Annotated in this window: 43 protein-coding genes, 3 tRNA genes, 1 pseudogene and 2 riboswitches; of the genes and pseudogenes, 27 read left to right on the top strand and 20 right to left on the bottom strand. The window is 58.4% G+C overall.

The genetic code is table 11. From position 1 onward, the window contains the following. Positions 1-124: 124 nt before the first annotated feature. From HYI44_RS16470 to nfuA, 3 genes are all read left to right on the top strand, one after another. Positions 125-2,410, top strand: a complete 2,286-nt coding sequence (locus HYI44_RS16470) for a fatty acid cis/trans isomerase (RefSeq protein ID WP_122840642.1) — start codon at positions 125-127, stop codon at positions 2,408-2,410. A 123-nt stretch (positions 2,411-2,533) separates the two neighbouring features. Continuing rightward, the gene (locus tag HYI44_RS16475; RefSeq protein ID WP_225569918.1) at positions 2,534-3,568 is read left to right on the top strand and encodes an acyltransferase family protein; all 1,035 of its coding nucleotides are present in this window, start codon (positions 2,534-2,536) and stop codon (positions 3,566-3,568) included. 57 nt (positions 3,569-3,625) lie between these two features. After that, positions 3,626-4,210 (top strand): Fe-S biogenesis protein NfuA, encoded by a 585-nt coding sequence (gene nfuA, locus HYI44_RS16480; RefSeq protein ID WP_045057579.1) that lies wholly within the window; start codon positions 3,626-3,628, stop codon positions 4,208-4,210. Positions 4,211-4,285: 75 nt separating this feature from the next. Here nfuA and cobM read toward each other — a convergent pair whose 3' ends face one another. The 4 genes from cobM to HYI44_RS16500 all read right to left on the bottom strand — a co-directional run bounded on the left by cobM (position 4,286) and on the right by HYI44_RS16500 (position 6,439). Further along, positions 4,286-5,038, bottom strand: a complete 753-nt coding sequence (cobM, locus tag HYI44_RS16485) for a precorrin-4 C(11)-methyltransferase (RefSeq protein WP_122840640.1) — start codon at positions 5,036-5,038, stop codon at positions 4,286-4,288. Between the two features lie 80 nt (positions 5,039-5,118). Continuing rightward, positions 5,119-5,532, bottom strand: coding sequence for a cobalamin biosynthesis protein (locus HYI44_RS16490; protein ID WP_225569919.1), 414 nt, complete (start codon positions 5,530-5,532; stop codon positions 5,119-5,121). Next, the gene (locus HYI44_RS16495) at positions 5,529-6,236 is read right to left on the bottom strand and encodes a CbtA family protein (RefSeq protein WP_225569920.1); all 708 of its coding nucleotides are present in this window, start codon (positions 6,234-6,236) and stop codon (positions 5,529-5,531) included. The genes HYI44_RS16490 and HYI44_RS16495 overlap by 4 nt, the downstream gene beginning before the upstream one ends. An 11-nt stretch (positions 6,237-6,247) precedes the next feature. Beyond that, on the bottom strand, positions 6,248-6,439 hold the full coding sequence (locus tag HYI44_RS16500; protein ID WP_045057575.1) for a CbtB domain-containing protein: 192 nt from the start codon (positions 6,437-6,439) through the stop codon (positions 6,248-6,250). Positions 6,440-6,557: 118 nt separating this feature from the next. Then, positions 6,558-6,787, bottom strand: a riboswitch (cobalamin riboswitch). A 190-nt stretch (positions 6,788-6,977) separates the two neighbouring features. Further along, positions 6,978-7,192: riboswitch (cobalamin riboswitch) on the top strand. Between the two features lie 99 nt (positions 7,193-7,291). Here HYI44_RS16500 and cobW point away from each other — a divergent pair. The 4 genes from cobW (at position 7,292) to HYI44_RS16520 (ending at position 13,915) form a co-directional block, all read left to right on the top strand. Next, positions 7,292-8,353, top strand: a complete 1,062-nt coding sequence (gene cobW / locus HYI44_RS16505) for a cobalamin biosynthesis protein CobW (RefSeq protein ID WP_122840637.1) — start codon at positions 7,292-7,294, stop codon at positions 8,351-8,353. 3 nt (positions 8,354-8,356) lie between these two features. Continuing rightward, complete coding sequence (gene cobN, locus HYI44_RS16510) at positions 8,357-12,184, top strand: cobaltochelatase subunit CobN (protein WP_225569921.1); 3,828 nt, start codon at positions 8,357-8,359, stop codon at positions 12,182-12,184. Between the two features lie 67 nt (positions 12,185-12,251). Then, positions 12,252-13,250 (top strand): ATP-binding protein, encoded by a 999-nt coding sequence (locus HYI44_RS16515; protein WP_201147996.1) that lies wholly within the window; start codon positions 12,252-12,254, stop codon positions 13,248-13,250. Then, positions 13,175-13,915 carry a vWA domain-containing protein gene (locus HYI44_RS16520; RefSeq protein WP_225569922.1) on the top strand — a complete coding sequence of 247 codons (741 nt, stop codon included), beginning with the start codon at positions 13,175-13,177 and terminating at the stop codon, positions 13,913-13,915. Before HYI44_RS16515 ends, HYI44_RS16520 begins: the two co-directional genes overlap by 76 nt. 125 nt (positions 13,916-14,040) lie before the next feature. On the opposite strand, the gene poxB is transcribed toward HYI44_RS16520, so the two are convergent. Together poxB and HYI44_RS16530 are read right to left on the bottom strand one after the other, a co-directional pair. Beyond that, a complete protein-coding gene (gene poxB / locus HYI44_RS16525) occupies positions 14,041-15,765 on the bottom strand; it encodes a ubiquinone-dependent pyruvate dehydrogenase (RefSeq protein ID WP_225569923.1) in 1,725 nt (574 codons plus the stop codon). Between the two features lie 86 nt (positions 15,766-15,851). Further along, complete coding sequence (locus HYI44_RS16530) at positions 15,852-17,399, bottom strand: MFS transporter (protein WP_225569924.1); 1,548 nt, start codon at positions 17,397-17,399, stop codon at positions 15,852-15,854. Between the two features lie 103 nt (positions 17,400-17,502). On the opposite strand from HYI44_RS16530, the gene HYI44_RS16535 reads away from it, so the two are divergent. The 4 genes from HYI44_RS16535 to HYI44_RS16550 all read left to right on the top strand — a co-directional run bounded on the left by HYI44_RS16535 (position 17,503) and on the right by HYI44_RS16550 (position 22,111). Further along, positions 17,503-18,399 (top strand): LysR family transcriptional regulator, encoded by an 897-nt coding sequence (locus HYI44_RS16535; protein WP_225569925.1) that lies wholly within the window; start codon positions 17,503-17,505, stop codon positions 18,397-18,399. Positions 18,400-18,722: 323 nt separating this feature from the next. Next, complete coding sequence (locus HYI44_RS16540) at positions 18,723-20,282, top strand: TerC family protein (protein WP_225569926.1); 1,560 nt, start codon at positions 18,723-18,725, stop codon at positions 20,280-20,282. Between the two features lie 162 nt (positions 20,283-20,444). Next, on the top strand, positions 20,445-20,834 hold the full coding sequence (locus HYI44_RS16545) for a RidA family protein (protein ID WP_225569927.1): 390 nt from the start codon (positions 20,445-20,447) through the stop codon (positions 20,832-20,834). A 59-nt stretch (positions 20,835-20,893) separates the two neighbouring features. Then, positions 20,894-22,111, top strand: coding sequence for an amino acid deaminase (locus HYI44_RS16550; protein ID WP_225569928.1), 1,218 nt, complete (start codon positions 20,894-20,896; stop codon positions 22,109-22,111). A 55-nt stretch (positions 22,112-22,166) separates the two neighbouring features. On the opposite strand, the gene HYI44_RS16555 is transcribed toward HYI44_RS16550, so the two are convergent. Next, positions 22,167-22,442, bottom strand: coding sequence for a peptidylprolyl isomerase (locus HYI44_RS16555; protein WP_007898282.1), 276 nt, complete (start codon positions 22,440-22,442; stop codon positions 22,167-22,169). Between the two features lie 66 nt (positions 22,443-22,508). Beyond that, positions 22,509-25,046 carry a PAS domain S-box protein gene (locus HYI44_RS16560; protein ID WP_225569929.1) on the bottom strand — a complete coding sequence of 846 codons (2,538 nt, stop codon included), beginning with the start codon at positions 25,044-25,046 and terminating at the stop codon, positions 22,509-22,511. 119 nt (positions 25,047-25,165) lie between these two features. Here HYI44_RS16560 and HYI44_RS16565 point away from each other — a divergent pair, with 119 nt between their 5' ends. Further along, complete coding sequence (locus HYI44_RS16565; protein WP_122840694.1) at positions 25,166-26,275, top strand: PilT/PilU family type 4a pilus ATPase; 1,110 nt, start codon at positions 25,166-25,168, stop codon at positions 26,273-26,275. Between the two features lie 63 nt (positions 26,276-26,338). Here HYI44_RS16565 and HYI44_RS16570 read toward each other — a convergent pair. The 11 genes and pseudogenes from HYI44_RS16570 to HYI44_RS16620 all read right to left on the bottom strand — a co-directional run. Continuing rightward, positions 26,339-26,416: pseudogene (locus HYI44_RS16570) on the bottom strand (outer membrane lipoprotein carrier protein LolA); the annotation flags it as partial. A 29-nt stretch (positions 26,417-26,445) separates the two neighbouring features. Beyond that, complete coding sequence (locus tag HYI44_RS16575) at positions 26,446-28,401, bottom strand: acetoacetate--CoA ligase (protein ID WP_225569930.1); 1,956 nt, start codon at positions 28,399-28,401, stop codon at positions 26,446-26,448. Positions 28,402-28,501: 100 nt separating this feature from the next. Beyond that, positions 28,502-29,275: a 3-hydroxybutyrate dehydrogenase gene (locus tag HYI44_RS16580; protein ID WP_122840625.1), complete on the bottom strand. Its 774-nt coding sequence runs from the start codon at positions 29,273-29,275 to the stop codon at positions 28,502-28,504. Between the two features lie 7 nt (positions 29,276-29,282). Beyond that, complete coding sequence (locus HYI44_RS16585; protein ID WP_045057562.1) at positions 29,283-30,674, bottom strand: GntP family permease; 1,392 nt, start codon at positions 30,672-30,674, stop codon at positions 29,283-29,285. Between the two features lie 291 nt (positions 30,675-30,965). Then, positions 30,966-32,384, bottom strand: coding sequence for a sigma-54 interaction domain-containing protein (locus HYI44_RS16590; protein ID WP_122840624.1), 1,419 nt, complete (start codon positions 32,382-32,384; stop codon positions 30,966-30,968). Next, positions 32,381-33,964 carry an ABC transporter ATP-binding protein gene (locus HYI44_RS16595; protein WP_122840623.1) on the bottom strand — a complete coding sequence of 528 codons (1,584 nt, stop codon included), beginning with the start codon at positions 33,962-33,964 and terminating at the stop codon, positions 32,381-32,383. Before HYI44_RS16595 ends, HYI44_RS16590 begins: the two co-directional genes overlap by 4 nt. Before the next feature lie 16 nt (positions 33,965-33,980). After that, complete coding sequence (locus HYI44_RS16600; protein WP_225569931.1) at positions 33,981-35,003, bottom strand: ABC transporter permease; 1,023 nt, start codon at positions 35,001-35,003, stop codon at positions 33,981-33,983. Next, on the bottom strand, positions 35,003-36,064 hold the full coding sequence (locus tag HYI44_RS16605) for a microcin C ABC transporter permease YejB (protein WP_225569932.1): 1,062 nt from the start codon (positions 36,062-36,064) through the stop codon (positions 35,003-35,005). The genes HYI44_RS16600 and HYI44_RS16605 overlap by 1 nt, the downstream gene beginning before the upstream one ends. After that, on the bottom strand, positions 36,064-37,932 hold the full coding sequence (locus HYI44_RS16610; RefSeq protein ID WP_225569933.1) for an extracellular solute-binding protein: 1,869 nt from the start codon (positions 37,930-37,932) through the stop codon (positions 36,064-36,066). The genes HYI44_RS16605 and HYI44_RS16610 overlap by 1 nt, the downstream gene beginning before the upstream one ends. A 136-nt stretch (positions 37,933-38,068) precedes the next feature. Next, entirely contained in the window at positions 38,069-38,350 is a 282-nt protein-coding gene (locus tag HYI44_RS16615) for a peptidylprolyl isomerase (RefSeq protein ID WP_045058291.1), read from the bottom strand. 216 nt (positions 38,351-38,566) lie between these two features. After that, the gene (locus HYI44_RS16620; RefSeq protein ID WP_225569934.1) at positions 38,567-39,634 is read right to left on the bottom strand and encodes a 3-deoxy-7-phosphoheptulonate synthase; all 1,068 of its coding nucleotides are present in this window, start codon (positions 39,632-39,634) and stop codon (positions 38,567-38,569) included. A 678-nt stretch (positions 39,635-40,312) separates the two neighbouring features. Here HYI44_RS16620 and uvrY point away from each other — a divergent pair. The 5 genes from uvrY to HYI44_RS16645 all read left to right on the top strand — a co-directional run bounded on the left by uvrY (position 40,313) and on the right by HYI44_RS16645 (position 43,632). After that, positions 40,313-40,954, top strand: a complete 642-nt coding sequence (uvrY, locus tag HYI44_RS16625; RefSeq protein WP_082069126.1) for a UvrY/SirA/GacA family response regulator transcription factor — start codon at positions 40,313-40,315, stop codon at positions 40,952-40,954. A 1-nt stretch (position 40,955) separates the two neighbouring features. Continuing rightward, positions 40,956-42,779: an excinuclease ABC subunit UvrC gene (gene uvrC, locus HYI44_RS16630; RefSeq protein ID WP_122840693.1), complete on the top strand. Its 1,824-nt coding sequence runs from the start codon at positions 40,956-40,958 to the stop codon at positions 42,777-42,779. 32 nt (positions 42,780-42,811) lie between these two features. Then, complete coding sequence (gene pgsA, locus HYI44_RS16635; protein WP_122840618.1) at positions 42,812-43,372, top strand: CDP-diacylglycerol--glycerol-3-phosphate 3-phosphatidyltransferase; 561 nt, start codon at positions 42,812-42,814, stop codon at positions 43,370-43,372. A 63-nt stretch (positions 43,373-43,435) separates the two neighbouring features. Beyond that, positions 43,436-43,511, top strand: a tRNA-Gly gene (locus HYI44_RS16640). 47 nt (positions 43,512-43,558) lie between these two features. After that, positions 43,559-43,632, top strand: a tRNA-Cys gene (locus tag HYI44_RS16645). Between the two features lie 72 nt (positions 43,633-43,704). On the opposite strand, the gene HYI44_RS16650 is transcribed toward HYI44_RS16645, so the two are convergent. Beyond that, complete coding sequence (locus HYI44_RS16650; RefSeq protein WP_225569935.1) at positions 43,705-44,787, bottom strand: acyltransferase family protein; 1,083 nt, start codon at positions 44,785-44,787, stop codon at positions 43,705-43,707. A 690-nt stretch (positions 44,788-45,477) separates the two neighbouring features. On the opposite strand from HYI44_RS16650, the gene HYI44_RS16655 reads away from it, so the two are divergent. From HYI44_RS16655 to HYI44_RS16705, 10 genes are all read left to right on the top strand, one after another. Beyond that, positions 45,478-45,564: transfer RNA gene (locus HYI44_RS16655), tRNA-Leu, on the top strand. 172 nt (positions 45,565-45,736) lie between these two features. After that, positions 45,737-47,059, top strand: a complete 1,323-nt coding sequence (locus tag HYI44_RS16660) for a tyrosine-type recombinase/integrase (RefSeq protein WP_225569936.1) — start codon at positions 45,737-45,739, stop codon at positions 47,057-47,059. Between the two features lie 1,948 nt (positions 47,060-49,007). Further along, positions 49,008-49,172, top strand: a complete 165-nt coding sequence (locus HYI44_RS16670; protein ID WP_225569937.1) for a hypothetical protein — start codon at positions 49,008-49,010, stop codon at positions 49,170-49,172. Continuing rightward, a complete protein-coding gene (locus tag HYI44_RS16675) occupies positions 49,172-51,187 on the top strand; it encodes an AAA family ATPase (protein ID WP_225569938.1) in 2,016 nt (671 codons plus the stop codon). Before HYI44_RS16670 ends, HYI44_RS16675 begins: the two co-directional genes overlap by 1 nt. Position 51,188: 1 nt before the next feature. Further along, positions 51,189-51,662: a hypothetical protein gene (locus tag HYI44_RS16680; RefSeq protein ID WP_225569939.1), complete on the top strand. Its 474-nt coding sequence runs from the start codon at positions 51,189-51,191 to the stop codon at positions 51,660-51,662. Between the two features lie 2 nt (positions 51,663-51,664). Then, positions 51,665-53,794: a DEAD/DEAH box helicase family protein gene (locus HYI44_RS16685; protein WP_225569940.1), complete on the top strand. Its 2,130-nt coding sequence runs from the start codon at positions 51,665-51,667 to the stop codon at positions 53,792-53,794. Between the two features lie 302 nt (positions 53,795-54,096). Next, complete coding sequence (locus HYI44_RS16690; RefSeq protein WP_225569941.1) at positions 54,097-54,435, top strand: hypothetical protein; 339 nt, start codon at positions 54,097-54,099, stop codon at positions 54,433-54,435. Positions 54,436-54,770: 335 nt separating this feature from the next. Beyond that, on the top strand, positions 54,771-55,028 hold the full coding sequence (locus HYI44_RS16695) for a hypothetical protein (RefSeq protein WP_225569942.1): 258 nt from the start codon (positions 54,771-54,773) through the stop codon (positions 55,026-55,028). A gap of 542 nt (positions 55,029-55,570) precedes the next feature. Continuing rightward, positions 55,571-56,086, top strand: a complete 516-nt coding sequence (locus tag HYI44_RS16700) for a hypothetical protein (protein WP_225569943.1) — start codon at positions 55,571-55,573, stop codon at positions 56,084-56,086. Beyond that, positions 56,073-57,572: a DGQHR domain-containing protein gene (locus HYI44_RS16705; RefSeq protein WP_225569944.1), complete on the top strand. Its 1,500-nt coding sequence runs from the start codon at positions 56,073-56,075 to the stop codon at positions 57,570-57,572. The genes HYI44_RS16700 and HYI44_RS16705 overlap by 14 nt, the downstream gene beginning before the upstream one ends. Positions 57,573-57,671 lie beyond the last annotated feature (99 nt).

A 57,671-nucleotide genomic window follows, 5' to 3' on the forward strand; every position in this document is an offset into this window, starting at 1 on the left:
CCGGGATCATAGCAAACCTGCGCGCTTTTAGAGCATGTACCGGTTTTGCATGAATATCGTTCATGTTGGTGATAGCCCCGTGCCGGTAGAATCGCGGCGTTTTCTCATGATCGGGACCAGGGACATGTCGTATCGCTTCGTCACCAGCATGATTGTGCTGTGTTTGAGCTGGGGCGCTGCGGCGCAGGAGCCGGCCATTTCCTATACCCGGGATATTCAACCGATCTTCACCGAAAAGTGCGTGGCCTGCCACGCCTGCAATGACGCCGCCTGTCAGTTGAACCTGGGCAGCGGCGAGGGCGCGGCACGGGGCGCGAGCAAGACCCCGGTCTACGACGGCGAACGCACCAGCGCGGCCGCGCCAACCCGGCTGTATTATGATGCGTTCGGCAAGCAGGCCTGGCAGCAGAAGGGCTTCTATTCGGTGCTTGACGCCCAGGCGAGCCAGGCTTCCCTGATGGCGCGGATGCTGGAACTGGGCCACCGCACGCCGTTGCAGCCCAATGCCAAACTGCCCGAGGAGATCGCGCTTGGCCTGAACCGGGCCAACATGTGTGCCATGCCGGGCGAATTCGACGGCTACGCCGGTGCCCACCCCAAAGAGGGCATGCCGCTCGCAGTGACAGGCCTGACCGACCAGCAATACCAGACGCTTCAACGCTGGCTGGCCTCGGGTGCGCCCATTGATGAGCAAGGCCTGCAGCCGTCCTCCCGGGAAGCATTGCAGGTGCTGCAGTGGGAAAACCTGCTCAATGCGCCGGGTGCCCGGGAAAGCCTGGTGGGGCGCTGGTTGTTCGAACACTGGTTCCTGGCCCACCTGTACTTCAAGGACGGCGAGCCCGGGCACTTTTTCCAGTGGGTGCGCTCGCGAACACCCACCGGCCAGCCCATCGACCTGATCAAGACCCGGCGTCCCAACGACGATCCCGGGACCCAGGTGTATTACCGCCTGCGGCCCGTGCAAGGGGTGATCGTGCACAAGACTCACATCAGCTACCCGTTGAGCGCGCCGAAGATGGCCCGGGTCAAGAGCCTTTTCTACACCGGTAACTGGCAGGTCAACGCCTTGCCCGGCTATGGCCCTGAACGGCGGGCCAATCCGTTCAGTACCTTCGAAGCGATCCCGGCCCAGGCGCGCTATCAGTTCATGCTCGATAACGCCGAGTACTTCGTGCGCACCTTTATTCGCGGTCCGGTGTGCCGTGGCCAGATTGCCACCGACGTGATCCGCGATAACTTCTGGGCACTGTTCCAGGCGCCGGAGCACGACCTCTACATCACCGACCCCAACTATCGCGGCCAGGCCACGCCGCTGCTGGCGATGCCCGGGCAGGACGATGACGTCGGCAGTGTGCTGACCCTGTGGCACGACTACCGCAATAAACGCAATGAGTACGAAGCCTTGCGCCGCGACAGTTATGCCGACGCGCCGGCGCCGAGCTGGTCGACGTTGTGGGCGGGCAATGACAATGCGTTGCTGAGCATCTTCCGCCATTTCGACAGCGCGTCGGTGACCAAGGGCTTGATTGGCGAAGTGCCGCAAACGATGTGGCTGTTCGATTATCCGCTGCTGGAACGCACCTATTACCAGCTGGCGGTCAACTTCGACGTGTTCGGCAACGTGTCGCACCAGGCGCAGACGCGGCTGTATTTCGACCTGATCCGAAATGGCGCCGAGCAGAACTTCCTGCGCCTGATGCCCGCCGATTCCCGGGAGGGCTACCTCGACGACTGGTATCAGAACAGCGGCAAAATCAAGATGTGGCTGGATTACGAGAGCATCGACGACGACAAGGACACTGCGCTCAAGCTCGATGAAAAGGACCCCAAGCGTGACTTTGCCCGGCAGTTGCTGGCCCGCTACGGCGACCTCGACGCCAGCCCCGACCCGATCAATCGCTGTGAGGGCGCGTATTGCTCGCGCCCCAACATCGACCCGGACTTGCAGAATGCCGATCAAGCCTTGAGCCGCTTGACCTCGCGCCCGGCCGCCGGGCTGAGGGTCATCGACCTGTTGCCGGAAGCCACCCTGTTGCGCGTGCAGAGTGCCAGCGGTCAGCGTGAGGTCTACAGCCTGCTGCGCAATCGCGCCCACAGCAACGTCGCGTTTCTGCTGGGCGAGTCACTGCGTTATCAACCCGGCCTGGACACCCTGACCATTTTTCCAGGTGTGTTGAGCAGCTATCCGAATTTCATCTTCAACATTCCTGCCGACCAGGTGCCAGCTTTCGTTGATGCCATGGAGAATGCCAAGGACGCCAACCGCCTGGAGAAAATCATCCAGCGCTGGGGCATCCGCCGCAGCCATCCGCAGTTCTGGCAGTACTTTCACGACTTGAGCCGGTATGTGCACGAGACCCAGCCGGAGGAAGAGGGCGTGCTGGACATGAACCGCTACGAGAATCTTTGATAGACCTTTGCCGACGCGGCGTTGTCCGATCTACAAGGCACACTGATGTCCCTGTGTGAGCGAGCCTGCTCGCTGCCACAGGTCGATTGCGGTGGTATGTGGATGTTCAACGGAGGGCAATCAATGCTGATTTCTGTACAGGCATTACGCGCTCTGGCCGCCTGGACGGTGGTTTGCCACCATTTCATGCAGATATTCTTCGACTTCAAGGCCCGTGGCCCGATCGGGCAGATGTTCATCGACAAAGGCGCGGTGGGCGTCGATATTTTCTTTGTGATCAGCGGCCTGGTGATCTTCCTGTCCACCGAAGGCAAAGCACTGCCGCCCGGAAAATTTCTGCTGTACCGACTGTTTCGCATCGTTCCGGCCTACTGGTTCTACACCCTGTTGATGGCGCTACTGGTGGTGTTCGCCCAACCCCTGCTGCCAGACCAGACCGTTGACTGGTCGCACTTCCTCCTGTCCCTGCTGTTCGTTCCCAGCGAAAATCCCGGTGGCTACGGCATTTATCCGACACTCAATGTCGGCTGGACCCTCAACTACGAAATGCTCTTCTACGTGCTGTTCGCCTGGGCGCTGTTGTTCCGCCTGCAGGTGAGGCTGCTGGTGGTTGCGGCGTTATTGTTCGCGGTGTGCCAGGCATGGACGGGCTATGGCTGGGTCAGCCAGTTTTATCGCTCGGACATCGTCTACGAGTTCCTGCTGGGGATCGCCATCGGCATGCTGCACCGCCGCGGCTGGATCCGCCCGGGCCTGTGGCTGCCACTGGTGGGCATCAGCGGCGCGTTGCTGATGATCTACCATTCGCCCCCGCAACCGCGATTTCTGGTCTGGGGCCTGCCAAGCGCGGTGCTGGTCATGGCGTGCATGGCGCTTGAGCGTTTCTTTGAACACAATCGAACGCTCAAGCTATTGGGCGATTGTTCCTACTCGGTGTACCTGATGCATGTGCTGGTGCTGTCCGCAGGTGGTTTTATCGCACAACGGTATGGTGTGAACCCCTACGTCATGTTTGTGCTGTGCGTACTGGCGATCGCCGTGGGCTCCTGGGCCAGCTACCACTGGGTGGAAAAATCCAGCTATCGGTGGCTTAAACAGCGTGTTGATGGCAAATCCGGGGCCCAACCGTCGCCGGCTCTTTCCCGACAAAAATACTAGGACTTTGTCCCGCGCGTTGATTGGCGTAAACTGCGCCCAAGCCTGCGAGGAGTTTCCATGACCGCTATTACCATCACTGACGCCGCCCACGATTATCTGGCTGATCTGCTCTCCAAGCAGAACACCCCGGGTATCGGCATTCGCGTCTTTATCACCCAGCCCGGCACCCAGTACGCCGAAACCTGCATTGCCTACTGCAAGCCGGGCGAAGAAAAACCTGAAGACACGGCGCTGGGGCTCAAGAGCTTCACCGCTTACATCGATTCGTTCAGCGAAGCGTTCCTGGACGACGCGGTAGTCGACTACGCCACCGACCGCATGGGCGGCCAGTTGACCATCAAGGCACCCAACGCCAAGGTGCCGATGGTCAACGCCGACAGCCCGATCAACGAGCGCATCAACTACTACCTGCAAACCGAGATCAACCCGGGCCTCGCCAGCCACGGCGGCCAGGTCAGCCTGATCGATGTGGTCGACGACGGCATCGCCGTCCTCAAGTTTGGTGGCGGTTGCCAGGGCTGCGGTCAGGCAGACGTGACCTTGCGCGAAGGCATCGAGCGCACCTTGCTCGAGCGTGTGCCAGAGCTCAAGGGCGTGCGCGATGTGACTGACCATACGCAGAAAGAAAACGCCTACTACTAAGTAAGGTGTTCGCTGCGCAAGCGAAAAACGGCACCCGTGAGTGCCGTTTTTTTATGCCTGAAGCCAAAAGACCTTCTATTCTCGAGGCCTGTACAGATGCGCATGCCCCGCACGATACAGCGAAGACTCGCTGAACTGATCACTGCCCAACACCCGACCCACCAGAATCAGCGCTGTACGCCGAAAGCCCTTGGCTTCAGCCTTCCCGGCGATATCTGCCAAAGTCCCCACCACCCAGTCCTGGTCCGGCCAGCTCGCCCGGTGAATCACCGCGATCGGGCAATCGGCACCGTAATGCGGGATTAATTCCAACACGATCTTGCGCAGGTGGCTGACCCCCAGGTGGATCGCCATGGTCGCGCCATGTTGTGCCAGGCTGGCCAGTTCTTCACCGGCCGGCATCGCCGTCTTGTCGGCGTAGCGGGTCAGAATCACGCTCTGGGAAACGTCCGGCAGGGTCAATTCAGCACCCAAGAGCGCGGCACAGGCTGCCGTGGCCGTCACCCCGGGAACGATCTCAAAGGGAATGTCCAGCTCGCGCAGGTGGCGAATCTGTTCGCCGATGGCGCCATACAGGCTCGGATCGCCGGAATGCACCCTTGCCACATCCTGGCCCTTGGCGTGGGCGGCCTTGATCAGTTCGATGATCTGTTCCAGGTGCAGTTCGGCACTGTTGACCACCTGCTCAGCGTGGTGGCCTTCCAGCACGGCGGCGGGGACCAGCGAGCCGGCATAAATGATGACGGCGCAGCTGCGAATCAGGCGCTGGCCTTTGACGGTGATCAGTTCCGGGTCGCCGGGGCCGGCGCCGATGAAGTAGACGGTCATCGTCGTATCCTGTGAAAAAGCGACATGGGCAGGCTTCAGATGAAGATTGCTCATGATCAGACATGGGATTATCGGGGATTTTAAACGGCGCGGGCCAATGCGAGGGTGGCCTGGGCGTATTTTTGTCGTGAAATCAACAATTTTGCCGGTGTGCGGGCCAACTGTTCGGCCAGGGCGAGGGCAGCGCTTTCAGCGATTCCATAGCAGCCGGTACGTTCGAAGGCGATGTCCGAGTGATGGCTGAGCTGGCCCTGATACCTGGCCAGTGCCTCACTGCTGAAAAACTGCACCTCAAGCCCAAGCTGGACGCCGAGCTCAATCAGGCCTGGCTCTTCACGCTTGAGGTCAATGCTGGCCAAGGCACTGATCTGCTCGAGCTCGATAGAGTGGGCCTGCAGCGCCTGGTCCAGCAGCGCCCGCAGCGTGCTGACAGGGCAGCCACGCTGGCAGCCAAGGCCGACGACCAGCGTCGGCACTCTGCCAGCTTGGGTCATGCCGGGTAATGATCCGGATTTTTGCGCCGGAACAGCCAGGCGCTGATCAGGCCCAGTGCCAGCCAGAACGCCACGTTGGTCAACTGCGAAGCGATTTTGAACTGGGTTTCCAATGCCTCTGGCGCGAGCATCGAATGCACCTGGGGTTGTGGTGCCCCGATCACGTGTGGCACGGCCAGGATCGCCACGCCAAGGACCTTCATCAACCAGTGACGGCTGAAGACGATCAAGGCAATGCCGACCGCTGTGGAAGCGGCTGTACCAATCCACCAGATCTGCCGCTGGGTCAGGTCGGCTGCTGCAGTGCCCGGCAATTCAGGCGGCAGGCCCAGGGTTGGCGCCAGGACGAAGGTCGCGTAGCCGGCCAGGCCCCAGAGCAGGCCCTGGGACGTGCGAGTTGGCGCGCGCAGGGTGTAGAGGCCGGCCAGCATCAAGGCGAAACCCACGGCGACCACCAGGTTGCCGCCAGTGGTCGACAGCAGGCGTTGCCAACCGTTTTCCGGTTCCCAGGCTTCAGCGTCGTGGCTGTGCGCTGCGGTAGCGCCGGCTGCGTGTTCGTGGACTTGAACCGTGGCAGGTTCGGATTGTTCGTAGGTTTCCGCCTGCAGAATCAGCGGAGAGACCCAGAGGCTTTGCAGCAGGGTCAGCAGCAGGGCGGCCAGCAACCCGGTAAAACCTGCGGTTTGCGCGATACGCTTGATCATCTGGGCAGGTCTCAGTGGCACGGGAACGCGGAGCTGTGACGGGTATCGTGCGCCGCGTTGTGCACCGCCTCGATGTGCGAGAAACCGGCAAAATACACCAGGCCGGCGCCCAGGATCGACGCGAAAACAGCGGCGGTCAGGCGTTGGGTCAGGGTCGTGGTACTGCTGGTGGTACGGCTACCGGTGGTGCTGATGGTCGACATGGCGCTTCCCTCTGGTCTGTCAGCGGGGTTATGGAGCGCATGGCAAACCCCTGCGAACGGGCACGCAGAGGCTCAAACAGCGCCCGCCCACCGCGGGTTTGTTGGTCGGCGAACCTGATGTTCGCCATGTGTTGCGGGCCGGTCTCCGGGCTCGCGAGGGGTGCGGGCTTGCGCCTGTACCTGCAAGAGTCGCCTTCCCATGCCGTACTGCTGGCACAGTGGATCTGACTCTTCGCTCGCTTACCGTTGCGGGGGCAGCACCGGACTGACATGAGCTTCTAGTAAAGCACATGATTCACCGGTTTCCCGTTTCACCCTGTGAAGGGCACCCGTAACAAGTTGCGTAGGAGAGCATGGGGCGGGGATTGGCGTCAATTGGCAGAGGTTCTCAATTGGGGATTGGCCCGGGTAGGAGCTGCCGAAGGCTGCGATCTTTTGATCTGGCTGTTTGACAGACAATCAAGTGATCGCAACCTTCGGCAGCTCCTGCAGGGGATAGCGTTTACCGCAGGAGCATTGACCCGCCCCGATACGATGCGTAGCCTTGCGCTTTCGAGGTTCTTCGGCGTTGGCCGAAGCTAAGAAGGGAACGCGGTCAATGCCGCGGCTGCCCCCGCAACTGTGAACGGTGATGTTCGCTGCCACGCCACTGCAACACCTGTGCAACGGGTTCGCGGGAAGGCGCAGCGAATGCCAGGCTGAATGCCCGGCACGCCGTCAGCCAGGAGACCTGCCTCGATACAGATTCTCACTACAACCGGGCGGGGTGATCCGGTGGCGAACTCTCCCGCGCGCGCTCCAGTCGCAGCGATTGTCGTCCCGTATGCCCGCCACCTTGCCAAAGGGCATCCGATGAAAACACTGGCCAAACTTCCCGTCACCATCGTCACCGGCTTCCTTGGCTCGGGCAAGACCACCTTGCTGCGGCACATGCTCGACAACGCCCAGGGCCGGCGCATCGCGGTCATCGTCAACGAGTTTGGCGAGCTGGGTATCGACGGCGAAATCCTCAAGCAGTGCTCGATCGGTTGCACTGAGGAAGAAGCCAGCGGGCGCGTCTATGAACTGGCCAACGGATGCCTGTGCTGCACCGTCCAGGAAGAATTCTTCCCGGTGATGCGCGAGTTGGTGGCCCGCCGCGCTGACCTCGACCACATTCTGATCGAAACCTCCGGGCTGGCCCTGCCCAAGCCCCTGGTGCAAGCCTTCCAGTGGCCGGAAATCCGTAGCGCCTGTACCGTCGATGCCGTGATCACCGTGGTCGACAGTCCGGCCGTGGCGGCGGGCACCTTTGCCGCCTTCCCTGACCAGGTTGACGCCCAGCGCAAACTCGACCCGAACCTGGATCACGAGTCGCCACTGCACGAGCTGTTCGCCGACCAGTTGGCCAGCGCCGACCTGGTCATCCTCAACAAGGCCGACCTGATCAGCCCGGAAGACCTGGCCCGGGTGCGCCTGGAAGTCGCCGAGGAACTGCCGCCAGCGGTCAAGGTCATCGAAGCCAGCAGCGGTCGTGTGCCCCTGGACGTGCTGATTGGCCTGGGTGCCGGTTCCGAAGAACACATCGACAGCCGTCACAGCCATCACGATCATCACCACGAAGGTGAAGACGATCACGATCACGACGCCTTCGATTCGATCTCCATCGAACTGCCCCAGTCGGATGAAAGCCTGCTGCTGGACGCCCTGACGCAACTCGTAGTCAAGCACGGCATCCTGCGGGTCAAGGGTTTCGCAGCTATTGCGAATAAACCGATGCGCCTGCTGATCCAGGGCGTGGGCACGCGTTTCGACAAGCATTTCGACCGTCAATGGGGCGCCGATGAAGCGCGCACCACCCGCCTGGTGCTGATCGGCCAGGAGCTGGACGCCGCCCAACTCGAAGCACAACTGCGCGCCGCGCTCAGCGTATAAGCCATGCACCTGCTCAGGACCCAGCCCGGCGGTTTCGTTTCGGATGACAATATTGCCGATCTTGGACAGACCCCTGCGGAGCTGGTGATCCTGTGCAGCGGCGACTCCAGCCTGGCGTTGCTCGCCGAAGCCGCGCAGCAGTTGCCCGACGACTATCCAAGCGTGCGCCTGGCCAATCCGATGCAGGTGCAGAATCATGCCTCGGTCGACCTGTATGTCGATGAAGTGCTGCGCCATGCCAAGGTGATTCTGATCTCGCTGCACGGCGGAATCGCCTATTGGCGTTATGGCGTCGAGCGCCTGGTGCAATTGTCCGAACGGGGCGTGCAACTGATTCTGGTGCCAGGCGATGACCGTCCCGACCCGGAACTCAGCGACCTCAGTACCGTGGGCGCCGAAGACCGCGACCGGCTCTGGCAGTTTCTACGCCAGGGCGGTCTGGGCAATGCCCTGGATTTCTTTCGCTGCCTGGCCAGTCGTTGGCTGGAACGCGACTACCCCTGGGCCGAGCCGCAGGCTTTGCCACGCACCGCGATCTACCATCCGCACCGAAGTCCAGCTGTACTAGCCGATTGGCATGCCGACTGGCAGGCCGGTCAGCCCGTGGCCGCCGTGCTGTTTTATCGCTCGCACCTGCAGGCGGCCAATACCGCCTTCATCGATATTTTCTGCCAGCGCTTGCAGGCGGCGGGATTGAACCCGCTGCCGATCGCCGTGGCCAGTCTGAAAGAACCCGGCTGCCTGGCGGTGGTCGAGGACTGGCTGGACGAAGTCAGCGCCTCGGTCATTCTCAACACCACCGGCTTTGCCCAGTCGAGCCCCGAAGCGCCGCATATCCGGCCGTTTCGCCGCAATATCCCGGTGATCCAGGCCATCTGCGCCCAGGATAACGAGGCCGGATGGCAAGCCAGCGACCAGGGTCTCGGCCCGCGGGACCTGGCGATGCACATTGCGCTGCCGGAACTGGACGGGCGGATCATCAGCCGACCGATCAGCTTCAAGGACCTGGCGTGGCGCAGCGAGCGCAGCCAGTCCGACGTGGTGTGCTACCGCGCGCAACCTGAACGAATGGATTTCGTCGCTGAACTGGCGCGGCGCTGGACCGATCTGGCCCGAGTACCCAACCGCGAAAAACGCATTGCGCTGATCCTGGCCAACTACCCGACCCGCGATGGTCGCATCGGCAATGGCGTCGGGCTCGATACGCCGGCGGCGGCGCTGAATATCCTGCGCGCTTTGCGCCAGGAAGGTTATCCGCTGCCGGATCAACTGCCGGAAAACGGCACCGCGCTGATCCAGCAACTGCTCGGCGGCGTCAGCAATGACCTCGACACTATTGATCAGCGTCCATGCCAGCAAAGCCTCGGGCTGGATGACTACCTGGTGATGTTCAACGCGCTGCCCGAGGCCAACCGGCTGGCCGTGCTGCAGCGTTGGGGGGCGCCAGAAAAGGACCCGAAGTTCCGCAGCGGCCGGATGATGATCGCCGGCCTGCGTTTTGGCCTGACCTTTGTCGGCATTCAACCGGCTCGGGGGTATCAGGTTGACCCTAGCGCGGTGTACCACGACCCGGACCTGGTGCCGCCGCACGGCTATCTCGCGTTCTATTTCTGGTTGCGCAACACCTACGGTGCCCACGGTGTGATTCACGTCGGCAAGCATGGCAACCTCGAATGGCTTCCGGGCAAGGGTGTCGGGCTGTCGCAGCATTGCTGGCCGGACGCGCTGCTCGGGCCGTTGCCGAACATCTATCCCTTCATCGTCAATGACCCGGGCGAGGGCGCCCAAGCCAAGCGGCGCACCCAGGCAGTGATCATCGATCACCTGATGCCGCCGCTGACCCGCGCCGAAACCTATGGCCCGCTGCGCAACCTGGAGCTGCTCGCCGACGAGTACTACGATGCGCAGCTGCTCGACCCCCGTCGGGCGCGGGAGCTGCAACGCGACATCCTGCAACTGGTGCGCGACAGCCATCTCGACCGTGAGCTGCAGCTGGACGAACAGCTGGACAGTGATGCCGACGCGGCCATCTGGCTGCCGCGCCTGGACACCTATCTGTGTGATCTGAAGGAGTCGCAGATCCGCGACGGCCTGCACATCTTCGGCGAGTCGCCGAGCGGGCGGTTGCGCATCGACACCTTGCTGGCGTTGCTGCGTATTCCTCGTGGTGATGGACGCGGTGCCCAGTCGAGCGTGTTGCGGGCGCTGGCGAAAGCGTTCGAATTGGGCTTTGACCCGCTGGATTGTGCATTGGCCGAGCCTTGGACCGGGCCGCGTCCCATTGAACTGCAATCCATCAATGATGATACATGGCGCACGGCGGGCGACACCCGCGAACGCCTGGAACTGTTCGCCACTCAACTGATCGAGCAGACCACCTGTGGGAGCGGGCTTGCTCGCGAATACGCAGTGTCAGTCAACCTTGATTTGCCTGGCACAGCGTATTCGCTCCCGCCAGGTGAGAACTGGGGGCAAGTGTCGGCCATCCTCGACCACCTGCGCGAAGCCGTCGCCCCCCGCCTGGACGCCTGCGGCCCGGCAGAGATGCGCGGACTGCTCGATGCATTGAACGGCCGCTTCGTCCCCGCCGGCCCAAGCGGAGCACCCAGCCGTGGACGACTGGACGTGCTGCCCACGGGTCGCAACTTCTACTCGGTAGACGTACGCAACCTGCCGACCACCACCGCCTGGCGCATCGGCTTCCAGTCGGCCAACCTGATCCTGGAACGCCATCTGCAAGACCATGGCGATCACCTGCGCCAGATCGGCCTGTCGGTCTGGGGCACTGCGACCATGCGCACCGGTGGCGACGATATCGCCCAGGCGATGGCCCTGATGGGCGTGCGACCGGTGTGGGCCACCGGCAGCCAGCGGGTTGACGACTTTGAAATTCTGCCAGTGAGCCTGCTGGACCGCCCTCGGGTGGACGTCACGTTGCGGGTGTCGGGGTTCTTCCGCGATGCGTTCGCCAATCTGATCCGGCTGTTCGATGCCGCCGTGCAAGCGGTTGCCGAACTCGACGAGCCCGACGACCTCAACCCACTGGCTGCCAAGGTGCGTGCCGAGCGGGAAACCCTGTTGCTGGCGGGTCTCGACCAGGAGGCTGCGCGCCGCCAGGCAGGGTGGCGTATTTTCGGGGCGAAACCGGGGGCCTATGGTGCTGGCGTGCAGGGCGCGGTCGAGGGTCGCTTGTGGCAAAGCCGCGAAGACCTGGCCGAGGTTTACCTGAACTGGGGCGGCTACGCCTATGGCGGTTCAGACGAAGGAACGGCCGCCCGGGCACAGTTCGCCCAGCGCCTGAGTCAGGTCCAGGCTGTGGTGCAAAACCAGGACAACCGTGAGCACGATTTGCTCGATTCCAACGACTACTATCAGTTCCAGGGCGGTATGCTCGCTGCCGTCGAAAGCCTGAGCGGGGAAGCGGCGGCCAGTTATCACGGCGATCACAGCCAGCCCGATCTGCCGAAAATCCGCACCCTCAAGGAAGAACTCAACCGGGTTATTCGCTCCCGCGCAGCCAATCCCAAGTGGATCGACGGGGTGAAGCGCCACGGTTATAAAGGCGCGTTCGAAATGGCGGCAACCGTCGACAACCTGTTCGCCTTCGACGCCACCACGCAGTTGATTGACGATCACCAGTACGCGTTGCTCGCCGATGCTTACCTGCTGGACCCGGCGACCCGCGAGTTTGTGCGCGAGCACAATCCCCATGCCCTGCGCGACATGACCGAGCGCATGCTCGAGGCGCAGCAGCGCGGCATGTGGAAAGAGCCCGGCGAGTACCAGGAGGCACTGGAGAATCTGCTGCTGGACATTGAAGAAGATACTTGAGACTGCCATTACCCCCCTGTAGGAGTGAGCCTGCTCGCGATACTGCGACCATGACCGAGACTGACTAATGACTGAAACACCGCATTTTCCTTTATCCGCCGTGGTCGGCGCCGACGATCTGAAGCTCGCCCTGTGCCTCACCGCCATCGACCCGAAGATCGGCGGCGTGTTGATCGAAGGCCCCCGGGGCATGGCCAAGTCCACCCTGGCCCGTGGCCTGGCGGACCTGCTTGCCAGCGGCCTGTTCGTCACGCTGCCGCTGGGTGCGACAGAAGAGCGCCTGGTCGGCACTCTAGATCTTGATGCGGCACTGAACGAAGGCCGCGCGCGATTTTCGCCAGGGGTCCTGGCCAAGGCCGACGGCGGCGTATTGTATGTCGATGAAGTCAACCTGCTGCCCGATCACCTGGTGGACCTGTTGCTCGACGTGGCGGCCAGCGGCATCAACCTGATAGAACGCGATGGCATCTCCCATCGGCATTCGGCGAAATTCGTCCTGATTGGCACCATGAACCCTGAAGAAGGCGAGCTGCGTCCGCAGTTGCTCGATCGCTTCGGCCTGAACGTTGCTCTCGGTGGCCATACTGTACCCACCGAACGCGGCGAAATCATTCGCCGGCGCCTGGCGTTTGATCATGATCCCGCGGCGTTTTGCGCCGAATGGGAAGCCGCCCAGCATGCCTTGCGCGAGCGTTGTGAGCAGGCCCGGAGTGTACTGGCCAGCATTCCTCTGGATGACCAGGCCTTGGGCAAAATCACTGAGCGCTGCTTCGCTGCCGGCGTCGATGGCTTGCGCGCTGATCTCGTTTGGTTGCGTGCCGCCCGGGCCCACGCGGCCTGGCGCGGTGCGCAAGGGATAGGCGAAGAAGATATTGAAGCGGTTGCCGAGTTCGCCCTGCGCCATCGTCGGCGCGAACACACACCACCCGCGCCGCAAGCAAGCCAGCCACCCACAAGCCAGGGTTCGCAGCCAGGCGAAGGGCAGGGGCAATGGGGCCAAATGCCCGCCCAGGCATTGCCGACTGGCGCTCGCCGCGAAGTACCGAGCTGGCCAAAAAAGCCCTAGGCATTCGCCCTCGATCTGCAGCGGGGGCGAATGCCAAAGCCCGCGCCGGACATCTCGACAGCGGCAAGCAAGGCCCGCAGCGGGTGACGCGCGAAGGTTCGGTCAACTGGCCGGGCACCTTGCTCAATGGGCGCCCGCGCCAGCGTGCTGACCTGCAGTTCCAGGCGCGCACTCGCTCGCCCCATGAACTGTGGCTGGTGATCGTCGATGCCTCTGCGTCCACTCGTCGCCACCAGGCACTGAGTGATGCCAAGGGTTTGCTCGCGCAGGTGTTCGATGATGCCTATCGCCAGCGTGCGCGGCTGGCGCTGCTGACCGCCAGCGGTACGACCCCGACCTGGCAGGTACAAGGTTTAAAGGCGTCCAGCGGTTTGCACGCCTGGCTGGATCAATTGGGTGCCGGAGGCGGCACACCTTTGCTGGCAGCACTGTCCGAGGCGGAACAATGGCTGGCTACCCGTCAAAAGCGCTTGCCCGCCGAGCAACAGCGGCTATTGCTGGTCACCGATGGGCGGTTGAAGGAGTGGCCAATACTCACGTCGCTCAAGTGCCCCGGGCTGCTGATCGACATAGAGCGCGGCCCGATTCGCTTGGCACGAGCGAAACAATTGGCCGCAGACTTAACCATCGACTACCGCCACATCGACGAACTGGTCCCCCTGTAGGAGCTGCCGAGAGAAACGAGGCTGCGATCTTTTAATCTCGTGGCCTGACCGGTTCATCCCGCCGCCCCGTGTCATCGTTTACGACCATCGCTGGCAAGCCAGCTCCTAAAGGGCGTAACCGGCCCTCAACGAAACAGATTAGTCCGCGCCAACTCGATCACCTCATCCCCACGCCCGCTCATCACCGCCTTGAGCATGTACAAACTGAAACCCTTGGCCTGCTCCAGCTTGATGGTCGGCGGCATCGCCAGTTCCTGGGTTGCGGTCACCACGTCCACCAGTACCGGCCCGTCATGCGCCAGTGCCCGACGCAATGCCGCGTCCAGGTCTTCGCTGGCCTCGACGCGAATCCCGAGGATGCCCATCGCGTTGGCCATCGCCGCGAAATCCGGATTGTGCAGGTCGGTGCCCGTATCCAGCAGCCCGCTGGACTTCATTTCCATCGCGACAAAGCCCAGGGAGGCATTGTCATAGACGATGATTTTCACTGGCAACCTGAGTTGCGCCAGGGAAATGAAATCCCCCATCAGCATGCTGAAACCACCGTCACCCGACAGGGAAATCACCTGGCGGTCCGGGAAGGCTGCCTGTGCGCCGATCGCTTGCGGCATCGCGTTGGCCATAGAACCGTGGTTGAAGGAGCCAAGCAGGCGTCGTTGGCCATTCATCTTCAGGTAGCGTGCAGCCCACACCGTTGGCGTGCCGACGTCAGCCGTGAAAATCGCGTCTTCGTCTGCCAGTTCACTGAGCAGGCGGGTCAGGTACTGCGGGTGGATCGGACGCCCTGGCGCCGACGGCTGGGCCAGGTCGTCCAGGCCCTGGCGGGCTTTTGCGTAATGCTTGAGTGACGACTCCAGGAAGCTTCGATCAGCCCGATAGGGCAGGCGTGGCAACAGGGCCGCGAGCGTCTCGCTGACGTCGGCAACTATGCCCAGGTCCAGGGCCGTGCGCCGCCCGAGGGCTTGCGGGTCGTGGTCGATCTGGATGATGGTTGCGTCGGTGGGATAGAACTGGCGATAGGGAAAGTCGGTGCCGAGCATCACCAGGGTGTCGCAGTTGAGCATGGCGTGGTAACCGGAGCTGAAACCAATCAGGCCGGTCATGCCCACGTCGAACGGGTTGTCCCACTCCACGTGTTCCTTGCCGCGCAAGGCATGCACCACTGGCGCGCCAAGGGCGTCGGCCAAGGCCACCACTTGATCATGGGCGCCCGCGCAGCCGGCACCGCACATCAGGGTAACGGCCTTGCTTTGGCTCAATAGTTCGACCAGTCGATCGAGGTCATGGGGCGCCGGCAGGATGCGCGGTTGGGCGAGCGCGGGCCAGGGCTTGAAGGCGTCGTCAACTTCCTGCAACGCCACGTCACCGGGAATCACCACCACCGCCACGCCGCGGTTGAGGATTGCGCTGCGCATCGCCCGGTGCAGCACTTGGGGCATCTGCGCCGGGTTGCTCACCAGTTCGACGAAATGGCTGCACTCCTTGAACAGTTCCTGGGGATGGGTTTCCTGAAAGTAATTAAGGCCGACCTCCGACGATGGGATCTGGGCGGCAATCGCCAGCACGGGCACGTGGTTCCTGTGGCAGTCGAACAACCCGTTGATCAAATGCAGATTACCCGGCCCGCAACTGCCGGCGCACACCGCCAGTTCGCCAGTGACCGCCGCGTCGGCACCGGCGGCGAAGGCGGCGACCTCCTCATGGCGCACGTGCATCCACTCGATACTGTCCATGGTGCGCAGCGCTTCGGTCAGGCCGTTGAGGCTGTCGCCCGTCAGGCCCCAGATGCGCTTGACGCCGGCCTGTTCAAGGGTGGTTGCCAGTTGCTGGGCAAGGGTGATTTTCGCCATGGGGTACTCCGTTTTCCAAAAATCGAGCGATGAGTTGTCCTCGGGTTAAAAGAGGACAACTCAATACCGGTCATGACTCCCCCTGTTTATTTCGCGCTCAGGGACAAACCGCTTTGCGCCGGAATCGGGTGACGCATCAAGGTGCCGACTACCAGCGCGCCCAATCCCGCTAATAGCCCGGCAACCAGCAACAACAAGCTGAAACCACTGATGAATGCCTGACGGGCCAGAGGCTCCACCAACGTGCGAGCGGCCTCGGGCAGCAGGCTCATGGCTGCCGGCATGTCCCCGGCGACCACTCTCGAGCTGATACCTTGGGTATGCTCCAGCCATTGCGGAGCCTGGTTCGCCAGTTCAGCGTGCAAAACCTGCGAGGAGTGGCTCGACAGCAGGGCACCGTACACGCCGATCGCCAGGACGATGGCGCTGAAGCGCATGGTGGTGCTCATGCCCGATGCCATCCCCGTGCGCTCGCGGGGCACGCACGCCATGATGTTTTTCTGTGTGTCGCCATTGAGTAACCCGGCGCCAGCACCGGTGACTGCAATCGCCAGGGCAAAAGGCAGGTAGCTGGCGCTGCTGACGGCCAACGCGCTCAACAGGTTGCCGCTGGCGACCAGGGCCAGCCCGGTCGCCATCAAAGCGCCCGGCGTAAATTGAGTGGCCAGGCGCGCGCCGACCTTCGGGAAAATCAGCATGGTCGCGGCAAACGGCAACATGCCCAGACCCGAACTGATGGCAGATAAGCCGAGGCCGTTCTGCAGATAAAACGGTAGCAGCGTCATCATCACCTGGGCGCAACCGGCGTAGGCGAACATGCCAAGCAGGGCGCCGATAAAGCGCGGGTGGCGGAGCAGTTGCAGGTCGACCATCGGCCGTTGCTGCATGCGCTCGATGAGCACAAACGCCCCCATCAATAAAGCGCCGCCGATGAGCCGGGCGTAGGTCAGCGGATTGCTCCAGCCAATGCGGTTAGCCTCGATCAGCCCCCAGATCAGGCACAGCAGGCTGGCACTGAAGGCCAGGCTCCCCCAAGGGTCCAGACGAGCGGACTGCGGGTCGCGCGATTCGGGAACAGCGCGCCACACCATCACCATCAGGAACGCTCCCACCGGCAGATTGAGGTAGAAAATCCAGCGCCAGCCAATGGTTTCCGTGATCAGCCCGCCGAGGGTCGGTGCGGCTGTCATCGCCACGCCCATGCAGGCACCCCAGAACGCCCAGGCCTTGGCCCGTTCCACTTCATCGTGAAAGGTATGGCCGATGGACGCCAGGGCCGAGGTCAGGAGCAGCGCTGCGCCAACGCCCTTGATCGCCCGCGCGATGTCCAGGACCAAAGCGCTGGGTGCGGCCCCGCAACCGATAGAGGCCAGGATAAAAATGCCCAGGCCCCACAGGAGGGTTTTCTGTCGGCCGAATCGGTCGGCGAGACTGCCCGCCGGCAGCAACAAGGCGGCGAACGCCAGCATGTAGGCGCTGACTACCCATTCGATGTCGGCAAAATTGGCCCCCAGGTCGCGGGCAATGGTAGGCAAGGTGACGGCGACGATGTTGGTGTCGAGGACGATCAATGAGCAAACACCTGAGGCTGTAAGTAACGTCAGGCGTGGGCTGACCCGGGATTTGACGAGCATGGCGGTTGTTCTCTAGGGTGGAAGTCCTTCAAGCTTATGGCTGCCAGCTGCCGTCCGCGTTAGGCGAGCGCCACGACCTCATTACCTTTGAGCTAATACGCCTATGGATATCCGCCATTTTCGTTATTTCCTGGCCGTCGCCCGTCAGCGCAACTTCACCCGCGCCGCCGAGCAACTGGGCATCGCACCGCCGACCTTGAGCCGGCAGATCCAGGATATGGAAAGCGAACTAGGCACCCGGCTGTTTAATCGCCATCAACGTGACGTCAGCCTGACCGAGGCCGGCGTCGCGCTGATGCCCGAGGCGGACGCTGCCGTGCGCCAGTTTGAGGCGGCGCAGAATAATGCCCGGCGTGCCGGCCGCGGGGACATCGGCCACATTGAATTGGGATATGTGGCCTCGGCAGTCTATTCCGGGCTCCTGCAAAAACAGGTGCAGGCCTTCACTCGCGAGTATCCGGACGTCAGCGTGAGTGTGTGCGAAAGCCCGATGGCGGCTTTACCGGTGATGGTCCTGGATGGGCGTTATGACGTCGGTTACGTGCGCTCGCCCATGACCTTGCCGGACGGCCTGGAAGCTGTGCGCCTGGATGCCGAAGGTTTTGTCCTGGCGGTGTCGGGCGAGTCGTGGCTAAGCCGGTTGCCGGTGATCAGCCCGAGGCAACTGCAGGATGAGACCTTTATTCTGCCCGAGCAGATCAGCGGTACGTTGCAGGTGGCTGCCGAGGGCGGCTTTGCGCCAAAACTGGGGGCTCAACCGGGTGGGTTGGTGGCGGTGCTGGCACTGGTGTCCCTGGGACAGGGCGTGGCCGTAGTGCCGGCATCGGTGGTCGGCCATGTGGGGTTGCCCGGGGTCTGGTATCGGCAGCTTGACGGCTGTGAGGCGAGTTCATGGTTGTCCTTGATCCATCGGCGATTTGAAAAATCTGCGGCGGTGGGCCGGTACATCGAGCAGATTCGTTGTAGGAGCGAGCTCGCTCGCGACGGTCGTCAACGATAACGCGGGAAGCCTGTCACCCTGCAGCGCCCACAGGTTTTTCGCGAGCAAGCTCGCTCCTACAGATTTTGTAATGATTTCCATGTGTAGGAAAAATAGTATTCCGCTGTACGCTTGAAATCCTTTTTTCCTGCAGGATTTGCATGAACACCCTCTCGGAGCCTCCCAGTTACCCGCTCACCCGGCGCCACCGCGCTGTCTTGATGCACGCGAAACACCCCGTCTTCCGCCCCCAGATATCCATTTCCCAAGCGTTTTTACGGCCTGTGCGCCGCGCTTTGCCGTGCCTGGCATTCTGAATCAACTGAAGAGGTAGAGAGATTTTCATGGAATGGATTGCTGATCCCACCGCGTGGCTGGGCCTGTTGACCCTGATTGTGCTGGAACTGGTACTGGGTATCGATAACCTGGTGTTTATCGCGATTCTGGCGGACAAACTGCCCCCGGAGCAGCGCGACCGCGCCCGGCTCATCGGTTTGTCCCTGGCGCTGCTGATGCGCCTGGGCCTGCTGGCCAGTATCTCCTGGCTGGTGACTCTGACGCAGCCGCTGTTCGAGGTGTTCGACAAGAGCTTCTCCGGCCGCGACCTGATCATGTTGTTCGGTGGTGTATTCCTGCTGTTCAAGGCCACCATGGAACTGCACGAGCGGCTCGAGGGCCATGTCGGCGAGCGCACGTCCAATACGGCCTACGCGATGTTCTGGCCAATCGTGGCGCAGATCGTCGTGCTCGACGCGGTGTTCTCCCTGGACGCGGTGATCACTGCCGTGGGTATGGTTGATGAACTGGCGGTGATGATGATCGCCGTGATCATTTCCATTGGCCTGATGATCGTCGCCAGCAAGCCGCTGACCCGCTTCGTCAACGCGCACCCGACAGTGATCATGCTGTGCCTGGGCTTCCTGATGATGATCGGCTTCGCGCTGACCGCCGAAGGCCTGGGCTTCCATATTCCGAAGGGCTACCTGTACGCGGCCATCGGCTTCTCGATCCTGATCGAAGTCTTTAACCAGATCGCCCGCGCTCGTCGCAAACGTTCGATGCAGGGGGTGCGGCCGATTCGCGAACGCACCGCGCATGCGGTGATGCGTTTGCTGGGCGGGCGCACGCTGGCAGCGGAGGAGGTCGACGACGAGATCGCCGACCTGCTGGACAATGGCCAGGCACCGAGTGAAGCGCTGTTCGACCGGCGCGAGCGGGTGATGATCAGCGGTGTGTTGCAGTTGGCCGAGCGGCCGATCCGCACCTTGATGACGGTCCGTGCCGACATTGATCACATCGACCTGGCGGATGACGCCGAGGCCATTCGTGCGCGGCTGATGCACTCGTCCTATTCGCGCCTGCCGCTGATTCGCGACGGCGCGGTGGACGAGCCCCTGGGCTTCGTGCACAAGAAGGAACTGCTCAAGGAATACCTGGCCGGCAACGAGCCGGACCTGGAACACCTGGCGCGCAAGACTATCAACCTGCTGGACAGCTATTCGATCCTCAATGCCCTGGAGCAGATGCGCAAGGCCTCGACTCACATTGCCTTCGTGGTCAATGAGTTCGGTGACTTCGTCGGTTTGCTGACCATGACCGACATCCTGGAATCGATTGCCGGTGAGTTGCCAGACGCCAGTGAAATCGAAGGCCCGGACGTGATCGAGGACAATGGCGGGTTCATCGTCAGTGGTGCCTTGAACCTGATGCGGGTGCGCCAGCGCACCGGTTTCGCGGCAGAACCCACCGAGGACTATCAGACCCTGGCCGGCCTGGTAGTGAGCGTGCTGGATCGCCTGCCGGCGATTGGTGACAGCCATGAGTGGGACGGCTGGCAGATGACCGTGATGGCCGTTGAGGAGCGCCGGGTGACGCGCGTGTTGCTGGTGCCTCGCAGCGTTTAATCTTGCCGGGCCCTTGAAGGCCTCATTGCGAGCAGGCTCGCTCCCGCAGATTTTGTGACCGATCACAATTTCCTGTAGGAGCGAACCTGCTTGCGATTTAATCTCTCAGCTGGCGCACGTTCAGAATCGGCGCACCCAGCATGCAGACCAGGAGAAATATTCATGAGCATCACTCGATACGGCACCGGCAGCACTGCAGGCGGCGGCCAGCCGCGGCCCTTCGCCCGCGCCGTGGAGGCCGATGGCTGGCTGTACGTGTCTGGCCAGGTCCCGGCGCTGGATGGCGAGATTATCGTCGGCGGTATCGTCGAGCAGACTCACCAGGCCATGAGGAATCTGGTCGCGATCCTCGAAGAAGCCGGTTATGGCCTGGAGGACGTGGTTCGTACCGGTGTGTGGCTGGAAGACCCGCGGGATTTCTGGAGCTTCAACAAGGTGTTTTCCGAGTACTTCAGCCCCGAACATGCCCCGGCCCGGGCGTGCGTGCAGGCGAACATGATGGTCGACTGCAAGGTCGAGATCGATTGCGTGGCCTACAGGAAAAAAGCCTGAATCGTCACCGAATGCAGGACAGCGGCTGTGTGACGTCGCGAAATCCGAGGAGTTCGATCATGACTACTGCCCCAATCAACGTCGCCGTGGAAAAAGGTGCGGCCCCGACCGGCGCCAGCCTGGTGCGCGACGTCAGCCTGCCGGCCCTGGTTTTGCACCGGGAAGCGCTGGAACACAACATTCGCTGGATGCAGGATTTTGTGCGCAACAGCGGCGCCGAGCTCGCCCCCCATGGCAAAACAAGCATGACGCCGGCTTTGTTTCGCCGCCAACTGGATGCTGGCGCCTGGGGCATTACCCTGGCCAGCGCAACCCAGGCCCGTGCAGGTTACGCCCATGGCGTGCGGCGGATACTGATGGCCAATCAACTGGTCGGCACGCCGAACATGGCGTTGATCGCGGATCTGCTGGCAGACCCGGGCTTTGATTTTCACTGCATGGTCGATCATCCGGATAACGTCGCCGACCTCGGTGCCTACTTCGCCTCGCGCGGCGTGCGCCTGAACGTGATGATCGAATATGGCGTGGTCGGCGGCCGGTGTGGCTGCCGCACTGAACAGGAAGTGCTTGATCTGGCCAAAGCCATCTGTGCGCAACCGGCACTGGCACTGACCGGTATCGAAGGCTACGAAGGGGTGATCCACGGTGATCATGCCGAGAGCGGAATCCGCGCGTTCGCCACCTCCCTGGTGCGCCTGGCGGTCCAGTTGCAGGACAGCGGCGCATTCGCCATCGCCAAGCCGATCATCACGGCCTCGGGGTCGGCCTGGTACGACCTGATTGCCGAATCGTTCGAGGCGCAGAATGCCGCCGGACGCTTTCTCAGTGTGCTGCGTCCTGGCAGCTATGTGGCCCACGACCACGGCATCTACAAAGAGGCGCAGTGCTGCGTGCTCGAGCGTCGCAGCGACTTGCATGAAGGCCTGCGCCCGGCACTGGAAGTCTGGGCCCACGTGCAGTCGCTGCCGGAGCCGGGGTTTGCGGTGATTGCCCTGGGCAAGCGCGACGTGGCCTATGACGCCGGACTGCCGGTCCCGTTGCGGCGTTACCAGCCGGGGGGGGTGCCTGCAGTGGGCGACGACGTGGGTGCCTGCAAAGTGACTGCAGTCATGGACCAGCATGCGTTCATGACGGTGGCGCCCGGGGTTGAACTGCGGGTGGGGGACATCATTTCCTTTGGCACTTCCCATCCATGCCTGACGTTCGACAAGTGGCGGGTAGGGTGTCTGGTGGATGAGCAGTTGAATGTCATCGAGACCATGGAAACCTGTTTTTAACAGTCAAGACCGAGGTGCCTGAGGCTGGGCATGGGCTGCAAATGATGCCGCTAGATCAATCCCGGTAGAACACCTGCACCAGGTGATAACCGAACTTGCTCTTGATCGGCCCGTGCACCACCCGCAATGGCTTCTTGAAAATCACTGCGTCTATCACCCCGACCATCTGTCCGGGGCGCACTTCACCCAGGTCACCACCGCGCTTGCCGGAGGGGCAGGTGGAGTACTTTTTGGCCAGCACATCGAAGGCTTCGCCCTTGGCAATGCGCTGTTTGAGCTGCTCGGCTTCTTCCGAGGTTTTCACCAGGATGTGACGGGCTTGGGCTTTCATTGGAAGTACCTTGCAACGGTGGTGACTGGGCGGGTGCCAGCGCGGGGCGGGCGATTATGCCTCAACTTACCCCGGTTGACCGAGCATCGCGCGAATCTTGTTGGCTAGCAGGTCGATCGAAAACGGCTTGGCTACCATGTCCATTCCTTGCTCTAGAAAGCCCTGGCGTTCTGCGGCTTTTTCCGCGTAACCGGTCATGAACAGCACCTTCAGGCCGGGCCGGCGCTGACGGGCGATTTCCGCCAGTTGCCGTCCGTTCATGCCCGGCAAGCCGACATCGGTCACCAGCAGGTCGACCCGCGCGTCCGACTCCAGCAAGGGCAGGGCCTCGATCGCATCCCGAGCCTCATGGGCCTGGTAACCGAGCTCCTTGAGCAGGTTCAGCACCAGCAGGCGCACCGCCGGATCATCCTCGACCAGTACCACGGTCTCACCGGCATTGGCCGCCGGCGCTTCGCCTGTGAAGGGCAGCAGGGTATCTGGCTGCTCCATGTCTTGCAGGCGAGGCAGGTACAGGCGCACGCAGGTGCCCTGGCCCGGCACGCTGTCGATGTGGACATGCCCGCCGGACTGCTGGGCAAACCCGTAGATCATCGACAGGCCCAGGCCTGTGCCCTGGCCAATCGGCTTGGTGGTAAAGAACGGGTCGAAGGCCTTGGCCAGTACCGAAGGTGTCATCCCGGTGCCGTTATCGCTGACGGCGATCATCAGGTAATCCCCGGCCTTGAGCGGTTCCAGGGTGGTGATATGGCTGTCTTCCAGGTAGACATTGGCGGTCTCGATCAGCAGCTCACCGCCGTCCGGCATGGCATCGCGAGCGTTGATCACCAGGTTTAGCAGGGCATTTTCCAGCTGGCTGACGTCGGTGCTCACCGGCCATGCGTCTTCAGTCAGCTGCAGGCGCAGCTCGATGTGATCGCCTTTGGTGCGGCGCAGCAGATCTTCCAGGGAGTGGACCAGGTCGTTGGCGTTCAACGGCTTGCGATCCAGCGACTGGCGTCGGGAGAAGGCCAGCAGGCGGTGGGTCAGGGCGGCGGCGCGGTTGGCCGACGAAACGGCCGCTTCGGTGAACCGGCCGATCTCGGCGGCACGCCCGTCAGCGATGTAGCGTTGCACGAGGTCGAGGCTGCCGATGATCCCGGTCAACATGTTGTTGAAGTCATGGGCAATGCCGCCGGTGAGCTGACCCACCGCTTCCATCTTCTGTGCATGGCGCAAGGCGTCTTCGGCGCGTTCGCGTTCAAACATTTCGTTTTGCAGGCGCTGGTTGGTTTCGGCCAGTTGCCGGGTACGGGCGGCCACGCGCTCTTCCAGGGTTTCATTGAGGTTGCGCAGAGCCTCCTCGGTGTTTTTGCGCTCGGTTTCGTCAATCACGAAAATGTAGAAACCGTTCACCGCACCGTCCGCTCCATGGCGCGGCAGGTAGTTCATCAAGGCATGCCGGTAGCTGCCGTCACGGTGGCGAGTGTCAATGCCGAAGCAGCAGGTCTTGCCGCTCAGGGCGTCGGCAATGTGCGTGGCGCGCAGCGCGTAGGCTTCCTCGCCCAGCACTTCGCGGATCGTGCGCCCGTACAGTTCCTGGGGGGTGCGGCCGTACCAGTCGAGGTAGGCGGCATTGTTCAGGCGAAAGCGCTCCTCGCTATCCACGTAGCTGATCAGGATCGGCATGGCGTTGATGATCAGCTGCAACTCGGTCTGGCTCTGGCGCAAGGCCTGCTCGGTGTGTTTGCGTTCGGTCAGGTCCAGGGCGGCGCCGAGGAAGCGGATCGGCCGGCCGTGATGATCCTTGTAGCACCGCCCGCGGGCGAATACCCAGCGCACCTGGCCGTCAGCCTGCAGCAGTCGGTACTCCTCGGCGTATTCAGTGCCATGGGTAATGGCGTGCTTGATGCCCCGGGCGACGGTGGCCCGGTCTTCAGGGTGTACGCCTTGCAGATAGGCGGTGATGGGTAACTGATTGGACAGCAGTGGATCGACCCCGTGCAACTGGGCGAAGTGGGTGTCGGCTATGAAGTGGTCTTCGTTGATGTCCCAGTCCCAGGTGCCAACCGCATCTGTCGCGGCGAGTGCCAGTTGCAGGCGCTCTTCGGTTTCGCGCTGGGCCTTGAGGCTGGCTGCCGAGCGCTGTTCAAGCTCCACGGCAATGCGCCGGCGCTCGTTGGTTTCAATGGCTGTGACCAGGATGCCGGCGACTTGCGCGGCTTCGTCGCGGATCGGGCTGTAGGTCAGGTCCAGCCAGAAGTCCGAATCAACGCCGTCACGCTGCAAGGTGAAGCGCTGTTCGCTGTAGGTGCGCACCTGGCCTTGCAGCACTGCACTATAGATCGGGTCGGTGAAGTCCTTCAGTTCGGGCCAGACCTGATGTGCCGGTTGGCCAAACGCATGGGGATGTTTGCTGCCCGCCAGCAGGGCAAACCCGTCGTTGTAGATCTGCGTGAGGTCTGGCCCCCACAGCAACAGCATGGGCATGGGCGAATGAAGCACGATGTCCACGGCGGTTCGCAGGCTTTGCGGCCAGGTGCTGGCAGCGCCCAGCGCACTGCGGCTCCAGTCGGTGCGGGCGATCAAGGCCTGGGCATCGCTGCCGGTCGGTGATGCGTTCATCAAATTGTCCTGCAGTAATGTCGGTCTGGCGGCGTCTATTATGCTTGCAAGGTGGTAGACGCTGGGTGGCCTGTTGGGGTCATACTGTCCAATTGAATGCTTCGCGGGTGTTTTTTGCCATGGAAATCGATGCACTGTTAACGCTGCTGGCCCGCCGTAACGGCTCCGATCTGTACCTCTCCACAGGCGCGCCGCCCAGCGCCCGGTTCGATGGGATATTGCAGGCACTGGCCGAGCAACCGTTCAAGGCGGGAGAGATCGCCGCCATTGCCGCGTCCATCATGGACGCCGAACAGCGCCTGGAGTTCGATCGGGAGCTGGAGATGAACCTGGCGATCTCGTTGCCGGGGGTGGGGCGCTTTCGCGTCAATATTTTCAAACAGCGTAACGACGTGTCCATCGTCGCGCGCAATATCAAGCTCGACATTCCTCGCTTCGAAGACCTCAACCTGCCAGCGGTGCTGCTTGATACCATCATGCTCAAGCAAGGCCTGATGCTGTTCGTAGGCGCCACCGGGTCGGGCAAGTCGACTTCCCTGGCCGCGTTGATCGACTACCGCAATCGCCACAGCAGCGGGCACATCATCACGATCGAGGACCCGGTCGAATATATCCATCGCCACAAGCGTTCTATCATCAACCAGCGCGAAGTGGGGGTCGATACCCGCAGCTTTCACGCCGCGCTGAAGAATACCTTGCGCCAGGCCCCGGACGTGGTACTGATCGGCGAGATACGCGACCGCGAAACCATGGAGCATGCCCTGGCATTTGCCGACACCGGGCACCTGGTGATTTCCACGCTGCATGCCCACAACGCCAATCAGGCACTGGACCGCATCGTCAATTTCTTCCCGGACGAACGCCGCCCCCAGTTGCTGCACGACCTGGGCAACAACCTCAAGGCGTTTGTTTCCCAGCGCCTGGTGCGCAGCCGTAGTGGCCAGCGTCGGGCTGCGGTGGAAGTGATGCTGGGCACGCCGACCATCGCCGACCTGATCCGGCGCAATGAGCTGGATGAGCTCAAAGGCATCATGGAAAAATCGGCCGAGCAAGGGATGCAGACGTTTGATGGCGCGCTGTTCGGGCTGGTGGTCGAAGGGGCGATCGATGAGGAGGAGGCGTTGAAGCATGCGGATTCAGTGAACAATCTGCGCTTGCGACTGAAGTTGCATGGGGAGGTGACGCCGGGGGCGGCGCCGGCCTCTGGCGAATGGGGGCTGGTGGATTGACCTGGGCTAGACGGGCTCATGGACCGATCTGGTGTACGTCGAGTTTATGGGTGACATTTTTCCTGTAGGAGCGAGCTTGCTCGCGAAAAACCTGAGAACGCTGCGGGGTGTCAGTTTTCCCGTGTCATCGTTGACCACCATCGCGAGCGAGCTCGCTCCTACAACGGCTATCAGGTCTGCAATTCGGGGCGGTTGCGGTATTGCTCCAGCGCCTCGGGATTGGCCAGTGCGTCGGTGTTTTTGACCTGCTGCCCGTGCACGACATTTCTTACCGCCAACTCCACCACTTTGCCGCTGATGGTACGAGGAATGTCGGTGACCGCGACAATCTTCGCCGGCACATGCCGTGGCGTGGTATTGGCGCGGATGATCTGGCGGATCTGTTGTTGCAGGCTTTCATCCAGCGACACTCCCTCGCGCAGTTTCACGAACAGCACCACCCGCACATCATCCTGCCACTGTTGACCGATGGCCACGCTGTCCACGACCTGCAGGACTTTTTCGACCTGGCGATAGATCTCTGACGTTCCGATGCGAACACCGCCCGGGTTGAGTACCGCGTCCGACCGGCCGTGGATCATCATTGCGCCATGCACCAGTTGCTCGGCGTAGTCGCCTTGGGCCCACACGCCGGGAAACTGGCTGAAATAGGAGGCCCGCAGTTTCTCGCCATCAGCGTCATGCCACAATCCGATCGGCATCGCCGGAAAATGCCGGGTACACACCAGCTCGCCTTTCTCGCCGATGACCGGCTGGCCTTCGTCGTTCCACACTTCGATGGCCATGCCCAAGCTCTTGCCCTGCATTTCGCCACGGCGCACCGGCAATAGCGGGTTGCCGATGACGAAGCACGAGACGATGTCGGTGCCCCCAGACATCGAGGCCAGGCACAGGTCGCTCTTGATGTCGCGGTAGACGTAGTCGTAGCTTTGCGGCGACAAGGCCGAGCCCGTGGACAGGAGGGTTTTCAGGCTGCCCAGGTCGTGGCTGTGCCGGGGCTTCAGGCCGCTGCTTTCCAGAGTCGCGAGAAACTTCGGGCTGGTGCCAAAGACGCTGATGCGTTCATCGTCGATCAGGTCGACCAGGCGCTCCGGACCAGGATGGAACGGCGAACCGTCGTACAGCACCACCGCGCTGCCCACCGCCAGGGCCGAGACCAGCCAATTCCACATCATCCAGCCGCAGGTGGTGTAGTAGAACAACCGGTCGCCGACTCCCAGGTCGGCATGCAGGCCATGTTCCTTCACATGCTGCAGCAGCACGCCACCGGTGCTGTGGATGATGCACTTGGGTACGCCGGTGGTGCCGCTGGAGTAGAGGATGTAGAGCGGGTGAGCGAAAGGCACGGAGATGAAATCAGGCTCGCCACCGACTTCGTAGAAGTCCTGCCACAGGCTGACATTGGCCGGTGTTTGGAAGTCGTCGACACGCGCCTGTGGCCGAGCGTAAGGAACAACGATCAGCTGTTGCAGGGACGGCAGCCGTTCGAGGATTTCATTGACCTTGGCGGTTTGCTCGATGTCCTTGCCGGCGTAGCGGTATCCGGCGCAGGTGATCAGCACTTTTGGTTCGATCTGGCCAAAGCGGTCGATTACGCCCTGGGTGCCGAAGTCAGGTGAGGAGCAAGACCAGATGGCCCCCAGGCTGGTGGTGGCGAGCATCGCCACCAGGGTTTGCCAGGTATTGGGCATGCATGCGGCCACCCGGTCACCCAGGCCGACGCCGGCAGCCTTCAGGCTGTTCTGCAATCCGGCGACGTGTTCACTGAGTTGCGCCCAGGTCAGCTGTTCGCGCTGACCGTTTTCTGCGATGGCGACCACGGCCACCGCATCATCGCGGCGCCGCAAGAGGTGCTCGGCGAAGTTCAGCGTGGCGCCGGGGAACCACCGGGCGCTGGGCATCTGTGCGCCTTCGAGCAGCACGCAGTCCGGTTGCTCGTGAAAGCGGATGTCGAAAAAGTCGACAATGGCTTGCCAGAAGTCCACTCGCTGATCGATGGACCATTGGTGCAGGGCAGGGTAGTCATCGACATGCAGGTGATGGCGTTGATTGATAAAGCGCCGAAACGCTTCCATGCGTGTCTTGCCAATGCGGTCGGCATCGGGTTGCCAAAGGATGGTGGACATGGCCTGGCCTCTTTTTTTATTTTGAAATCCAATCGTGGGCAAGCCTTGCTCCCACAGGTTTTGCATATCGCCTGAGGGAGCAGACTTTGGCCCTGCCTGGCTACTGAGCCAACCACCCACCGTCGATATTCCAAGCGGCCCCGCGCACCTGGCTGCCCGCGTCACTGCACAGGAACAGCACCAGTTCACCCAGTTGCGGCGGCGTGACGAACTCCAGAGATGGCTGTTTCTCCGCCAGCAAATCATGCTGCGCCTGCTGCGGGTCAACGCCCTTGGCAATCCGATCATCGATCTGTTTCTGCACCAGCGGCGTCAGCACCCAGCCCGGGCAGATCGCGTTGCAGGTCACCCCGGTGGTGGCGGTTTCCAGGCCGACCACCTTGGTCAAGCCAATGACTCCATGCTTGGCAGCCACATACGCAGCCTTGCCAGTGGAACCCACCTGGCCATGCACCGAGGCGATGTTGATGATCCGCCCCCAGTTCTTCGCGCGCATGCCGGGCAGGCTCAGGCGAGTACTGTGGAACACCGACGAAAGATTGATCGCGATGATCGAGTCCCAGCGCTCCACGGGAAAATCCTCCACGGCCGCGACATGCTGGATGCCGGCATTGTTCACCAGAATGTCGATACCGCCGAACTCGCGCTCGGCGTAGGCGATCATCTCGGCGATCTGCGATGGATCGCTCACATCAGCCGGATGATGGCCGACCTTGCCGCCAAATTGCTCTACCTGAGTGATCACTGCCGTGGCATCGCCAAAGCCGTTGAGCACCACGTTGGCGCCGGCCTTGGCCAGGCTCAGGGCAATGCCCAGGCCAATGCCGCTGGTGGAACCGGTAACCAGTGCGGTCTTGCCCGAAAGAGTGGTCATGAATACCTCACACAATGCCAGTGGCGTAGAAAGTGCCGATCACCACGAAAACCGCCAGGGTCTTGATCAGCGTAATACAGAAAATGTCTTTGTAAGCTTCCCGGTGCGTCAGGCCGGTAACGGCCAGCAAGGTGATCACCGCGCCGTTGTGCGGCAAGGTGTCCATGCCGCCACTGGCCATGGCGGCCACCCGGTGCAGCACTTCCAGGGGAATGTTGGCGGCATTGGCTGCGCTGATGAATTGTTCTGACATGGCCGCCAGGGCAATGCTCATGCCCCCGGACGCCGAGCCGGTAATCCCCGCGAGCAAGGTCACGGTAACCGCCTCGTTGACCAGGGGGTTGGGGATGTTCTTGAGCCAGTCGGCCAATACCAGAAAGCCCGGCAGCGAGGCGATCACTGCGCCAAAACCGTATTCCGAGGCAGTGTTCATGGCCGCCAGCAGTGCGCCGCTGACAGCACTTTTACTGCCTTCGGCGAGCTTGCTGCGAATCGCCTTGAAGCCAAATGCCAGAACCATGAGGATGCCGATCAGCAGGGCAGCCTGCACCGCCCAGATCGCCGTGAGCTTGGCGATTTCGGTGGTGACCGGTGCGCTCATGCCCGGCAGGGCGAGGCTATGGGTCTTGCCGTACCACTGGGGAATCCAGTGGGTGAACAGCAGGTTCATGACGCCCACGGCCAACAATGGCGACAGGGCGATCCAGGGGTTTGGCAGCTTGATGTCTTCGGCCGTCTCCGGCTCGTTGCGCAGCTCGGTGCCATAGCCTTCGCCCGCGCGCTGGGCCTTGTTGCGCTGGCGCTGCAGGAACAGCATGCCGGCACACACCACGAATATGGAACCGATCAATCCCAGCCAGGGCGCTGCCCATGCGGTGGTGTTGAAGAAGGTGCTGGGGATGATGTTCTGGATTTGCGGAGTGCCGGGCAGGGCGTCCATGGTGAACGAAAAGGCACCGAGGGCGATGGTTGCCGGGATCAGGCGCTTGGGGATATTGCTCTGGCGGAACATTTCGGCGGCGAACGGGTAGACCGCGAACACCACGACAAACAGCGACACGCCGCCATACGTCAGCAGCCCGCACACCATTACAATCACCAGCATCGCCTGGCGGGTGCCGAGCATGCGGATCGCTGCGGCAACGATAGAGCGCGAAAAGCCGGACAGCTCGATCAGCTTGCCGAACACCGCGCCGAGCAGGAATACCGGAAAGTACAGTTTGATGAAGCCGACCATTTTTTCCATGAACACGCCGGTGAAGGCAGGTGCAACGGCGGAAGGGTCGGTGAGCAGGACGGCGCCGAGGGCGGCGATAGGGGCAAAGAGGATGACGCTGTAGCCGCGGTAGGCGGCCAGCATTAGCAGCGCCAGGGCTGCCAAGGCGATGATCACACTCATGGTGTGTCTCCTGAATTGTTATTTTTTTGGGTAAGGCTTGGTAGGAGACGCTATAGCGAGTTTCGTGCCAGTGGTACAACTCATTGAAATATAACGAAATTATTGTTTGATTGAGAATGGGGTGAAGGTTTTTGTCTCTGATTGGAGAATCGTTTCGGCTGGGCGGGCGCCATCGAGGGCAAGCCTTGCTCCACAGAACCCTGGAGACAGCAAAAGATGAGTTAGGCCTCGCACCTGTGGGAGCGAGACTTGCCCGCGGTGAGGGCCTATCTACCCATAGAGACTAATGTCTCATAAGTGAGACTCTGCAATCCCCAAAGCGACCATCTTCTTGTACAACGTCGACCGCCCCAACCCCAGCAGCACCGCCGCATCAATGACCTTGCCGCTACATTGCGCCAGGGCTGATTCAATCAGTTGTCGATCAAAACGCTCCCGCGCCTGGCTGAACGTCTCATGCGCGGCTGTCACGATCACCGGTGGCGCCGCCCGCTCCACCGGGGTCAACGTGCCGATTGCCGCCCGTATTTCCTCGGCATCGAGGATCAGATCATCACTGAGCAATGCCGCCCGCTCCAGCACATTGCGCAGTTCGCGAATGTTGCCCGGCCAGGCGTGTTGCGCCAACAGCGCCAGGGCCTCGTGGTTGAGTTCATGCTGGCTGCGCAGCTCTTCAAGGATCGCCTCGCTCAGGGCTGGCAGGTCGCCTGGGCGATCACGCAACGGCGGCACATGGATCGGCAAGACATTGAGGCGGTAATACAGGTCGGCACGAAACTCGCCGCGCTTGATCGCCGCTTCCAGATCCGTGGAAGTCGCCGCGATGACGCGCACGTCGCTCTGGATCATTTCGTTGGAGCCCACTGGCTCGAACTCCTTCTCCTGAAGCACGCGCAGCAACTTGCTCTGCAAGGGCAGGGGCATATCGCCTATCTCGTCGAGGAACAGCGTGCCTCCTTGCGCCAATTGCAGCTTGCCGATGCGACCCTTGCGATCTGCGCCGGTGAACGCACCGGGTGCGGTGCCGAAGAACTCGGCTTCCAGCAGTGCTTCGGGGATGGCCGCGCTGTTGATGCTGACAAAGGCTTTGTGGGCCCGGGGTGATGCGCCGTGGATCGCCTGGGCAAGTAGCTCCTTGCCGGTGCCGGTTTCGCCGAGCAGTAACACCGGAGAATCGGCGCTGGCACCGCGTCGTGCACGGCGCTTGACTTCGAGAGTCGCGGTACTGGTGCCGATAAAGTGGGCAAAGTTGTATTTGCTCTGGCGTGCCCGCAGCAGCGAGCGGGTCGAGGCCAGCTCCTCTTGCATGCTCATGTAGCGCTTGAGCATGGGCGAGAGGCTGCGTAACTCGTCGAACAGCGCAAAGCCGATCGCTCCGATCACCACACCGGTGTCGTCATGGATCGGCAGGCGCATGACCACCAGCGGCTCCTTGGGGGTGTCCTGCATATCGAGCAGGATCGGCCGGCCAGTGCGCACCACCTCGCGCAGCAGACTGCCGGGGATGACGCTTTCGCATGGCTTGCCAATCGCCACTTCAGCCGATTCCAGGCCAAAGCGGCGGGCGTAGCGCTCGTTCATCCAGACGATGTTGGCATCGCGGTCGACGATGACCGTGCCTTCGCTCGATTGCTCGATAATCTCGAACAGCGAGCGGATCGCCAGCAGGCGCACGCGCTGGTAGTCCTTGAGACTTTCGGTGGTGTTCATGATGCCGGCACGCCAAGCAACGCCGCTGCCAGCAACTCCTTGGTATACGGATGCTGCGGCGAATCGAACACCTCATGGCTGGCCCCGCGCTCCACCACCTTGCCGTCCTTGATCACGATCATATCGTGGGCCAGCGCGCGAACGACGGCCAGGTCGTGGCTGATGAACAGGTAAGTCAGGCCATGTTTTTCCTGGAGCTGACGCAGCAGGGCGACCACTTGTTTTTGCACGGTACGATCCAGTGCCGAGGTCGGCTCGTCCAGCAGGATCAGCGCCGGCTTCAGCACCAGCGCCCGGGCAATGGCGATACGTTGGCGCTGGCCGCCTGAGAACTCGTGGGGATAACGATGGCGGCTTTGCGGGTCCAGGCCGACTTCTTCCAGCGCCCGGATCACCTCGGCCTGGCATTCATCAGCGCTCAGTTGGCTATGCACTTCGAGCCCTTCGCTGATGATCTGCGCCACCGACATACGAGGGCTCAGGCTGCCGAAGGGGTCCTGGAACACCACCTGCATTTTCTTGCGCCACGGCCTTAGCTGTTTTTGCGTGAGACCGTCCAGCGCCGCGCCCTGAAAGCGGATGCTGCCTTCTGAGTCGAGCAGGCGCAGGATCGCCTGGCCCAATGTCGACTTGCCCGAACCGGACTCGCCGACAATGCCCAGGGTCTTGCCCCGTTGAATGTTCAGGCTGATGCCATCGACGGCATGCAGGTAGGTCTTGCGCTGGAACAGCCCGGTACCGAGCAGGAACTTGACGTTCAAGTCATCGACTTCCAGCACATTCTCGCGCTCGTCCCGGGGCAATGCTTCGCCTTCCGGCTCGGCATTCAACAAGACGCAGCTGTAGGGGTGTTTCGGTTCGTTGAACAGGGTTTCGCAGGGCGCCTGTTCGACGATCTCCCCAGCCTTCATCACGCACACGCGCTGGGCGATGCTGCGCACCAGGTTCAAATCGTGGCTGATCAGCAACAGGGACATGCCCAGGCGCTGCTGCAGGGATTTGAGCAGTAGCAGAATCTTGCGCTGCACCGTGACGTCGAGCGCGGTGGTGGGCTCGTCAGCGATCAGCAGTTGCGGTTCGCAGGCCAGGGCCATGGCGATCATCACCCTTTGCCGTTGCCCCCCGGACAGTTGATGCGGGTAGGCCTTGAGCCGCTCCGCAGGTTTTTGAATGCCCACCAGGTGCAGCAGCTCGAGGATGCGTGCCTGGGCCGGTTTGCCGGTCAGGCCCTTGTGCAGCAGGAGCGTTTCGCCGATCTGCTTCTCGATGCTGTGCAGGGGATTGAGCGACGTCATCGGCTCCTGGAAGATCATCGCGATCCGGTTGCCGCGCAATTCGCGCAGCACCTTGGGGTCGGCGCCGAGCAGCTCTTTGCCATGATAGCGGATGCTGCCGGTGGTCTCGGTGCCGGTCTCGGGCAGCAGTTGCAGGATCGAATGCGCGGTCACCGATTTGCCGGAGCCGGACTCGCCTACCAGTGCCAGGCATTCGCCGGGGCGAATGTCCAGGCACAGATTGCGCACCACAGTCTGGCCGCTGAAGGCCACGCAGAGGTCACGGATTTCGATCAGGTTACTCATATCAACGGTCCGTCATTCAAGATCGCGGATCAAAAGCATCGCGCAATGCCTCACCGATAAAAACCAGCAAGGAAAGAATCAGTGCCAGGGTGAAAAACGCCGTCAGCCCAAGCCAGGGTGCCTGCAGGTTCTGTTTGCCCTGGCCAATCAGTTCGCCCAGGGATGCACTCCCGGCGGGCATGCCAAAACCGAGGAAGTCCAGGGCCGTCAGTGTTGAGATGGCGCCGGTCAGGATAAACGGCAGATAGCTCAATGTCGCATTCATGGCGTTAGGCAAGATGTGCCGCACGATCACCTTTCGATCGGTCAGCCCCAGCGCTCGCGCAGCCTTGACGTATTCCAGGTTGCGCCCGCGCAGGAACTCGGCACGCACCACGTCCACCAGGGCCAGCCAGGAGAACAGCGCCATGATCCCCAGCAGCCACCAGAAATTGGGCTCGACGAACCCCGAGAGAATGATCAGCAGGTACAGCACCGGCAACCCGGACCACACCTCCAGCAAGCGCTGACCGAGCAAGTCGACCCAACCGCCGTAATAACCTTGCAAGGCGCCGGCGGCAATGCCGATGAACGCACTGACCACGGTCAACATCAAGGCGAACAGAATCGACACCCGCGCACCGAAAATCACCCGGGCCAACACATCGCGAGCCTGGTCGTCAGTGCCCAGCCAGTTCTCGCTCGAAGGCGGGCTGGGGGCGGGTTTGCTCAGGTCGTAGTTAGGGGTGTCCGCGCTGAAGGGAATGGGCGGGAACAGCATCCAGCCGCCATCTTTTTCAATCAGCTGCTGCACATAGTCGCTGCGGTAATCAGCCTGGAACGGCAGTTGCCCACCGAACTCCTGTTCGGTGTGGCGCTTGAAGGCCGGGAAATACAGTTCGCCCTGGTAGCTGACCACCAGCGGTTTGTCATTGGCGATCAGTTCGCCGCCCAGGGTCAGCAGGAACAGACCGATGAACAGCCATAACGACCACCAGCCGCGACGATTTTTGCGAAAGCGTTCGAAGCGCCGACGACCCAACGGCGAGAGCTTGAACATCAAGCGTTCCTCGCGGCGAAGTCGATACGCGGGTCGACCAGGGTGTAGCAGAGGTCGCCAATCAGTTTAATCAGCAGGCCAAACAGCGTGAAGATGAACAGGGAGCCGAAGACCACCGGGTAGTCCCTCGAGACGGCGGCTTCGTAACTCATGCGGCCCAGACCATCAAGGGAGAAGATCACCTCGATCAGCAATGAGCCGGCGAAGAACACGCTGATGAACGCCTGGGGAATGCCCGAAACCACCAGCAACATGGCGTTGCGAAACACATGGCCGTACAGCACCCGGCGTTCGCTCATGCCCTTGGCGCGTGCGGTGACCACGTATTGGCGGGTGATTTCGTTGAGAAAGGAGTTTTTGGTCAGGATGGTCAGGGTGGCGAACCCGCCAATGACCAGCGCCGTGACCGGTAGCACCAGGTGCCAGAAGTAGTCGGCGATCTTGCCCACGGTGGACAGCGATTCGAAGTTGTCCGAGACCAGGCCCCGCACCGGAAACCAGTTCAGTGAGGTGCCACCGGCGAACATGACGATCAGGAACATCGCGAACAGGAACGCCGGCATCGCATAGCCGATGATGATCGCGGTGCTGCTCCAGATATCGAATGGGCTGCCGTGGTGCACCGCCTTGCGGATGCCCAGCGGGATCGACACCAGGTAGGTGATGAGCGTGGCCCAGAGGCCCAGGGAAATGGTCACCGGCATCTTTTCCAGGATCAGGTCGGTGACCGTGGCGCCGCGGAAAAAGCTCTTGCCGAAGTCCAGTCGTGCATAGCTGGTGAGCATCAGCCATAGCCGCTCATGGGCCGGTTTGTCGAAACCGTACTGTTTTTCAATTTCCTTGATCAATTGCGGGTCTAACCCGCGACTGGCCCGGGAACTGCCCGACGGTGCATCGCCGGAACCGCCGCCGACACTCGCGCCGCCGATGCCTTGCAGGTGCGCAATGGCCTGTTCGACCGGGCCGCCAGGTGCGGCCTGAACGATGACGAAGTTGACCAGCAGAATGATCACCAGGGTTGGAATGATCAGCAGCAGACGCCGTAACGTATAAGCCCACATCAATGCGGCCCTCCGGGTTTGCTGCGGCTGATGCGCTCGGCGGTCATCTGTTGGTTGGTCAGGGGCGTGGTGCTCATTTCCCACCAGCTTTCGATGGCTTCGTCATTGCTCGCCTGCTCGTTGGGCATGCCGAAACGGTTCCACCAGACGGTGGAAGTGCCCGGCGGATAGTAGTTGGGAATCCAGTAGTAGTTCCATTGCAGTACCCGGTCCAGGGCGTGGGCGTAGCGCAGCATGTCGGCCTTGGTCGAGGCGCGTATCAGGCCGCTCACCAAACTGTCCACCGCAGGGTTCTTGAGCACCATGTAGTTGTTGGCGCCCGGGTCGTTGGCCGAGGCCGAGCCGAAATAGTTGAGCAGCTCGCCACCGGGCGACGTAGTGACCGGGTATCCGGTGACGATCATGTCGTAGTCACGGCTCATGAGACGGTTGACGTACTGGGAGGCATCGATGCGGCGGATGTTCAGGTCGATGCCGATCTGCTTCAGCGTGCGCTTGTAAGGCAGCAGCAAGCGGTCAATGCCGTTCTGGCTGACCAGGAAGGTGAAGCTCAGCGGCTTGCCTTCGGCATTCACCAGTTGATCGCCCTCGGGTTTCCAGCCGGCCTGCTCAAGCAGCGCCAGGGCCTGCAGCTGTTTGTCGCGGATGACCCCGCTGCCATCGGTTTTCGGCGCTTCGAACACCTGGGTGAACACCTCGTCGGGTATCTGCCCGCGCAATGGCTCGAGTATCGCCAGTTCCGCAGCGTCCGGCAGATGCCGGGCGGCGAGTTCGGTGTTGGAAAAGAAGCTCTGCTGGCGTATGTACAGGTTGCGCATCATCTGCCGGTTGCTCCATTCGAAATCCCAGAGCATGGCCAGTGCCTGGCGGGTGCGCCGATCCTGGAACATCGGGTTTTGCAAATTGAACACGAAACCCTGGCTCGGTTGCGGTGCCTGGGTCGCCAGGTGGGCTTTTTGCAAGCGGCCGTCGCGCAGGGCGGGGCTGTCATAACCAATGGAGTAACCCGTGGCGGAGAACTCGCGGTTGTAGTCATAGGCGCCGCCGCGCAGCACCTGCCGCGCCACGTCGGTATCACCAAAATACTCGATGCTGAAATGGTCGAAATTGTACAGCCCACGGCTCACCGGCAAGTCCTTGCCCCACCAGTCGGGGTTGCGTTCGAACGTGATGCTGCGCCCGGCATCGACTTTGCCGGCCCTGTAGGGGCCACTGCCCAGGGGTGCCTCGTAGCCGCCACCACCCGCGAAGTCGCGAGTCTTCCACCAGTGCTCGGGAAACACCGGCAGGGTAGCGATGTCCAGGGGCAGGGTGCGGTTCTCGTTACTCTTGAAATCGAACCGAACCGTCAGCGGCGATTCGATCTCCACCCCTTTGACGTCGGCGAACTGGCTGCGATAGCGCAGGCTGCCCTGGGTCATCAGCAGGTCGAAGGTATAGCGCACGTCTTCGGCAGTGATGGGCGTGCCATCGGCGAAACGCGCTTTCGGGTTCAGGTAGAAGCGCAGGGACAGGCCGTCATCCGAGCGTTCCATTTGTTGCGCCACCAGGCCATACACGGTGTAGGGCTCGTCCATCGAGCGCTGGGCCAGGGGCGAGTAGAGCATGCCGTCGATCTGCGTGACACCGATGCCTTTGTCAATGTAGGGCAGCATGTGATCGAAGTGACCGATCTCGACCGCCGAACGGCGCAAGGTGCCGCCTTTTGGGGCCAGGGGATTGGTGTAGGCAAAGTGGCTGAAGCCGGCAGGATACTTGGCCGGTTCGCCGTATACGGTCAGCGCATGTTGCGGTGCTGCATTCACACCGGCGGCGCCAAACAACAGGGCCACGGCAGTGAATAACACAGTAGGGAAAGCCAGTCGCATTGTCAGCCTTAGAGCCGGGCGGTCGATAACCGTAATTTGTACGCTAGCGGCGCATCCCTCGCCAGCCGAATTGATCGTCCCATACACGACGGCCCACCAAAGGGCGGGCCGTCGTGGTGAAAGCTGCGCGGACTGATCAGTCCTGGCGGCTGGTCACTTCCAGCAGGTGATAGCCAAACTGGGTCTTGACCGGGCCTTGCACCGTGTTGATCGGTGCGCTGAACACTACAGTGTCAAATTCCTTGACCATCTGGCCCGGGCCGAACGAACCGAGGTCGCCACCCTGGCGGCTGGAAGGGCAAGTGGAGTTGGCTTTGGCGACTTCGGCGAAGTCTGCGCCGCCCTCGATCTGGGTTTTCAGTTCGTTGCACTTGGCTTCGCTGGCAACGAGGATGTGACGGGCAGTAGCTTTAGGCATGGGAAAAACTCCAATCAATGTTCAGTAAAGTGGTGAGCCTACCGGATTCAGTGGCCCAATTCTTCTCAAAGTTCCATCGTTTCTATGAGGCGGTCTTGCGCAGGCAATCCGCCAGTTCGGAGCGGTGGTCAGATTCGTTACGGCGAAAATGGGTGTGTAGGCATGAAAGAGGCAGGATCAAAAGATCGCAGCCTCGTTTCACTCGACAGCTCCTACTCAGCGCCTACGCAGCTTTTGCGCCGCCTCGCGCAGCAATTGCTCGGTTGCACTCCAACCCAGGCACCCATCCGTGACCGAGACGCCATAACGTAGGACCGCGCCCAGTGGCTGGCAGCCTTCGAATAAATGGCTCTCGATCATCATGCCAATCAGCGAGCGGTCGCCTTGCAGGCGTTGTTCGAGCACATCATTGAACACCGCCGGTTGCCGTACCGGATCCTTTGCGCTGTTGGCGTGGCTGCAGTCGACCATGATCCGGGTCGGGATACTCAAGCGACTGAGGTCACTGTTCACCTGGGCCACGCTGGCGCGATCGTAATTCGGGCCGCTATGGCCCCCGCGCAACACCAGATGAGTGTCCGGATTGCCCGGGGTCTGGATGATTGCCGGGTGCCCCTGGCTGTCAACGCCGAAATGGCGGTGCGGGTGGGCGGCTGAGCGCATCGCGTCGCTGGCGACGCCGACGCCGCCATCGGTGCCGTTCTTGAAACCGACCGGCATGCTCAGGCCGCTGGCCATTTCCCGGTGTATCTGCGACTCAGTGGTCCGCGCGCCTATGGCCACCCAACTCAGCAGGTCTTCGAAGTAGCCAGCCGCCATCGGTTGCAGCAACTCGGTGGCGACCGGCAAACCGAGCCGAAGCATTTCGCGCATCAATTCCCGCGACAGCGCCAGGCCGCCGGCCATGTCGTCGCTGCCATCGAGTTCCGGATCGTAGGCCAGGCCTTTCCAGCCAACGGTCGTACGGGGTTTTTCGACGTAGGCGCGCATGACCAGCAGCATCTCGTCACTGACTTCCGTGGCGAGACGTGCAAGGTTCGCGGCGTATTCGAGGGCTGATTGCGGGTCGTGGATCGAGCAGGGACCGACGATCACCAGCAAACGGGAGTCTTCACCGTTGAGGATCGCCCGGACCGCATCGCGATGGGCGGCGACTTGCTGCGTCAGGGTGTGGCTGAGGGGCAATTGCTGCTTGAGTTGCAACGAGCTTGGCAGGCGCAGGGTCAGCGCTTCGTTGGCAGGGCTCAGGGTGGACAGCGGCATGGCGGAGACGGACGAGTTCATATTCAGGCTTCCTGGACGAGGGGCGGGTTCGTTCCCGCGCGCTCGGCCCTACTGGGGTGTTCGACAATTAGCCGGATTGGCTGCGTGTGTGTGCTTGCCACCTGTGGGTGACCGATCGGAGGCGGCAGGCTGTCCCGAGCGGAGGCTGGTAAATCGCCAGGCGGTAAAAGTGTCGTAACGGTAATAAGTGGCGTAGTTCATTGGGTAACCCTCGTGGTGTCTGGAGTGACGCTAAAAATGTATGGAGCTGAAAAAACAAAACCCCCGGTCGGGAGGCCGACCGGGGGTTGAGAAATCTCTGGTGGCGACCCGTTTCAAGTGGGCGCCGTGTGGGTATCAGGCGCGCCAGTGGCTAAACCAATACCCAAAATAAAAGCTGACCGGAGCGCACGTGTCATTCACCCGGGCAGCCGCAACCGAGCGCAGGGCGCTGGTGGTGCGAAGCTGTGAAAGGGTGTTGAACATGGTCTGTCTCCGATGGATGCCCGGAGCTTACTAGAGGCGGGCAGGCGGTTTCAATCAGAAATTGCGCGCCGCCTCAGGATTCGCTGAAACGCGCAGGCGACAATCCTCCCAAGACGTATTGAAACTTTTTAGTTGGCGCTTGGCGCTAGGTCTGGGAGTCGCTTTTTGCTAAGGTGTCCGGCAACCAACAAGACCATTGCGTGAGGTGTCTGCTTGATTAGGGTGCTAGTAGTCGATGACCATGATCTTGTTCGTACAGGCATTACACGAATGCTGGCTGACATCGATGGCCTGCAGGTAGTCGGCCAGGCCGAGTCAGGGGAAGAGTCCCTGCTCAAGGCGCGCGAGTTGAAGCCCGATGTGGTCCTCATGGACGTCAAGATGCCCGGTATCGGCGGCCTGGAAGCCACGCGCAAGCTGTTGCGCAGCCATCCCGACATCAAGGTGGTCGCGGTGACCGTGTGCGAGGAAGATCCGTTTCCTACCCGGTTGTTGCAGGCCGGGGCGGCGGGGTACCTGACCAAGGGTGCCGGGCTGCCGGAAATGGTCCAGGCCATCCGCCTGGTGTTTGCCGGGCAGCGCTACATCAGTCCGCAAATTGCCCAGCAACTGGCGATCAAATCGTTCCAGCCCACCAGCGATTCACCGTTCGACGCCTTGTCCGAGCGGGAAATCCAGATTGCGCTGATGATTGTCGGGTGCCAGAAGGTGCAGATCATCTCCGATAAATTGTGCCTGTCCCCGAAAACCGTCAACACCTACCGATACCGCATTTTCGAAAAGCTTTCGATCAGCAGTGACGTCGAGCTGACGCTGTTGGCGGTTCGTCACGGCATGGTCGATGCCAGCCTCTGAAATGACTGAAACTTTCGATCCCAGCGCTTTTCTGTCCACGGTCAGTGGGCGCCCCGGTGTCTATCGCATGTTCGACAGCGATGCGCGCCTGCTCTACGTCGGCAAAGCCAAGAACCTCAAGAGTCGGCTGTCGAGCTACTTTCGCAAGTCGGGGCTCGCACCAAAGACGGCCGCGCTGGTCGCGCGTATTGCCCAGGTCGAGACGACCATCACGGCCAACGAAACCGAGGCGCTGTTGCTCGAGCAGACGTTGATCAAGGAATGGCGACCGCCCTACAACATCCTGATGCGCGACGATAAGTCCTATCCGTATGTGTTCCTTTCGGATGGCCAGTTTCCAAGGCTCAGCATTCATCGCGGCGCAAAAAAGGCCAAGGGCAAATACTTCGGTCCTTACCCCAGTGCCGGCGCCATCCGCGAAAGCCTGAGCCTGCTGCAGAAGACCTTTTTTGTTCGCCAGTGTGAAGACAGCTACTACAAGAACCGTACGCGACCGTGCCTGCAGTACCAGATCAAGCGCTGCAAGGCGCCGTGTGTCGGCCTGGTGGAGCCCGAAGTGTATGCCGAAGACGTCAGGCACTCGGTCATGTTCCTGGAGGGGCGCAGCAATGCGTTGACCGATGAATTGTCCGCGGGCATGGAAGAAGCCGCGATCAATCTGGAATTCGAGCGCGCCGCTGAGCTGCGCGACCAGATCTCCCTGCTGCGCCGTGTTCAGGACCAGCAGAGCATGGAAGGCGGGACCGGTGACGTGGACGTCATCGCCGCGTTCGTCAACCCGGGCGGTGCTTGCGTGCACCTGATCAGCGTGCGCGGAGGCCGGGTCCTGGGCAGCAAGAATTTCTTTCCGCAGGTGGGTATCGACGAAGACGTTTCAGAAGTCATGGCGGCTTTTCTCGGGCACTACTTCATCAGCAGTCCCGAGCGCGACTTGCCCAGCGAATTGATCGTCAACGTGGTTCACGAAGACTTTCCGACATTGATCGCCGCCATTGAAGAGCTGCGTGGTCGTGAGTTGTCCATCAGTCATCGGGTGCGTGGCACCCGAGCACGCTGGCAGCAATTGGCGGTCACCAACGCCGAACAGGCCCTGGGCGCACGGCTGGCCAATCGGCAACATGTTGCAGCACGTTTCGATGCCTTGGCAGAAGTACTGAACCTGGACGAGCCGCCGCAACGCCTGGAGTGCTACGACATCAGCCACTCCAGTGGCGAAGCGACCGTGGCGTCTTGCGTGGTGTTCGGCCCCGAAGGGCCGATCAAGTCCGACTACCGACGCTACAACATTGAAGGCGTGACTGCAGGCGATGACTACGCGGCCATGCACCAGGCCCTGACCCGGCGCTTCAGCAAGCTGAAGGACGGGGACGGCAAGCTGCCGGACATTCTGCTGGTGGACGGGGGCAAGGGCCAGCTCTCCATGGCCAGGGACGTGCTCAACGAACTGGCGGTGCCCGACCTCATCCTGTTGGGCGTGGCCAAGGGCGCAACCCGCAAGGCCGGGTTTGAAACCCTGTACCTCAACGATGCGGCCCATGAGTTCACCCTGCGCGGCGATTCACCCGCGCTGCACCTTATCCAGCAGATTCGTGACGAAGCCCACCGGTTTGCCATTACCGGTCACCGTGCCCGACGTGGTAAAACCCGTCGGACATCTACGCTGGAAGGCGTAGCCGGAGTCGGGCCAACCCGTCGTCGTGATTTGTTGAAACATTTTGGTGGATTGCAGGAGCTGTCTCGTGCCAGCATCGAAGAGATCGCCAAAGCACCCGGAATCAGTAAAAAGCTCGCAGAGTTGATTTATGCAAATCTGCACAGCGAGTAGAATGCCACCTCACCTCGTAGCCAGTTGTGCCGATGAATATCCCTAATCTGATTACCGTTCTACGCGTCCTGCTCATCCCGATCTTTATTTTGCTGTTCTACCTGCCTTACCAGTGGAGCTATATGGCCTCCGCGTCGGTGTTCGCATTTGCCGCCGCGACGGACTGGCTGGACGGGTATCTGGCCCGCCGTCTGGAGCAAAGCACACCGTTCGGGGCGTTTCTCGATCCCGTGGCCGACAAGCTGATGGTTGCCGTCGCGCTGGTGCTGCTGGTGCAAGAGCATGGCAACCTGTGGCTCACGCTGCCGGCGGCCGTGATTATCGGTCGTGAAATTGTCGTTTCGGCATTGCGCGAGTGGATGGCTGAACTCGGCGCCCGCGCACATGTGGCGGTGTCGAACCTGGGCAAGTGGAAAACCGCCGCGCAAATGCTCGCGCTGGTGATCCTGCTGGCCAATCCATCGGATTTCACCTTCTGGGTGCTGGTGGGTTACGCGCTGTTGCTGGTATCTGCCGGCCTGACTTTGTGGTCGATGGTCCAGTACCTGCGGGCTGCCTGGCCACATCTGAAGACCGAGGTTGAAAAGAAATAAAACTTTTTTGAATCAAGGGGTTGACGGGGCTTCTGGATTCTATAGAATGCGCCACACCAAGACGCGGGAATAGCTCAGTTGGTAGAGCACGACCTTGCCAAGGTCGGGGTCGCGAGTTCGAGTCTCGTTTCCCGCTCCAAGTTTGTACACATTTGATGTTGCGCTACACGACACCAAATGTTTTGAGGCCGAGTAGCAAAATGGTTATGCAGTGGATTGCAAATCCACCTACGCCGGTTCGATTCCGACCTCGGCCTCCACTATTAAAAAACCCGTAACTCAGTGAGTTACGGGTTTTTTTTTGCTTCGGGAAAGTGCGGTGGTTGAGCGTATCAGCCTTCCACGCCGCTCTTATGACTCGCCGCCCCCATGGGCAAGACCGGCGGCTGGCTGGGCAGCTTCCTTCTGTCGAGGAACATGACCCGCAGCCAGTGGGTCATTGGAAGCTCCACCAAGCGGTAAATACCGATTGCCACGATGCAGCACAGAACGATGCTTACGGGCGTCATCAGATAGGCGAGGGCGCCAGGCTCGTCGAAAACATGGAACACCTTGTTGAAGACCTTCAGTACGTACGGGTGGAACAGATACAGGGAGTAACTGGCATCGCCGATCAATACCACCCACCCAGGCAAATTCAGCCCCGACAACCCGTGCACCAGTGTGAGAAATACAACTGCAGCCGGGATACCCCAGGCGAGCCCGCGTCCCAGCCAGTGGGTCAAGTCGACGGCAAAGGGCATGTACACCAGAGCCACCAGGCCGATCAGGATGAGCACAGTGCGCGCGGCGTTAGTCGTGCCGTCGGCACGCCACGGGGCGGTGCGGGCGTAGAAAGCGTAGCAGCCCATGCCAAGGACGAACTCGGCGAGGATCTGCTGGGTGTAGAACTGGGCCACTAGCGCGTCAAACGCCACCAGGTGGCCCGCCACCACCAATGCCAGAAGCAGGGCCGAGCAAATAAGCAGGCGGTAACGGTGGCTGATGGCCATGGAAATGGCGAACAAGGCATAAAAGAACATTTCGTAGTTCAGAGTCCAGCCCAAGTACAACAGCGGCTGAACGTACTCGCCTTTCTGGTACGGAATGAAGAACAGCGATTTAAGCAGCCCGACGCCATCGGCTGTAGTGTTGTCGAGCAAGCTCGGCAACAACAAGGCAACTGCGAATACACCGAAGGTGCCGAGCCAATACAACGGAACGACACGGATAATTCTTTTAATAAAAAAGTGGCTGCCTGATTTAGCGGTGACCATGGCCATGATAAAACCGCTGATGACAAAAAAGATATCAACGCCCCAGTCGCCATTGCGAAACAAAGGAATATGAAAAAACACCACGGCGAGTGCTGCGATAGCGCGCAGCATTTGAACGCTTTCGAGCTTGTCGGTTGGAGCCTGCAGCGAGGAATTCATGGCGAGACCCTGATCAGTGTGGCTCGGAAGGTGGCGTCGAATAAGAGGGGAAGGCGATATGGCTGGCGCAGTCTAATAATACAAATACGCTTGGCCGTAATACGTGCAAAGCAAACATGCGAAAAGCCGAGCGTTAAACAGTGCATAGCATCGAGTTGCCATGGACAACACGCCAACATGGCGGCTAATGATAGTTACCATTTTCAGGTGACGGCTTAACCAAATCGCGCGGCGTGATAACACGTTAGCAGCGCTCTTTGAAAGAGCAAGGCGGTTTGTGGAGTGGTGACGAATGGACGATCGACTCAATAATGACGCCAGAAAATAATCTTCAGAACTCAATACCTCAATAATGAGCGGTAAGTGCTACATCGGTGTTTCATAAACAGCCACTGTGCAATTTATGCCAGCCGGTGCTTTTTGGCGGAATCAGCCGGGGGTGGAGCACGCATTGGAACCGTTGCAGGTCTCCCTCGCCAGCGCGCGACTGCACCTGCTGCTCGAGTATTGCGCCGTAGATCCATGATTTGCCAAGAGATTTAACCAGCAAGATTGCAAGATTTAGTCTCGAAAAAGAGGCTTGTGAACTTGCTTCACACGGTCGGGATGTATATATTCCCACCTCTGCTGCACAAGCGTCGGATCTGCCAGGAATGACTGGTGAAATTCAGGCTGCTTGACCGCGCTACCGCCCGAATGGCGAAACTGGTAGACGCATGGGACTTAAAATCCCCCGCTCGTAAGGGCGTGCCGGTTCGATTCCGGCTTCGGGCACCATCTTGCATTCCACTGAGCGCTTTTAAGTTCTTTGGAAGCCTTGAAAAACCTGCCTTCTGGCGGGTTTTTTCGTTTTAGCATTCCGTCGGATTCTTGTCCATTCTTCTGGAATCCAGTCATTTAGAGGGTAAAGTTAGGGGTAGTCTTTGGTTCGATTAAGGATAGTACCCTTATGTCGCGCACAACTGCTCCGCTTACCGACGCTGCTTGCCGTTTAGCCAAGCCAACAGACCGTCCCTACAAGCTTTTCGACGGCGACGGTCTCTATCTCCTAATCCAACCCAATGGCCGTAAAGGCTGGCGTCTCAGGTACGTAAAGCCTGACGGCCGGGAGGGGTTGACCTCCCTCGGCAGCTATCCTGTGATTGGCCTTGCCGATGCGCGCCAGAAGCGTTTAGATGCGAAGCGGATGCTCGCAGACGGCATTGATCCTGTTGAGAGCAAGCGTAAAGCCAAAACGGAAGCTGCTGGCAACGGCCGTACCTTTGAAAGCGTTGCGTTGGACTGGCACAAGAACATGTCGGCCAGATGGACACCCGACCATTCCAAGAATGTGTTGAACCGTCTGAATAACTATGTTTTCCCGTTTATCGGTGCCCGCGCGATTGCTGATCTCGATACTTATGATCTGATGCAACCTTTGGAGGCGATCAGAAAGCGAGGAACGATTGACGTCGCCTTAAGGGTACAAAGATACCTGCAAAGTATTATGCGTGAGGCAAAACGCCTTCGTCTTATTCCGATAAACCCTGCGTACGATCTTCAGGGCTTGATCAAAGCGCCGCGAGTCTCCCATCGGCCTGCATTGCCCCTGTCACGCCTGCCTGAATTACTGGCACGAATCAATGCCTACAAGGGCCGAGAGCTGACCCGGCTAACGCTCATTCTGTCGCTTCACGTGTTTGTTCGCTCGAGTGAATTACGTTTCGCTCGCTGGTGTGAGTTCGACCTCAAGCGTGGCGTATGGGAGATCCCGGATACTCGGCCGGAGCTGGAGGACGTACGCCATTCAACGCGGGGGACGAAAATGGCGGGTGATGTCCATCTTGTGCCTTTATCGCCGCAAGTTGTGGCCGTGCTTGAAAAGATCCATACCCTCACTGGCACATTCGACCTGGTATTTGCCGGTGATGCTAGGGCCTGGAAGCCGATGTCAGAAAACACCGTGAACAAAGCGTTGCGCACGATGGGGTACGACACGAAGACAGAGATCTGTGGTCACGGATTCCGCTCAATGGCCTGTAGCGCACTGGTCGAGTCAGGTCTGTGGTCTGAGACGGCCATCGAAAGGCAAATGAGTCATAGAGAGCGCAATAGCGTTAGAGCCGCCTACATTCACAAGGCAGAGTTCATTGAAGAGCGCAGGCTGATCATGAACTGGTGGAGTCGGTACCTTGAGGTCAATCTTCAGGAGCATGTCACCCCTCACGAGTTTGCGAATCAGGCCGGCGAGAATGTTAATCGGTTAAAAGTAAAACGTGGCGCAATGAAGTAAGCGTACCGGTAATGCTTCGTTGGGGGTGGCGATTAAAAGGTCGTTCGACAATTGATTTCCTCACTCCGGATAATTTCGACGTGACCACGCGGTTCGTGTGCAGAGCCCTGGGCTCAAGCTGAGGTGTTAACTTCGAGCGGTGGCAAAGGATGTTACCGTTACAGTTGAGTGCTTCTGATGGGCATTTGTTGTTCTTCGAGTTGCCACTGGAGGGCTGGACTTCACATGCCACCTGAGGCATCGGGAAAAACTCGAAAAATGACGGTCAGCATCTGATTTCTACGGGCTAATGATCACGATATGCTGCACTTGAGTCGGATTTTTTATTGCGCAGGAGAGCGCCATTTGGCAATATCTCGCCCCCCACACTCTCTTGTCAGCTCTCCATCCCTCTCATTTGGGGGCTGCGTCTCGGAGAGGGTGGGTAACCCGGCCTTCGTGTCGGGTTTTTTATTTACAAGCCAACCACAGCCGGCAGAAAAAATTTAAATATTTCTCTATCCTCTGAAATGGGGTGCTAGGGGTCGAGTGTTCGAATCACTCCGTCCCGACCATATTTTTCAATGACTTAGCCCAATCTGAAAAGATTGGGCTTTTTCATGTCTGAAAAATACCCCCACATTTACCCCCACGAAAAAACTTGACCGTTTGTCGCGATGAAAATCTTTATATGGGGGGCATCTGTTCGAACCTCGTTTCCCACTTCAATTGTGGCTCCATGGAGTTCCACTGATTTCCATGTAGAAAGAGAAAAGGACCTTCTGGACCTTTTTTCGTTTGTGAGATTTTCCGCGGAAGTCCGCTGCGTTCCAGGCAGCATCTAGCGGGTTTATGCCCATATTACTGTCTCTTTTTCGGCGACTGCTTAGGTCAAGACTTCTTTGGATGTCGCTGCCCTGGTGCAGGCATTTTCGCTGAAGCGGATATGAATCATACCGCTGGGAGCGGTGAAACAACTCCAGGTGGAATTGCGCAACGTAGAGAAGCGGGCCCTAAAACATGCTCCCCCATATTGTCCCGTTGTCGGTCAGGCGCTTGAAATAGTGTGTCACTTGTTGGGCTGGGTTCTCCCCCCCGCGCAACGTTATTTATTCGCGCACCGAAGTGACCTGACCAAGCGTATTAGCGAGAACACCCTGAATGGTGCGCTTCGTCGAATGGGTTCGCCGACCACCTCACACGCCATGGCATGAGGGCTACAATCTCGACGGCGCTGAACGAAATCGGATACCCAAAGGTGTGGGTGGATGTCCAGCATTTCACACCGATCCGGACAAGTTCAGCGCGGCCAACAATCATGATTTGTCTGGAGGGGCTGCTTCGCTCCCTTTGCTTGAAAACGCGAACGCAAATTCCATTATGTACAACATTAGCGCTCCTACTACGACCGCTCCAGCGTCCAAGATGTTAGCCAGCAGCAAGCTGGGCCTCCGTGCCACCAATCACCTGTCGTATTCGTTCCAATCACGACTGATAAACCGTATAGACCCCACATGTCCGACATCCAGCGCGTAAACGCCGAGGTGCTGGCCACGTTTGAGGCTTCGAGTAATTTACCGCTGCTGACCTTCGCCACTGGTAGGCAAATCCCGCGATCAGATCAATCGCGATATCAAGGCTCGGCGTCTGCTGTCCCTAAGCCAGGGTAACCGCGGTCAGAGCATTCCCGATTGGCAGCTTGATCCATTGCGGCACAAGTTGGCTCTCACCGTATCAAAACGGTCTCCAGATGTGGATGCGTGGATGCTTAATCGGACGCTTTGTGAGCCTCATGAGCCTCATGAGCCTCATGAGCGTCTGAGCGGTCGTTGCCTGTCGATGTGTCCATTCCCGACAACTTTAATAAGGTCACACGGATCGTGTGCAGTGCACTAGGCTCATGTTGAAGAGCTGCCTTCGAGCGATGTAATCAGGCTATGAACTCAAAATAACGCAAGGAGCAATTGATATGACGCAACCCGAGTTGGAAGCAGATAGGGAAGAGTTGGTGGAGCGCCTCGTCATCGAAGTCATGGAGATCGAGCGTCGGTACGGGCATGAACTGCGCAACGTGAAGGCAGAGAAACACGGGAAGATACGTGAGGTGATTGAGACGTTGTCGAGGGTCGAGTAATGAAGATCAGTGAGATCGACCTTTGGAATTTTCGACAGTTTTATGGGCGGGAAACCCTCAAGCTTGCGTGCGGAGACGAGCAAAATGTGACTCTGATCCATGCGGAAAATGGGGTCGGCAAAACTACATTACTGAATGCTGTCTACTGGGCAATGTTCGGGGAAGTAACGCCGCGCTTTGAGCAGCGTCACAGAATTGTCAATTTTGAAGCTGAGCGCGAGGGCGAGCAGCACGCTAAAGTCGAAATCGAGTTCGAGTTCAACGGTCAGCAATTTCGCGCTTCTCGGCGGTTTGAAAAAAATGCTCGAGAACCGATATTTGGTGTTTCGAAGGTAGAGCATGGTGCGCTGGTTCCTCTACCAGCGCCTGAAACCTTTATTAATTCAGTCATTCCTAAGGATATGGCTAAATACTTTTTTTTCGACGGTGAGCACGCTGAAAGCTTTGCTGCTGAACAAAATCAGGGAACAGGAGCTGCAATTCGAAGCATGCTTGGCTGTGATCTCGCCGAGAGAGGAATTAGTGATCTCAAAGCAGTTGGGGCTCAATATACGCGTCTGGTCTCCGATGTTGAGGGTGAGGCAGGGGTGCAAAGTTTAAGAGATCGCCTTAGTCGTCTCGAAGATGAACAGGAGATCGATGAAGCCGCTCTAAAAGACCATGAAAAGTCAATCGAAGAGGCCGCTGCTCAGAAAGCCCTGATTGAGGAGGCTCTTCGTCGGACATCTGGAGCTAAAGAGATTCAGCTGTTACGCGATGAGTTGGAGGTGCAGAAGACAGAAATTGAGCTTCAAATTGGCGCAGCTAGAGCTGACCTGGTGCACTGGATTGGCGCTAAAGCAATCGCCGTCACTAGCAGAAAGTTAACGTCAAAGACGCTTGATTTTATTGATGAAGAGTCGGTTCGCGGTCGTTTGCCAAGTCCATACAGAGAAGATTTTATCCAGGGTTTATTAGAGAAAGAAACTTGCATCTGTTGTCGTGATCTCAAGCCAGCTAGTGAAAACTGGGCTGCCGTGGCAGCACTTCTTCAGACTGCTGGAAACACTGAAGTGCTTAATCTAGTGGTTCGGGCGCGCACAAGACTGATTAGTCTTAAAGAGAATGCTGCTAATGCACCAAAAATGCTCGGTGTAATTCAAGAACGCCTTGCCAATCTACTCGACAAGTATCGAACACTGGAGCAACGGGTGGGGGAGGAAAGTCGTAAGCTTGAAGACTTTAATCTCGATGAGGTGCGCGAGCGAGAGTTGGCTCGAGTGACCTTGGATAAAAGGATCAGAGATCGCAGTACTGAAGTCGGGTCTCTTCGGAATACGATAAAAGTAAGAGCTCAATCTATCAACCTCCTTGAGGTCGAGATTCAGACCAAGGTCGCAAAGAATGAGAAAGCTAGGGCCATTATGCAGAAGCGGAAGCTTGCTTTCAGCACCGCGGAGCGGCTTAAGACTCTTCTTCAGTTGTACGAAGAAGAGGCGAGGAAGGAGATTGAAGCAGAGATTAACCACATTTTACAGCGAACAGCGAGGCGCGATTACCGATTCGAGTTCGCGGATGATTTCACAATGTCATTGTTGCATGCTGATATTGAAGGAGCTGTACCAAAAAGTGGCGGTGAAAATCAGTTGATGAGTCTTGCATTTACGGCGGCACTCATTCGCTTCTCTAAGGCTAGGCTGAATAAACAACATTTCATTCTTTCACCTGGAACAGTAGCACCGCTCGTTCTCGATGCACCAATTGGGCATCTGGATCGTTCGTATAGGCACGCGACCGCTGAGTTTATACCAAAGATGGCTGGGCAGGTTATTTTGCTTCTTTCGAGTGCTCATACATCTGACAGTGTTTTAGAGGCCCTTCGCCCGCATGTAGGAATGGAGTATGTACTAATCTCCGAGAATAAGGGGCCTAGGGATAATAAAGGTGATGATGCAATTGATCTTCACGGGAAAACTTATGTGCGTTCATTATTTAATCAAGATCGCAACCGAACCCGTATTCAGCGAGTAATTTGATATGCGAACTATCCGTCGATTGAATAGTCATCGTGATCTTTGCGATCAATTCGCCAAGGTTCCTCATCCCCATACCGGCACCTCAATTTTCCCAACCTATCGGGAGTTCGCATGTTTTGCTGCGTTACTTGGATTTGAACAGAATCGACGACGCGATTTGGTAGGAGCGACGGAGGTATTTGTTGATGGACGTATTTTTGCGGGGAGCGATCAAGCGTTGGATATTGCCTATCTCCTTGCGCTTGCTACGACTCGTGATCAGGACATCTTACGCGAAGATGAGGTGCATCAGGAGCAACTTGCTGTCCTATTCGAGGAATACGCTGCTGGAGGTCTTGATTTATTAGGCGAATGGCTAAGGGCCGAGCCATCTGACCCGCACGGCGATCGTGCATTGCTCACCGCGCTTCGAAAAGGTTGCTATCTTGATGATCAAGTGGCAGCTGAAACTGCACTTGACCGTGTGGTTTTTTAATCATGTTGAGATCCCTGGGGCTGAAGGCCGTATATTTGTCTGATGAAGACGATTTATTGCGTGATTTTTACATTCCCGCACTATGCAATAGCGTGCGATATGATCGCGCTGTAGGTTTTTTTTCTGGTGCAATGCTATCTTATGCCGCGCAGGGGCTTTCTACTCTTATAGCAAATAATGGATACATGCGTCTTGTTGTTGGCGGTGAGTTAGACGAGGAGGATGTGGTCGCGATTGAACGCGGCTATAATTTGCGGGCAATCAGCGAAAAGCTTGGGCGAGTCATGCTACAGGTATTAGATAGTATTGATGATGAGCTATTTCAGCGGCGTGTTGAACTTCTTTCCTGGTTGGTCGCAAACGGTCGCTTAGAGATTAAAGTTGCATTAAAACGACGTGGTATGTTTCACGCGAAAATAGGGATTTTGACCGATGTGAACAATGATAGTGTTGTTTTTCAGGGTTCGGCAAATGAAACTGTTTATGCGTTGCTTCCTGATTTTAACTTCGAGACGATAAACGTTTTTCCATCATGGCGCAGTGAATTAAAGGAGCATTTTGAGCCACACATCAGAACATTTGAACGACTTTGGAGGAATGACAGTAAAGGTACCGTTGTTATTGATTTTCCAACGGCGGTTTATGAGCGATTTATTGTGACCGCTAAGTGTGCTCGTGTTGTTAATCCAAAAATCGAGCAGGCTCTTTGGGATGATGCGTTCAAGCGATATTCACTTGGTCGAATTGATACACTTGTTCCACGCCTTCCTGCTGTCCTTGGCGGTAGGCCCTTCGAAATTATGAAACACCAGCGTGAAGCATTATTATCATGGCGTGCCGCTGGCGGTCACGGCATTCTTGCTTTGGCTACAGGTGCGGGAAAAACAGTAACTGCTATTTACGCTGCCATTCGTACCTTTGAGGTCGCCAAACGCTTGTGTGTAGTGATCGCTGTACCCTACCAAGGCCTCGCCGACCAATGGATTGAGGTTTTACGTACTTTCAGTATAAATGCTTTTGGGTGTTATGGCGGAGTTCAACGTTGGCATGATGATGCGGCTCAGGCGGTGCATTTTTTTGAGCAAAACGCCTGGCCATTTTTGTGTTTGGTTGTGGTGAATAAAACACTTCAGGGCAATCAATTTCAACAACTCTTAAGCCGCCTTCCAGGTGAAAGTTTGTTTTGGGTTGGAGACGAATGTCACCATCATGGTTCAACTGGCCTAAGCTCGGTTCTACCTGAGAGAGCTCGCTTGCGAATGGGGCTTTCGGCTACTCCTGAACATTATCTCAATCAAGATGCTAACCTACGACTAGAGAATTACTACGGCAGAGTGGAAGCGACGTATGGATTGGAGGAGGCTCTAAAGGACAAGGTTCTTACCCCTTATCGGTATCAGATTGAATTGGTGGATCTAACCGATATAGAGGCCGAGGAGTATGGTGAAATTAGTGAACGTATTGCCCGTTTAGTAGCTCAGTCAGGTGGTCGTTTTGATGACGGCGACTCTAATCTAGATTATTTATTATTCCAGCGAGCTCGTCTCCTCGGAGGTGCGGCCAATAAAATTACGACGCTTGAGCGGCTTTTGACTAATACATCGCCTATAAGTCATACGCTTTTTTACTGCAGTGACGCTAGTGTTAAAGGTGAAGACGATGTTCCTCAGCGTCAGGTGGAGGCTGTGTCGATGCTTCTCCATCAGCAGGGGTGGCGCAATTCTCGTTTCACTGCTCGCGAAAGTTCCCGAGAGCGTCGTATGATTCTTGACGGTTTCAGGCTTGGTGATATAGATGCCCTTGTTGCCATTCGATGTCTTGATGAAGGGATCGATGTACCGGGATGTCAACGTGCGTACATCCTAGCCAGCAGCCGAAATCCTCGCCAGTTTGTGCAACGGCGGGGCCGAATACTTCGTCGTTCACCTGGTAAAGATATTGCTCATATTGTTGATTTGATGGTGCGGTTACCAATGGGGATTGTTCAAAATGAGGTTACGGAGCGAAAGCTATTGGTCGATGAGTTACAGAGAGTATCCGAGTTCGCGCGGCTGGCACGCAATAATGGAGAGGTGGTGAGTACTTTGATGCCTTTGTTAGAGCAGTATGACCTTGTGCATCATCTAGTTTGATTCATTCTCCTGAATAGTAAAATGTCAATTGTTGGTAGAGGTGAGATGGAAGGATCGGGCTGCGATGGGCTTTGGGTGCTCGCCCCTGAAAACAATTCGTTTAATGTCGAAGGTCAAAGGTTCGACTTTTTTCGGTGATGCATTGGGTTGCCGCTTACGTCCCAGTGGAGGGAGGCGGCCACGGCCGTCTCAAAGTGTCATCTGGGGCCTGTGTTCGTTTATGCTAGCTTGGAGCGGCGCTCCAGAAAGCGATCGCCTGAAGGAAGATTGTCTCGCAAACTGCCAAATAGGAGAAAAACCACATGCCTTGGACGATCGAATCTGCCCTTGACAATGAGTGTCTTGAGCATACGGAAAAAACTTTGAGAGGGTATTCATTCTGGTTGAAGGGAATACCTACCGAGATTCAGGTCGTGCTGTACGTAAACGCCCAGAAGGGTGGGTTCAATTTTCACCTCAGCCACTTAATCTACACACCTGAGCAAGCAAATGTGTACCAGCCTAGCCAGCTTCGAGGTGATTATGAGGCCTATGCACTGCATTCAGCGATAAGTGCTGTCACTGATTTTTACAGCATTGCAGTGAAGGCTGGTCATGTCCCTTGTAAGAGCTGGTTGCTCGAAAACGTCAACGGGATTTGACAGGCTTAGGCCATAAAGTGGATACGCAGTTGTAGGCGCCCTAGCTTTCCAATGGCGGACTCCTGTTTAGGGGGCCGTTTAGGAATAATTCAAGGTTAAAGAGATTCCTTGATTTATCTGGTCAAAAGGCTCCATGTTCGACTCGCGTTCCAGAATAGTTTCTAGAGTTCTATGCTGCGTGCACTCGATGATCTCGTTGGGTAGGGGCATGTCCGATACATCGGTGTATCGAACCGGACCGCATGGCAGATCGCTAAAGCGCTCGGCATTTCGGAACGGTTGGGTAACGCTCGTTTCTCGTTTCTCGTTTCTCGTCGCTCCTAGGCCTACATTTCGTGGTAGGCCACGACCTGAAGGGGGAAGTCGCACCGCTGCTGCAAAGCGAGGAAATCGGCTTGATGGTCTGGAGCCCTCTTGCCGGCGGCTTCCTGACCGACAAGAAAGCGCTTGGCGCTGCGGCACCAGGCGGCGGTCGTTGGTCGGTCATTCCATTCCCTTCACTGGATGAGGAAAGGGATCACGATGCCATCGACGTCATGCGCCCGATTCAGAGCAGGGGCAATCTGAATCTAGATCCCATCTCGTTGATTTAATTTATTAATGTAATTTTTTGTTTGTGGCTGGAATACCAAATGAAATACGCCGTGAAATGGGGCTCTATTTGACCGCTTGCCTACATTCGATCAGCTAACCAAATTAGCGTGCTTTGCATCCTTAATGAGTGATGAACCTCCTCCATCGGCAGGGGCAATAGGCTCCTCCTAGGCACGTAGAGATCTCCGTGGCCTTCGTTTTGGCGTGCCCTGAACAACGCTAAGGATGCAGTCATTTATCGCTATAGTGTACGGGTGCGACACGTGAACTGATTCCTGAAGGCGCGCCCAGGTGGAGGGAATCCCATATTTATCTCAAGATCTATAGCGTTAGTAGCGAATAGCCATAGTATGCTTCTATACTGTTTCATCATGATGAGCAGCTACTCATGAGCTCTGATAGGTAAATTTCTCGAAGCTAACGAAGGGGAGTGGAAGGGGTCAAATAATTTTTCGGAGTAATTAGGGGGGATAGTTGCACTAGTGTAGTAACTATGGGCGTTAACATATTGCTATGGAATCAAAAGTTGGTGGATGCGTCTATGGATATAATAGTTCAGTTCGGAAAGGTCTCAAGAGAATTTGTACTTACGCTGTTGTTTTCTTTGTTTCCGATATTGTTTGGTTCTCTAGTGTCTGCTATGTGGTCAAGCGTCGATATTAAAACAGCGATCGCGGCAAACTTTAGTTCTGGGGAGGTGTTTATCTATACTTCTGCCTTTCTAGCGCCGTATATACTTACTAGATTAAAGGATGGGTTGACAAATTTAACGAGGGAGTTTTGTTTTTATTTGTTTGGCTATGCATTTTTTGTTGGGGCATTTATGTTTGTGTCTGTTCGGCTTGAAACGCTACTTTCAAAGGCAATGGACATAGATAAACAGCTGGTTTCATGGGTTGGGTACAGTATTGTTTTTGCTACTCTTTTTATTTGGTATTACAGTATATGGCCGAATCATCGAAAAAACATAGATCCGATTAAAGTACAGAATAAGCAAGTCCGGGATCTTGAAGCTGCAATGGATAAGCTGGTTGGAAGAGGGAATGACGGTGAATAAGATAAAAGGAAGATTTCTACGTGTCTCCCAACCTATTGGTGAGTTTTATTGCAGTGTCATGAGGGCGAAAGATCTTCATGATATCTCTTTTTCAGACGTGCGTCACTTGGAGCGAGAACAGACTAGTGAGGGGTTCGACACTTACCTTGGTATACAGAGAGAGCTAAAGTCGGAAAGAGTTAGGAAGATTAATGAATATATCAATGCTGTAGATGCAACATTCCCCAACTCAATTATTGTTGCAATTGATGAGCGTTTTATATCGATTGCAGATGGCTATATGTGGATAGAGTATTCTGATTACCAGAAAGGTAAAGTTGCGAAAATTCTAGATGGGCAGCACCGTCTTGCTGGTTTTGAAGGTACTGATTATTGCTATACTTCACCGTCAGGCGAGAAAAAAGACTTCGAGCTTTTGGTTACAATTTTTGTTGAGGCAGATCAGCATACTCAAGCGCAAGTTTTTACGATGGTTAATCAAAATCAAACTAAAGTTAACAGAAGTTTAGTTTATGACTTGGAATCGTTAGCTCTGGCACGAAGCCCAACTAAAACTGCCCATCAAATAGCATCGTTGCTAAACTCGAAGAAAGACTCCCCTTTTTACCAGCGAATTAAAAGGCTTGGTTTGAAGACTGATGGAGTGAAGACGGAGCTGATTACCCAAGCAGCATTTGTCGAAAGCTTAGTTAAGTTGATAAGTAAGAAGCCGAGTGTGGATCGAGATATATTGCTGGGTAGGAAAAAGAAATTTTTTGGCATGAGAAATCGAGAGTTGCCTGATTTGGAGCTAATCGATTTCAAAAGATTGCCATTTCGTAAAAGCTTTGCCGATGAGGAAGATTCGGTCATAGCTGCGAATATTTATAATTTTTTCTCAGCGGTTAAGGCAGTTTGGCCCAAAAGTTGGCGATTTGATAACAAACAGTCCGTGCTGAATAAGACTATTGGGTTGATGGCCCTAATGAGGCTTTTGAGAGATATATATAATGAAAAAGTTATTTCCGGCAAGCATGAATATGGTGGTGTTATTGAAGAGAAAGAGTATTTTGATTTTTTAGCTAAAGCGGAAATAGATGACGACTATTTTTCTGGATTTGAAGCGGTTTCGAAGTCTGGTGGAATTGTTTATAAGGAAATAAGGTCTAAAGCTTTGGCGCCAAAAACCAGATTTTATCGTGTTACAACTAAAGATAGCGCTGGTAAAGTTCAGGTTTTTATAGTTCCTGGTGCAAGTGCACAGCTAGTAAAGGAGTGTTTCGTTAGCGTCAATAAGGATTGTATCGTTGGAGGAAGCTTTTGGGGAGAACTTAGTGATGTTTCCGGCTTGGGGTCTGAGTTCCCTGTGTTTAAGTTCGAGATAAATGGCGAGACGGTGAGTTACGCAAAAGATAGTCTGGGTTACAGCTATTTATTGAGTGTCTATCATTCTGTCATGCTGAAAGCGTCAGATGACTACGGACAGAGCTACGTTAATTTGCATTGATTCGTTGAAATTAATAATGGGTATCGGAATCCTAAGATAAGGTTATATCATAGACTATGACAATTACAGAGGCTATAAAGTATGTAATGAGAGCGCGTA

This window comes from Pseudomonas sp. Y24-6 (genome assembly GCF_020295325.1).
GTDB classification, from domain to species: Bacteria; Pseudomonadota; Gammaproteobacteria; order Pseudomonadales; family Pseudomonadaceae; genus Aquipseudomonas; species Aquipseudomonas gregormendelii.

Bases quoted from the DNA above. Each gene is read 5' to 3' on its own strand.
- HYI44_RS16470 (WP_122840642.1), top strand. From the start codon at position 125: ATGTCGTATCGCTTCGTCACCAGCATGATTGTGCTGTGTTTGAGCTGG.
- HYI44_RS16475 (WP_225569918.1), top strand. From the start codon at position 2,534: ATGCTGATTTCTGTACAGGCATTACGCGCTCTGGCCGCCTGGACGGTG.
- nfuA (WP_045057579.1), top strand. From the start codon at position 3,626: ATGACCGCTATTACCATCACTGACGCCGCCCACGATTATCTGGCTGAT.
- cobM (WP_122840640.1), bottom strand. From the start codon at position 5,038: ATGACCGTCTACTTCATCGGCGCCGGCCCCGGCGACCCGGAACTGATC.
- HYI44_RS16490 (WP_225569919.1), bottom strand. From the start codon at position 5,532: ATGACCCAAGCTGGCAGAGTGCCGACGCTGGTCGTCGGCCTTGGCTGC.
- HYI44_RS16495 (WP_225569920.1), bottom strand. From the start codon at position 6,236: ATGATCAAGCGTATCGCGCAAACCGCAGGTTTTACCGGGTTGCTGGCC.
- HYI44_RS16500 (WP_045057575.1), bottom strand. From the start codon at position 6,439: ATGTCGACCATCAGCACCACCGGTAGCCGTACCACCAGCAGTACCACG.
- cobW (WP_122840637.1), top strand. From the start codon at position 7,292: ATGAAAACACTGGCCAAACTTCCCGTCACCATCGTCACCGGCTTCCTT.
- cobN (WP_225569921.1), top strand. From the start codon at position 8,357: ATGCACCTGCTCAGGACCCAGCCCGGCGGTTTCGTTTCGGATGACAAT.
- HYI44_RS16515 (WP_201147996.1), top strand. From the start codon at position 12,252: ATGACTGAAACACCGCATTTTCCTTTATCCGCCGTGGTCGGCGCCGAC.
- HYI44_RS16520 (WP_225569922.1), top strand. From the start codon at position 13,175: ATGGGGCCAAATGCCCGCCCAGGCATTGCCGACTGGCGCTCGCCGCGA.
- poxB (WP_225569923.1), bottom strand. From the start codon at position 15,765: ATGGCGAAAATCACCCTTGCCCAGCAACTGGCAACCACCCTTGAACAG.
- HYI44_RS16530 (WP_225569924.1), bottom strand. From the start codon at position 17,399: ATGCTCGTCAAATCCCGGGTCAGCCCACGCCTGACGTTACTTACAGCC.
- HYI44_RS16535 (WP_225569925.1), top strand. From the start codon at position 17,503: ATGGATATCCGCCATTTTCGTTATTTCCTGGCCGTCGCCCGTCAGCGC.
- HYI44_RS16540 (WP_225569926.1), top strand. From the start codon at position 18,723: ATGGAATGGATTGCTGATCCCACCGCGTGGCTGGGCCTGTTGACCCTG.
- HYI44_RS16545 (WP_225569927.1), top strand. From the start codon at position 20,445: ATGAGCATCACTCGATACGGCACCGGCAGCACTGCAGGCGGCGGCCAG.
- HYI44_RS16550 (WP_225569928.1), top strand. From the start codon at position 20,894: ATGACTACTGCCCCAATCAACGTCGCCGTGGAAAAAGGTGCGGCCCCG.
- HYI44_RS16555 (WP_007898282.1), bottom strand. From the start codon at position 22,442: ATGAAAGCCCAAGCCCGTCACATCCTGGTGAAAACCTCGGAAGAAGCC.
- HYI44_RS16560 (WP_225569929.1), bottom strand. From the start codon at position 25,046: ATGAACGCATCACCGACCGGCAGCGATGCCCAGGCCTTGATCGCCCGC.
- HYI44_RS16565 (WP_122840694.1), top strand. From the start codon at position 25,166: ATGGAAATCGATGCACTGTTAACGCTGCTGGCCCGCCGTAACGGCTCC.
- HYI44_RS16575 (WP_225569930.1), bottom strand. From the start codon at position 28,401: ATGTCCACCATCCTTTGGCAACCCGATGCCGACCGCATTGGCAAGACA.
- HYI44_RS16580 (WP_122840625.1), bottom strand. From the start codon at position 29,275: ATGACCACTCTTTCGGGCAAGACCGCACTGGTTACCGGTTCCACCAGC.
- HYI44_RS16585 (WP_045057562.1), bottom strand. From the start codon at position 30,674: ATGAGTGTGATCATCGCCTTGGCAGCCCTGGCGCTGCTAATGCTGGCC.
- HYI44_RS16590 (WP_122840624.1), bottom strand. From the start codon at position 32,384: ATGAACACCACCGAAAGTCTCAAGGACTACCAGCGCGTGCGCCTGCTG.
- HYI44_RS16595 (WP_122840623.1), bottom strand. From the start codon at position 33,964: ATGAGTAACCTGATCGAAATCCGTGACCTCTGCGTGGCCTTCAGCGGC.
- HYI44_RS16600 (WP_225569931.1), bottom strand. From the start codon at position 35,003: ATGTTCAAGCTCTCGCCGTTGGGTCGTCGGCGCTTCGAACGCTTTCGC.
- HYI44_RS16605 (WP_225569932.1), bottom strand. From the start codon at position 36,064: ATGTGGGCTTATACGTTACGGCGTCTGCTGCTGATCATTCCAACCCTG.
- HYI44_RS16610 (WP_225569933.1), bottom strand. From the start codon at position 37,932: ATGCGACTGGCTTTCCCTACTGTGTTATTCACTGCCGTGGCCCTGTTG.
- HYI44_RS16615 (WP_045058291.1), bottom strand. From the start codon at position 38,350: ATGCCTAAAGCTACTGCCCGTCACATCCTCGTTGCCAGCGAAGCCAAG.
- HYI44_RS16620 (WP_225569934.1), bottom strand. From the start codon at position 39,634: ATGAACTCGTCCGTCTCCGCCATGCCGCTGTCCACCCTGAGCCCTGCC.
- uvrC (WP_122840693.1), top strand. From the start codon at position 40,956: ATGACTGAAACTTTCGATCCCAGCGCTTTTCTGTCCACGGTCAGTGGG.
- pgsA (WP_122840618.1), top strand. From the start codon at position 42,812: ATGAATATCCCTAATCTGATTACCGTTCTACGCGTCCTGCTCATCCCG.
- HYI44_RS16650 (WP_225569935.1), bottom strand. From the start codon at position 44,787: ATGAATTCCTCGCTGCAGGCTCCAACCGACAAGCTCGAAAGCGTTCAA.
- HYI44_RS16660 (WP_225569936.1), top strand. From the start codon at position 45,737: ATGTCGCGCACAACTGCTCCGCTTACCGACGCTGCTTGCCGTTTAGCC.
- HYI44_RS16670 (WP_225569937.1), top strand. From the start codon at position 49,008: ATGACGCAACCCGAGTTGGAAGCAGATAGGGAAGAGTTGGTGGAGCGC.
- HYI44_RS16675 (WP_225569938.1), top strand. From the start codon at position 49,172: ATGAAGATCAGTGAGATCGACCTTTGGAATTTTCGACAGTTTTATGGG.
- HYI44_RS16680 (WP_225569939.1), top strand. From the start codon at position 51,189: ATGCGAACTATCCGTCGATTGAATAGTCATCGTGATCTTTGCGATCAA.
- HYI44_RS16685 (WP_225569940.1), top strand. From the start codon at position 51,665: ATGTTGAGATCCCTGGGGCTGAAGGCCGTATATTTGTCTGATGAAGAC.
- HYI44_RS16690 (WP_225569941.1), top strand. From the start codon at position 54,097: ATGCCTTGGACGATCGAATCTGCCCTTGACAATGAGTGTCTTGAGCAT.
- HYI44_RS16700 (WP_225569943.1), top strand. From the start codon at position 55,571: ATGGATATAATAGTTCAGTTCGGAAAGGTCTCAAGAGAATTTGTACTT.
- HYI44_RS16705 (WP_225569944.1), top strand. From the start codon at position 56,073: ATGACGGTGAATAAGATAAAAGGAAGATTTCTACGTGTCTCCCAACCT.